This is a genomic window from Caldibacillus debilis DSM 16016 (genome assembly GCF_000383875.1).
In the GTDB taxonomy this organism is placed as follows: Bacteria; Bacillota; Bacilli; order Bacillales; family Caldibacillaceae; genus Caldibacillus; species Caldibacillus debilis.
Map to the genome: position 1 here is coordinate 1 of NZ_KB912879.1, position 57,671 is coordinate 57,671.

Consider the following 57,671-nt stretch of genomic DNA (forward strand, 5'->3'; position numbering starts at 1 on the left):
CCTCCCGTAGGAGTCTGGGCCGTGTCTCAGTCCCAGTGTGGCCGTCCACCCTCTCAGGCCGGCTACGCATCGTCGCCTTGGTGGGCCGTTACCCCGCCAACTAGCTAATGCGCCGCGGGCCCATCCGTAAGTGGCAGCCAAAGGCCGCCTTTCAACCGGAAGCCATGCGGCCCCCGGTGTTATCCGGTATTAGCCCCGGTTTCCCGGAGTTATCCCGGTCTTACGGGCAGGTTACCCACGTGTTACTCACCCGTCCGCCGCTGGGCTCTCGAAGGGCAAGCCCTCCTCAAGCCCCGCCCGACTTGCATGTATTAGGCACGCCGCCAGCGTTCGTCCTGAGCCAGGATCAAACTCTCCATCAAATAAATTTATGCTCATCCGAAACTCAAAGGCGCTTTGTCTTGTTCAGTTTTCAAGGTTCAATCGAAACGCGACTTTTACATTTTACCATCAGGAATTAATACGTGTCAACCGTTCTTTTCAACTTCCCTAATTCCTGACGGCGAATATTAATATATCAGCAAAACAACTAGTTGTCAACACCTAAAATCGGAGGCGCGGAAAAGAAGAAAAGCCCATTTTTCGCAGGGATTTTTCAATTTCTTCGGCCGCTTCCCCAAAAAAAATGAAAGTCCGGAGGCGCGCCGGTAAAAGAAAAATGCCCTATTCGACTGAAAAGCGGGAGAACTTTCCGCCGGATGCCCTTTACCCGTTTTTCCCGCCCTTCGGAAAGGGCGAAAGGCTTTTGAATCGGCGACGGACAGGCCATTTTTGCCAAGGAACCGAACATGCCCGCATTCATTTCCGTCAGGACCGCGGCCCGGGCAGACGCTGACTTGCCGAGGGCCAAGCCTGCGGAAAATTTTTTGAAGATAATTTTTTCCGGAAAACGGAGGCGATACGGCCGTCCGGCTCCGTCCCCGGATTTAAAAAACATCCTTCTTCAGCCTGTACAATGCCAATGGTACGCCGCCTTTTCCTTTCTTTTCGTCCACAATGAGCTCAATGTACTCCCGGTCCAATAAATACTCCAAAAGAATCAACAGATCGATGGAATAAATCTTTAATTCGGGATGTTCGAAAAGCTCCTGGACCGACCAGAACGCTTTCTGTTTCAATATGTCCGCGATATGGGCCGCTCCCAATTCCGTCTTCGAACGGATCATATATTCACTGGCCAAAAATAAAAGTTCCAGCCTTTTTTCAAGGGGTTCTTCGCTCCGGATAAACTCTTCATACAATTTGAAGATTTCGGGATCGATTTGCTTCATCTGATCCCAAACGGTCAGCTCGGGATGCATTCCTTTCTCGATGATCGACAATCTCGCCAAATGATGGAGGGCGCGAATGACATGATTGAATGCGTCAAGATGGTTCTTTTTTTGGTACAGCCGCTTTCCGTCCAAATACGAGCTGATCAATTTGCAAAACTCCAGACCGATGCGGATCTTCCGGTCGTTGAAGGGAAAATCTTGAAGCTCCTTAATTAAATGGTGGAAAAAATCGTTTCTTTCAAATAATATTTTTCCGCTGTAGATCCAATTGATGATTTTTTTGTTTTTGCCGAAGAACAGCCAGTCGCGGATCGTTTCCTTGTCTATCGTCATCAGCCCGATCTGGCGTCTGCCGTCGCTGAAATGGACGATATCCATTTCCTTTTCGCCCCGTTCCACGATCTCGAGCAGGACCGTTTGGATGACGTCATATGGGGTCAGGGCGAATTGCCCCTTCTCCACCAGCAGGATCCCCAATGTGGAAGGGTGGCTGGCCCGTTCCCAGTAAATGGAGCGTATCAAATCTTCCATCGTCATTCCCCCGATTTGCTAATACAGAACATATTCGACGTCGGGGGGAAAATTCCTTTTTTGTAACAAAATCGACAATAAATACGGAGGGATTAATCCCGGATGCGGCTTAATTCATTTTTTTCATTTTTTCCGTTGTGGTATAGTTGGGATAGAGAAGGGAGGAAATCTGCGTTGAAGAAGAAAAGCAGCAAAATCAACCGGGTCCGCTCGTTCGCTTTCCGTTTGGTGATCGCCGGTATCCTTTTAATGTATATCGGATTATTGTTGAAAGACTATCCGTTCCTCATGGTCCTTTTTATGCTGTTAGGCCTGTTGTCCGTCATGGGCAGCACCTTGGTTTATTTAAGGATCGGCCTCCTTTCCGTCCAAGCCGAACAAGTCATTTGCCCTTCTTGCGGGAAAAGGACGAAGATGCTGGGCAGGGTGGATCTGTGCATGTTTTGCGGGGAGGCGCTGACTTTGGATCCGGAACTGGAAGGAAAAGAATTCGACGAAAGCTACAATAAAAGAAGACCGAAAAAAGCGGGGAAAAACGCCTCCGAACGGGAGCTTGAAAAAAGCGAAACGTAGACGAGCCGGGAAACTTCCCGGTTTTTTTGGCGGCATGCGGCAAAAGCGGGAACCCGGCCCCATTTTCCTCAGAAAAAAGGGGAATAAAAAACAGAGCGATCTACATGAGATGCTCTGTCCCTTCAGTGGCCTTCCTTTTTGGCGCAGTCCTCGCAAAGTCCGTATATTTCCAATCGATGATGGCTGACTTTGAAATTCGTGACATGGGCGGCAAATTGTTCCACTTCATTCAGGCTCGGATAATGGAAATCGACGATTTTTCCGCATTTTTCGCATATGGCATGATAATGGTCGCTCGTCGCGAAGTCAAAACGGCTGGAAGAGTCCCCGTAGGTCAGTTCTTTCACCAAACCCGCTTCGCGGAAGACCCGCAGGTTGTTGTAGACCGTCGCGACACTCATATTCGGAAATTTTCCTTCCAGCGCTTTATATATTTCATCAGCGGTCGGGTGGGACATGGAATTGATCAAATATTCCAGTATCGCATGACGCTGCGGAGTTATGCGGATGCCGGACTCTTTGAGCGTCTCCAGCGCTTCTTTCAGTTGGTTGCCAGCCACCGCCATGCACCTCTTTTCTCATTGGAAAGCATTATTACATAATAATCTTTATAATTAGTGTACTAATTTTTCAACGCCTTTGTCAATAAAATTCCACCGGGAACGGCCGGGCGGACGGAAGCGGAGAAAAGGACGGCCCCTCCGGTTTCCCCTTCTTCCCCAAAAGACAAACCGGCCGGGCGCAGTCCGGAAGGCCCCGGGCGCCGGCAGTCCCGTCCGGTTCCTGCAGGCGGCAAGAAGTGCTCCATCATCATGGGGTTTCCCGTTTCGGCGCGACTTTGCCAGCCTTTTGCCGGGAATCACGGCCATGAAGCCCGCCCGAGCCCGCCAATGAAGGATGAAAAAACTCCGTTCCTTGTTGGTTTTCCCTTTTTTCAGCAAGATCATCAAAAACCTTGCCGAAAAAAATTTTCCAGGCTTCCGGATCATGACGATTCGCTGTGCAGCACGTCTTCCTTGACCCCAAAAGCCTGATTTACAAATCTTGCCGCGACAAAAAGATAATCGGACAGGCGGTTTAAATAGGCCAGGACTTGCGGATTGACATTCTCCAGGGCGACGGCGCAACGCTCGGCGCGCCTGACGATCGTGCGGGCGGCATGGAGGGCCGCTCCCGCCGGATGGCCGCCGGGCAAAATAAAATTGGTCAGCGGCGCCAGCTTTTTGTCCCATTCATCGATCCATTTTTCCAAGTTTTCCACATCTTCCTTTTGAATCGGCCAATGCACTTTCTTTCCCTCGGGCGTGGAAAGTTCCGAACCGACGTGGAACAGCTTCGTCTGGATTTGGCGGATTTCCGCCAAGAACTTTTCCTTTTCCGGAAAAGAAGCGTCGCGCAAAAAACTGGCGGACAACCCGATCAAGGAATTCGCTTCATCGCAAGTCCCATAAGCCTCCACTTTCGGATCGTTTTTCGCCACCCGCACCCCGTAAACGAGGGACGTGGTTCCCTTATCTCCGGACCGCGTGTAGATTTTCATGCCTCCCATTCCCCTTCCCATTGATTTGTATTGCCCGTTTCCAGCAGCGGAACGGTTCCCTCCGTGGCGGGAACCATCCTTTTCCCTTTCATTTTAATCCATTCCAAACATTAAAAAAAGCTGGTTCAAAAGCGTCCTCTTTTGAAACCAGCCAAATCAGATGAGTGAGGAGGTATGCCCTGTTATACAGTATTCAGGCGGATTCGGCCTGAGTAGTTGAAAAGCCTGTATTCCCCGTGATTTTCTGTTCCTTTCTTCCGAAAAAGCGGGGACCGGAATCGGGCGCCGCCTTCCTCCGAAAAGACGCCCCAAGGACGGTCCGGGATCCTCTCCGCATTTCAAGGCACAGCTTCCGATTCCGCTTTCCAAAGGTTTCTTCGTGCCGCGCGCAAAATACCGCCTTTTTCGTTCGCCCGGCCCGCATAAGCTTTGATTCAATGATCGTCCGCAGCAAACCATGGGCCGACGTCCATATCCCCCGGAAGTTGCGGCGGGTTCACTTGCCGGCATGTCCGCGAATCCATTCCAATGCCTGTTCCACATGGCCGTTTACCTGAACTTTCCGCCACTCCTTCGCCACATTTCCTTCCTTATCGATAATGAATGTGGAGCGTTCCGTTCCGAAGAACTCCCTGCCGAACATCTTCTTCGGCTTCCACACCCCGTAAGCTTTGGCGATTTCATGGTCCTCATCGGTCAGCAGCAAGAAAGGCAGCCGGTGTTTTTCGGCAAATTTTTGATGGGACCGGAGGGAATCGCCGCTCACCCCCAGGATGACCGCGTTCAGATCGGAAAAATCCTGGTAATGATCCCTGAAATCGCATGCTTCCGCCGTACATCCCGGGGTCATATCCTTCGGATAGAAATACAGGACGACATATTTTCCTCGGAAATCGGATAACTTCACCTTTTCCCCGTTCGTGGCGAGGGCTTCAAAATCAGGGGCTTTTTTTCCTGTTAAGGATTCCATATTCCTTCCTCCCATTCCGTTCTCAAATTAACCCGTCCCGGCCGGCCGAAGGCGGGAAAAACCGGTCCTTCACGGCCCGCCCCGCCGTGGAAAGCTTCGCCATGGGTGTACTTACCAATAGCTTAGCGAATCGCCGATTAAAAAACAAATGAGAAGTCCCGAAGGATTTGCGGATCACGGGCATTCCCGCACAGTCCCGCTCCTTCGGGCCCGCTCAAAAACTTTCCCGGAAAACCCGCCCTTTCTCGCTGTCAAAAGAAAAGGCTTGCTCTCGGGGCCTGTATCCTTTTTCGGGAGGTCTCTTTCCAAAAACCCGCTTTCCGATTTCATCCCAGGCTCCGCCGCTTCCTGATGTCGGCCACCGTCCGGAAGACAAAGGAGGCGGAGATCGCGTATCCGAGCAATCCTTCGATGACTGCGACCAGGCGCCCGATCCCCAAGGGCACCACATCCCCGTAACCGATGGAAAACATCGTAATGCCGCTAAAATACACGCACGTAAACAGCAAGTCCAACCCTTCCGGTTCGCCGGCCTTCGTCCCGGTTTCCGCCAGGACGGCATAACCGTTTTGCATCAGGAGAAAATAGATGAGTCCGAAGCCGATCACCGCCGTGACATACATGAACAGCAAATATACAAAACTCCGCCACGTCAAAAATTTATCGATCATGGCTTCCGGGAGAAAAAGGGTGCGCAAACTCATGCCGATGCAAAGGATCACCAAAAACAAAAACAGGAACGGGATCATCGCTCACCTCGACCGGAAATGGAAAAGTCCTTACATCCATCTATACGCTTGTCACCCCCCTTTCATTCGGAAAAATTCCGAAACAACAACACGGGAAGAAAAAACGTTCGGGAGGAATGTCCGGTCCGGGCGGCATATAATTTATGGTAAGCGGAAGATGGGCATCGGAAAGCCCGGGCCTGAAAAAAGTAAACAGCGGCCCCGGAGCACGCACTTTCCGGAATGAAAAAGATCACCGGCAAAAAAGGGGAAGATCCGGCGGGATCATCCGCCGCCGAAATGGCGGAAAGGGGCACGTGTCAGGCCCTCCGGCCGGGCCGGCGGCATCGAATGAAACCTGCAGCCGGAGGACGGCGGAAAGAGGGACGGAAAATCGTTGCCCCAGGCCCCGCACGGCCGCTGTCCATCCGTTTTCCGGGCCCGTCGGCAGGCACAAATTATTCACTTTTTTCCGCTGGACAAAGCCCTTGAATATGATAAAATACTGCAAACGTGGGTATCTTTTCTCTAAAGTGAAATGCAGGAAATCCAATCGATCACCATGGATGAAAGGGATATTTTATGAAACTTGGCGCTCGTATTTTAAAAACCGGAACGGCCATTGTGCTGGCATTATTCCTTGCCGAACTGTTAAAACTGCCGTCGCCCGTTTTCGCGGGGATCGCGGCCATATTCGCGGTTCAGCCTTCCATCTACCGGTCGTATTTGACGATCGTGGAACAGATCCAAGGAAATATCATCGGCGCATTATGCGCGATTTTGTTCTATCAGCTCTTCGGCAATCATTTCGTCATCATCGGTCTCGCCGCCATCATCGCCATCATTATCCATTTGCGGTTGAAGATCGAAAATACGATCTCCCTGTCCCTGGTTACCTTGGTGGCCATCATGGTCGCCCCGGAAGACGATTTTTACTCATTCGCCTTCATCCGGTTTATCACCATCCTTTTGGGGATCTTGTCGGCGTTCCTGATCAACCTTGCGCTCCTTCCGCCGAAATATGAAACAAAACTTTTCAAGTCGATTATGGAAATAACCGGAGAAGTGATTAAATGGATCCGGATAAGCATTTATCAGGCATCCGATCATGTGGAGCTGAAAAATGATATCGAACGGATCAAAGAACGGTTGATCCGGCTCGATCAAATTTTCTTATTTTATAAGGAGGAACGGAATTTTTTACGAAAGCACCGCTACGCCAAAATGCGGAAAGTGGTTCTCTACCGGCACATGATCGCAACGGTCCGGGCCTCCCTCAACGTGCTGAAAAAACTGCATCAATATGAAAATGATTTAAGCCTCTTGCCGGGCCATTTTACGGAAAAATTGAAGGGCTGCATCGAACAGCTGACGATCAGCCATGAACAAATCCTGATCCGTTATACGGGAAAGGCGAAAATGAAACATGAAGAAAAAATCGGCGAGCTCGATTCGATGAAACAAAACCTGCTGAGGCTCCATCTGCAATATTTGAAGGAAGAAGGGGACGAACAGGCGGCCTATCACATTTTGCAGATGATGGCGGCCGTGATGGAATACAATGAACATCTTCTTCATTTGGAAAAGCTGATCAACAGCCTGCAATCGTTCCATAAAGAGGAGGGGCATGTCCGATTGGCGGAGCCCGATCCCCAATAAGCTCCCGATTGTTCCGAAAAAAAAGGACGGGGGATCACCTGCGGGAGAAAAGGCCGGCGACGGCCGGGAAAATGGAGAAGGAAAGGTTCAAGGCGCCGTAAAAAGTGCGGAAGGGAAAAAACACCGTCCCGCAAACGGGCCCATATTCCGGGGGATTTTTTCAGCTCACCGGTGTCCTCCGGCGCATATTTGTACCCGCAAACGGACCCGTATTCCGGGGAATTCCCCTTCGCCGGCATTTACCGTCGGACGAAAGGGGATCCCCGGTTTTTTTGCGGAAAAACGACCGTGTGCTTCCTTCGGAAAATGTGTCCGTGCAGGAAGGGGGAACAGGAAGCTTCGCTTTGGCAGGGGAAGGGGGCGCTCTCATGGATATTTGGCATTCGTGCGGTAAGCGTTTCGGCAGCCGGGTGGGCGTGTTCGCCGCCGGATGCAACCGGTTTCATTTTTCCGTTGCCCAATGGTTCTCTGGCGCCCCAAAGCAAAACCGGGCGGATCCAAGAAATCCGCAAAATTCCCGGGCTCCCGCGGCTTGGAACTTGGAAGCGGGCAGCCGCAAGTCGCGCGGACGGAAATTGTACCTGCTTCCGTACCGGCCTCTTTTCAGCCCGGCAAAACCCGCAAAGGGCAGAACCCGGGAACCGGCGGAGGGGGCAGCCGGAGACAGGAAAACGAAAATCGGCGGCACCCGGGACAGGCGGTCAATATTTGCGGTATTTCAAATACCGTTCGTACCAGGTATCGACAAAATCGGGGGCAAAGGGGCCTTTTTTCTGGCGGATCCAATAGGTGAGCGTGGAGATGTTGTTTTTTAATATTTGATCGATAATTTTCGGGTAACCCATGCTCCGCTTATGCTCCTCGTATTCGTCTTCGTCGAGGAGGACGTAGGTCATGTCGGGATATACTTTAATATCCAAGTCGTAATCGATGTATTTCAACGCTTCATCGTCGATGACAAAGGGGGAACTGATATTGCAATAATAATAGATGCCGTCTTCCCTCAGCATCCCGATCACATTGAACCAATGCCGGGCATGGAAATAACAGATGGCCGGCTCCCTGGTGATCCAGGTTTTGCCGTTGGATTCGGTCACCGCCGTATGGTCGTTGCCGCCGATGATTTCCATTTTCGTTCCTTTCAGAACGATCGTTTCTTTCCAAATGCGATGGATTTGGCCGTTATGCTTGTAACTGTGGATTTCAATCGTCGTTCCGGCAGCTGGTATCGTCATCGGGATCCCTTCTTTCTCGTAAAAACATCTTCCGCGATCGTCTATATCTAAATATTATACCGCGATTTCATGAAAGATTAAACAGAAGAGGCGGAAGAACTCCCGGAAACCGGGGAAATTTTTATGCGGATCGTCCCTTGAATTTTTCCGTAAAAACGGGGTGGAACCGCCGCCGCGGCCGCCGCTTTTGTAAACATGCGGTCCGCCGGAACCATTTCGGAGGGGGCATGGTTTCAGCCGGCAAAAGGGGCCTGGCGTCCCGGCCGGCCGCCTGGGTCAAAACGAAAAACGAGGGTGGCCCGAAACGGGGGCACCCTCATGCTGGAAAACTATATGCCAAAATGGGAAATTACGAATTTTTTTGCTTTTTCGTTTCCGACTGTTGATTTTGCTTCTTTACTTGTTGGGCATCGGTTTCAGCGGCAAATTCCGTCCCGTATTGCCCTTTGGAAGATTGGGCGTTTTGCTGTCTTACTTTTTGAACGTCCGTGCCAGCTTGGGATTTCTTAGCCATGTTATCACCTCCACTTGGTCATTAACATTCCCTCGCGGAAGTGAAATTATCCAAAAAACCGATGGAATTTTTAAATCAGAAGCGACCTTCCCCCGTCGACGACGATGGTCTGCCCGCGGATCATCGACGCTTCATCGGACAGCAAAAACATGATGACGTTCACGATGTCGTCCGCTTCCACCATCCTTCCGGCCGGGGTCCTGTTCCTCGCGTCCTCAAGCAGCGCCTCCCGGTTCGGAAAATGTTTTAAGGCGTCCGTATCGACGGCGCCTCCGGAAACCGCATTGACGGCGATGTTTTTCGGTGCCAGCTCCACCGCCAAATACCTCGTCAACGATTCAACGGCGGCTTTGGAGGCGCCGATGAGCGTATAATTGTCCAAATAGCGAATCGAGCCGATCGAAGTGACGCTGACGATCTTTCCCCCTCCGTTTTTCTCCATCCGTTTTGCCGCTTCCAGCGAACAAAACAGCATCCCTTTGCTGTTGATGTTCATCGTCCAGTCCCAATGGTTCTCCTTCAGTTCCATGGCGGGCCGCAAAACCCCGGAGGCGGCGTTGTTGATGAGGACGTCCAGCCGGCCGAAAAATTCATCGACGGCCCGGAACATCTCCCTGATCTTCTCCGTCTCCCCGATGTTCGCCTTGACGGTCAACGCCCTTCTTCCCATTTGCTCGATCTCTTCCTTGACCGCCATGGCCGCCTTTTCATTCCTCGCGTAATTGATCACCAAATCGTAGCCCGCCTTTGCCAGGCGGAGGGCCGTTTTTCGGCCGATCCCCCGGCTTCCGCCCGTGACCAATGCCACCTTGTTCTCCACGTCTCCCATCCTTCCTTTCCCTTTTCGCTAAAATGACGTTTGCCCGCTGAACGTTGCAGCTTCGCCTGCCTCTTTAAAAAATCCGCCCGGCCCTCGCCTTCCCGGTCCGGCATCGGTGACGGGAAAATCGGTCCCGGTCAAACATGATGAAACCGTCCGCCGAAAGCCGCGCAGGTTCGGGGCGGGGAGCCCCCGGATAGCAGGCCGCCAAATTGATCCGCTCCGTCCGGGTGCCAAGTTTAAGGGGAAGACCCCTCCCGGTCCCCCGCCTCGTCGCGGTTCACGCTGACGGTCCGCCGGGGCGGACTTTCCCTTTCCGGCTGCCCCCTTTTTCCGTCCCGATATCCCCTTGATACATGGCAAAAATTTTCTGATGGGGAACGGGGAAGGGATATTTTTCCAAATCGGGCAGTGGGACGGCTTTGAAAGTGTCCGTTTCTATTATCTCCCCTTCCGCCCTGCCGTAATAGGCGGAAATCTGCCATTTCAGATGGGAAAAAACATGTTCCACTTTCCCGAGGGGACCGGTGATCTCGACCCGGATCCCGTGCTTCCTTTTCATCCTCTCGGCAAAATCGGCGGCGCGATCCGGAAAATGGAGTCCGTCCGCCTCCTCGGTCGGAAATTCCCAGAGGTTGGCGAGCAGACCTTCCTTCGGCCGTTTCCGGATTAAAACCCTTCCCCTTTCGTCGGTTAAAACCGCCGCCGCCAGATGAACGGTTTTCACCTTGCCGCTTTTCGTTTTCACCGGATATTCTTCCTGCAGCCCGGCGGCAAAGGCCCGGCAATGCTCCTGCACCGGGCATAACAGACAGGCGGGCCCTTTCGGCTTGCAGATGATCGCGCCAAGTTCCATCAGCCCCTGATTAAACCCGGAAGGATCGTCCCGGGAGATGATCTCCCGGATCAGGTCCTCCATCAAATTCCTCGTCTTCGCTTTCGCAATGTCCTCGCCGATCAAAAAAATCCTGGAAAGGACCCGCATCACGTTGCCGTCGACCGCCGGTTCGGGGATTCCGTAGGCGATGCTTAAAACGGCGCCCGCCGTATAAGGTCCGACGCCCTTCAATTTGCCGAATTGTTCCCGGCTTTTCGGCACCACGCCGCCATATTTTTCGCAAACTTCCCGGACCGCTTCCTGGAGATTTCGCACGCGGGAGTAATAACCCAGGCCTTCCCACATCTTCAAAAGTTCCTCTTCCCGGGCTTCCGCCAAGGCGCGCATGTCGGGATATTTTTCGATAAAGCGGCGGAAATAGGGGATAACCGTGTCCACCCTCGTCTGCTGCAGCATCACTTCCGACACCCAGATTTTGTAGGGATCCTTATCCTCCCGCCAGGGCAAGGGGCGCTGCTCCCGCTGGAACCAGCCGATCAAATCTTCGCAAAATTTTTCTTTCGGGAAATCCTTCAACAGGCTGCTGACTTTCTCCTTCACTGAATCATCCTCCATCGAGCCGGAAAAAACGTTTTTGCAAGAAGAAATTTACGATTTTTTCAACAGGGAAATCGGCACCGCTTCCTCCCTTTTATCCCCGCCCAAACGATAGCCCCAGGCGAAAACCCCGCGGAAATGGGTCACTTTAAAAAAAGTGTCCGGCTCCTCCTTCAAACGGTAGATTTCACCGGCCTTAAAATCGTTCACATCCATCAGATAGGCTTCCGCCATCGCCGCCTTTCTTTCCCAAACGGCGTATTCGTTGATCATGCCCATCTGCTCCGCCTTCCTTGCCTTTTCCTTCAAGCGGGCGATCTCCTGTTTCAATTCGTATTCGGTCATCTCGCTGTACCGTTTTTCCATGGCAACTGTCCCGCCTTCCCTCCGTTATTCTTCTTTTTTCCTTTGCAGGAACTTTTCAATCTTTTCCAAAGGAAATCCTTTGCGGTATAAATATTGCTTCACCTTGATTTCCCGTTCCTTTTCCGGAAGGGAACGGTATTTGAACCAGGCCTTCTCCCCGGCATGTTCCAACGCCTCATCCTCCTGCAATTGCAGCCCGGTGAAGTCGGTCTCCGCCACCGCCCGGTCGCAGACGGAACGTTCGAAACCTTTGCGGAGCAAGGTTTCCTTCAAGTGGATTTTCAGCTGAAAAACGGAAAGGTTTTTCTTTTTTGCGGCGAGTTTTTCGCAAAGTTCCTTCGCCTTTTTCAATTGTTCTTCCGCAGTATAGCGGACAAGGGCGGAACGGATGATTTCGTCTTTTACCCCTTTTTCCTTCAAGGCCTTTCGGATCCATTCCGGCCCCTTGTCTTTTCCCCTCATTTGTTCGGTGACGAAGGCCTCGGCGAATTGCCCGTCGTCGATGTACCCTTTTTCCTGCAAACGGCTGAGGGTTTCCCGGACGATGCCTTCGGAGAACCCGGCGGCGGACAGATCGTCCCGGATTTCCTTTTCCGTCCGCATCCGCCGGGCCAGCGCCTTCAGCGCCCGGCTGAGCGCCCGGTTGATCTCCTCAAAGTATAAAATTTCTTCCACATCCAGCCCGGAGATTTCTTTCCCTTTATGCAAACGGAATTTGACCAGGCTTTCTTCGCTGACGGAAAGCACTTTTTCCCCTTCGTCGTCTTTTAAATGAAGGTCAAAATGTTTCGGATTCTTTTTGGAAACGGAAATTTTCTCGATCCAAGCCATTGCGGCCACCTCTGAACATTACTGTACCATAACCTGTCCGAAAACATCACCGGAGACGCCTTCGCTTTCGCCGGCGGAATGATCCTGTTCCGGGAAACATTTTATCCATACAGCGTCTTCTTTTTTTCCAGTCTGATCGTTAACCGGCTTCCCAAAGCCGTAGCCCCGGCCGAACGGGGGCGGTCCCGGTCGTGCAGGAGGGAGTCTTCAACGGCCGGACGTCCGTTCCTTCAAATATCGAATCAGTTCGTTTTTCGTCAAGAAAATATCCTTTAATCCCAATCTTTTCCCGAGCTTTACCGCGTTCGGCAGTTCCAGGCCGGCTTGCGCGACGATCTCCTCCCTGGCGAAAACTTCCCGCGGGTGCCCGTCGGCGATGATCTTCCCCTCGTGCAGGACAACGGCCCGGTCAAAATTTTCCGCGACAAAATCCATGTCATGGAGAATGGCCAGCACCAGTTTCCCCCGCTCCCGCAAACGCCGGATCGTCCGTTTAATGATCTCCCTGCCTTCGTAATCCTGCCCCATCGTCGGCTCATCGAGGATGAGGATGTCCGGGTCCATCGACAGGATGGATGCGATGCTCACCAGCTTCCGCTGGGAAAGATTCAAATCATAAGGATTTTCATGTTTTAAATGGCTGATCCCTAACATTTCCAGGGCTTCTTTCGCCGATCTTTCCGCCTTTTCCCCGGAAAAGCCGATGATCTTCGGCCCGAACGTCACCTCTTCCAGGACGGACGGCTTAAAAATTTGGTCGTTCGGATTTTGGAACACGAGCCCGACCGTTTTTGCCAAATCCCGGACCGTCATGGAACCGGCGGGGATTCCGTTGATGAGGATCCTTCCCTTATCCGGTTTCAGCAGGCCCTTGATCAATTTGACGAGGGTCGTTTTCCCCGCCCCGTTTTGCCCGATGATGGCCGTCGGTCCTCCGGAAAATTCCGCGGAAAAATTTTCGAAAACCATATCCCTTCCGTTGTAAGAAAAGGCCAACTGTTGTACGGAAATCCGGTTCAATGCCTTCACCGCCCTTTTCATTCGGTAAACCGTTCATCGGTGCCCGCCGCGCCTTGCAAACGTCCTTTCAGCAGGGCAAGAAGTTCGTCCGGAGCGGCCGGATACAGGCCGGCTTCGTCCCTCAAGTCCAATTCCTTGGCGATCTGCGCGGCAAGGGGAAGTTCCACCCCGTAACTTTCCGCGTTCTCCATGGAAAATACCCGCTTCGGCGCGTCGAAAGCGGCGCATTTCCCGTCGTGCAGCAGCAACAGTTTATCCGCGTACTCCGCCAGCTTTTCCACTTTATGCTCCGCGACGAGGATCGTCATCCCTTCCTTCGCCAGATTCCGGATCACTTGAAAAACCTCTTCCGTCCCTTGCGGGTCGAGCTGGGAGGTCGGTTCATCCAAAATGAGAATGTCCGGCTTCATCACGAGCATGCCGGCGATCGCCACCCGCTGCATTTGCCCGCCCGACAGTTCAAAGGGGTTCTTTTCCCGGATCCCTTCAATGCCGAGCAATTTCATGCTCCATTCGATCCTTTCCGCCATCTCTTCCCTGGGCACCCCGGCATTTTCCAGCCCGAAGGCGATTTCCTCAAATACCGTCTCTTTGGCGGCCGATATTTGCGTGAAGGGATTGTCAAAAACGAGGCCGGCTTTGCGGGAAATTTCCGCCACGGTGCTTGTTTTCACCTCCAGCCCGTCCAGGAGGACCCTTCCTCCGTAGGCGCCGCGGAAAAAATGGGGAACGAGCCCCGTTAACGCATAGCACAAGGTGGATTTCCCCGAGCCGTTCTTCCCGATGATTCCGATCAATTCCCCCGCGTTTACTTCAAAAGACACATCGTCCAGCGCGAGCCTTTCCGCGCCGGGATATCTGTATTTCAGCCCTTCCACGACGATTTTCTTCATATCAGGACCCTCCAAACCGCGCTTCCTAACAGGAGGAGGAGAAAGAACCAGCGGGCCTGGCGGCTATAGCGGCCCTCTTCATACTCCTTCAGGAAGGTCCGCTTCCCCTTCGAACCGAATCCCCTGAGTTCCAAAGCCATCGTCCTTTCCTTCGTCGCGATGAGGGAACTCATAATAACGGGGACGAGCAAGGGGAAAAGGGCCTTCGCCCGCGTGAGGAGATTCCCCTCCGTCTCCACCCCCCTTGCCCGCTGGGCATCCTTGATCTTGTTGACCGTGGCAACCATCTGAGGGATAATCCGGAAAACCGAATGGATCACATAGCCGATCCTTGGGGACAACCCCGTTTGCACCAGGCCGTTCACCAGCAGATCGGGGTTCGTCGTCAAAATGACGACCCCGAAACCGCAAATCATATTGAGAAGCCGGATGATCAAAAGTGCGGCGAGCGACAGCCCTTCCCGGTAAAAATGAATTCCCCCGGCGGAAAACAAGGGCGTCCGGTTGTCCGGATGGAAAATGCCATGCACGATGACGATGGACAGCATTAAAAAAAAGCTTAAAAATAGGATCGGCAAGATCTTTCTGAAGACCTTCGCCAGAACAAGCAAGAGGATGTTGAGGCACAGAAAAAAAGCGGCCACGCCCATATATGGCAAAATATACGGGATGGCGGAAACGGTGATCCCATAAAAAAGTTTCGTTACCGGATCGCTCCTGTGCACCCACGTGTTCCGTTCCTCATAGAGACCCATTCCGTTCACTAAAAATCCCACCTCAAAAAGGCAAAAAGCGAAAAGAAGGCCTTTCCGCTTTTCGCCCGCGGTTATAATTCTTCAATCTCATCGTCGGCAAATAATTGCTTGATGTTTTTCGGCAATCCGATATAGATAAAGTAGCCGATGAGAACGGTGAGCAGCTTGTCCGGAACGTCGACGACAATGCTGTCTAAAAAGGAAGCGAGCCACAGGGGGGCGTTCAAATGAATGACATAGGCGAACAGCGCGTCTCCCCAAAAGTTCCCGGTCAAGCCTTCCCAGTAGATGATGTTTAACGGTGTCGAAACGATGGAAGAGACAACACCCACGATCAATCCGAGGCCGAGGACCCGGGGAAAACTCTTCAGCCAGCCCCTGTAAGAGAGAATCCCGACGACAAGACCGATGGCGAGGCTGGTAATGAAATAAACGGTGGACACCGGATCCAAAGTAAAACCGTAAATGATATTATTGATCATTCCGGAAATCGCCCCGATGACCGGCCCGGCGAGCATGCTGCCCAATACCGTCCCGATGGAATCGAGCCAGAGGGGCAATTTCAACAAAGAAGCCAATGTCTTGCCGACATAATTGATGCCGACGGCCACGGGAATCAACACCAGCCCCGCGGTGGAAATCTTCCATAAAGCTTTTTTGCCCATCTCCATCCTCCTTTCTTGTTTTGCGATCTTGCTTCGCAATTCGCTCCGCCGTGCTTCTTCCCGTTGTGCTTCGCCGTTCCGCCGGGCAATTGCCCAAAAAACCCTCGGCGAAAAACCCCCTTCGCGCCCCCTTCCGCGGCCGCATTGCATCCGCCGTCAAAAGCCCTGCGGCGGCTTACCGGGAGGCCGACCGGTTTTGGAAAAAGGGAAGCTCCTTTTTGGCTTCTTCCCATTCTTCCCTGAGGATGCCCATTCGGATCGAATCATAATACACGCCTTGGTAATAGCGGCACTTCCGCAGTCTTCCTTCCATTTTCATTCCCAATTTTTCCGCGGCACGGATCATCCTCGGATTCCCCGACCATGTCGTCAGCCCGACCCGGGCGATTTCCAAATGCTGAAACAGATAATCGATCCATAAAGCCAATGCCTCGGTCCCCAAACCGCGGCTCCAGAAACGGGAAGGGTAGATGACGATGCCGGCTTCCAGCCACCGGGTCGATTCGTCCTCCCAATAATAATTGACCGTCCCGATCGCTTCCCCCAGATGTTCGATGATCATCCTTCCGGGCGGCTCTTTTTTGCGCAAATGCTTTTCCATCGCGGAAGCGAACGCTTCCAAGGACATCGGTTCAAGGGGGTAATAAGGGGCATCGTACTTCTTCCACTCGGTGTGTTCTTTCCCGTAGATATACCGGTACAGGATCGGGATGTCCGATTCTTTCAACGGACGCAAAATGACGTTTTTTCCCTTGATGACCGTCAACGGCGAATCCTCCCAAAGCGAAAATATCGTCATGCTTTAAAAAAATTGTATCAAAATCAGGCCGACAGAAAAACAGGAATTTTACGAAGGAAAATTTTTCCCCGCTTTTTTTGAATATTTTAAACTTATGGATGACATTTCCTTTCATTCCCGTTATACTATTTACAGTTTCGTGTTCCGAAATAAATATGAGGGACGGGAAAACCATGTGGAGAAACCGGAATGTCTGGATCATCATCTCCGGCGAGTTTATCGCCGGGGTCGGGCTTTGGATCGGCATCATCGGAAATCTGGAATTCATGCAGGAACGGGTGCCTTCGGACTTCGTAAAATCCCTTATCCTTGCCTCCGGCATTTTGGCGGGCATCATGGCGAGTCCCCTGGCAGGGCGGATGATCGACACTTACAGAAAAAAAACGATCCTCCTCTGTTCGGGCTTTTTCCGGATCATCAGCGTCCTGTTCATGTTCATCGCCCTTGCCGCCGATTCCGTGGCTTGGATGGTGGTCTTTTTGATCGCGATGCAATTGTCCGCCGCCTTCTATTTTCCCGCCTTGCAGGCCGCCATCCCGCTTATCGTGAAAGAGAATGAGCTGTTGGCGGTGAACGGCGCCCATATGAATGCCGGAACCTTGGCCCGCATTGTCGGGACGGCGATCGGAGGGTCGCTCCTCCTCTTTTTGAGTTTGCCGATGCTGTATCTCTGTTCGATCTTCGCTTATATCCTGCTCTTTATTTTTACCTTTTTCCTGCGGATCGACGAAAACCCGGGGCGGGCCGGCCAAAAGGCCGATGCAAAAAAAGAGAGGGGATTTCAGGAGGTCATGCCGGCGATCAAAAGCAGGCCGGCCATTCTCATGACGCTGATCATCGTTCTCATGCCCCTGCTGATGATCGGGGGCTTCAATTTGATCGTCATCAATATCAGCGAAATCTACGGCGACCCTTCGGTCAAAGGGCTCGTTTATACGACGGAAGGGATCTCCTTCATGCTCGGGGCCTATTTTGTCAAAAAAATCAGCGCCAGGCGGTCTCCCTTCGCCATCCTTGGCTTTTTTTCGCTCTTGATGGGCCTGGGTGAAATCCTCCTGTTTTTTGTCCATTTTAAAATCCTGCTGTTTTTATCCTTTGTCTTGTTCGGATTTTCGATCGGCTGCATTTTCCCGACGGCGGCCACGATCTTTCAAACCAAGATGCCGAAGGAATATCACGGACGATTTTTTTCCTTCCGCAATATGCTGGAGAGGATCGGTTTTCAGGTCGTCCTGTTGGGAACGGGCTTCCTGCTCGACACCATCGGTTTGCCCTACATGGTCCTGATCTACGGTTCCCTTTCCCTCCTGATCACCGTGCTCTTTTCCGCCAAGCTCCGGAAAACGGGCGCCAAACGAGAAGCGGGGATGCTTCGATTTTAATCCCGGGGGAAGGGAGCCCGAATGAAACATGGCGGAAATCTTTCCGGGGGCTCCTTGTTGCAGCATCTGCAGACATTTTCATCAGGGGAAAAACGTCCGGAGATGGGCCATATTTCCTGCCTCCGGACAAAAAAAGCCGATGCTGCGCTTGGGCCCGCTGCCCTTCCTAAAATCAGGCCGCCGGGCCCTTTCCGCCCGTGCAAGGGGTTTTCCGTCTCCCTGCGGCTGCCCGGAATTTCTATGACCGGCGGGGAAAACTTTGATTTTAATGAAAGATCAAATTTTGCAAGCATAAAAAAACGGCCCAGCCGATGATCCCTAAAAGGATGGCCGGCCAGAAGGGGAAGGAAGCCATTAAGCCAATGCAGCAACCAATAACAGCACCGCGGTGGCCGGCAATCCCACCAAGACACCGAAAACGAACCGGCTGATCCTCTCCGTTTCCTCCCCTTGATCGTAAAGCCAAATGACACTGAGGATGCTTACCAAGGGCAATGCGGCGACGGCACCGCCAAAGGCGGGGCTTTTCCTGGCAATTTCCGTCACGGTTCCGATTATGATGGCGGAAATGATGATCTTTACGACTGAAACATCTTTTCGCCCCTTCACTGAGCAGCGCAAATGCCTTTTGGATCGTTTCCAAATCGGCAGCGGAGAAATGGTTCAGGAGCCGCTTCAATTTTTCTTCGTCGAGCATCGTATGGCGGTGAAGCGCTGTTTTTCCTTCCTGCGTTAAAACGACGATCACTTTCCTTTCGTCGGAACCGCTCCTTGATTTTCGGACGAAACCTTTTTTCATCAACCGTTTCACATGCTCCGAAGCGGTGTTGTGGGAAACCCGGAGGTGCTTGGCCACATCGCCGACCGTAGCTTCCCCTTTTTTGTCGATGTGCTGCAAAATGCGGACCATCTGGTGGCTGATCGGTTCGTCATAGGAATAATGCAAATAATAATAAATATCCGACCATTGTTCGTTTAAGGCGGTGATGATCTTTTCTTCTTCCAACCTCTTCCCTCCTTTTCATTTATATCTACAATCAGATATATTCGTATATCAAGATATAAATAGGAGTCTGAAACTTTCCCCGTCCGGTTCCCGTAAAGTGTATAATTAAGCAAAGACATAAAATCTTTTTATCAGAGAAATGGATAGGGGGAAAATCCAATGATCTTTGTCGGTTGCATGTTTATCGGCATCGCTTTGGGGATGATATTCGATCAAACGGGTGCGGGCACGTTGCTCGGCATGGGGGCAGGAATGTTGCTCGAAGGATTAAACCGCCGGAGAAAAAAATGGTAGGTATTCGCGACAGCTTTTGCAATTCGGATGGGGATGGCTGCGGTTGACGAGGAATAAAGCGGCAGAAAATCCCGAAAGGAAAAAGGAAGCCTCCGTCACGGAAGCTTCCTTCTTCTTTATCATTTATTGTTTTTTCCGGATTTTCTCGATCTCATCGGCGACAAATTGCACTTGCGTGCCGACGACCACTTGGATGCTGTGGGGCCCGACGACATTGATCCCCGGCACCCCGGTTTCTTTAATTTTTTCTTGATCGACGGCATTCATATCTTTGACTTCCACCCGCAGGCGGGTAATACAGTTATCGATGGAAACCACATTCTCATCCCCGCCCAATCCTTCATAAATCTTCTTGGCCATGACCGCGAAGCGTTCCTTCGCCGACAGATTGGCCGTTTCGCCGTCCCCCTCTTCATCTTCCCGTCCGGGGGTTTTCAAGTCGAATTTCGTGATGAAGAAACGGAACAGGAAGTAATAAATGACGGCAAATACAAGGCCCTGTACGATCAGCATCAGCGGCTGGTTGGCCAGCGGCAGCCTCGAACTGAGGAAGAAGTCGATGAAGCCGGCGCTGAAACCGAACCCGGCCGTCCAGTGGAACAACGCCGCGATCGTCAAAGAAAGTCCCGTCAAAAACGCATGCAACAGATAAAGCCCGGGAGCGAGGAACATGAAAGCGAATTCCACCGGTTCCGTCACGCCGGTGAAAAATGCGGCAAAACCGGCGGCCAGCATCAAGGAAGCCACCTGTTTTTTCCGTTCCGGTTTCGCCGTATGATACATGGCGAGACCCGCAGCCGGCAATCCGAACATCATGATCGGGAAGAAACCGGCTTGATACATCCCGGTAACGCCTTTTTCCCCTTTTCCGCTCCAGAAATTGCCGATATCGTTAATTCCGGCGACATCAAACCAGAAGACGGAGTTCAAGGCGTGATGCAAGCCGGTCGGGATCAAGAGGCGGTTAAAGAATCCGTAAATGCCGGCACCGACGGCGCCCAGCTTGCTGATGGCGGTACCGAAGGATACGAGGCCGCTGTAGACCACCGGCCAGATGAAAAACAGGGCCAGGGACACGACCAGCATGGCGACGGATGTCATGATCGGGACAAGCCTTTTGCCGCTGAAAAAGGCCAGGGCATCCGGGAGCTGCACATGGCTGAAACGGTTATACATATTGGCCGCCACGATCCCGGAAAGGATACCGACGAAAGCGTTTCCAATTTTTGAAAACGCCGGATTGACATTTTCCACATCGATTCCCTGCAGCATGGCCACCGTATTCGTGGAAAGCAGGGTGGTGACCACGAGATAGGCGACGAGGCCGCTCAAGGCCGCCGAACCGTCCCTTTGTTTCGCCATTCCCAACGCCACGCCGACGGCAAAGAGGATCGGGATATTGTCGATGATGGAACCGCCCGCTTTAATGAAGAACGCCGCAACCGGGTTCCCCGAACCCCAGCCGGTCGGGTCGATCCAATAGCCGATCCCCATCAGGATGGCGGCGGCGGGCAATACGGCGACGGGAAGCATCAGCGAGCGCCCGAGCCTTTGCAAATACTTCATCATTTTGAATGACCTCCTTCAATTTTTTCCTGCCTGCGCCAAAATCCGAAATGACGATAAAAATGAGTGCCAAAAACCTGGTCATAAAAGGCGAAAACGATAGATCCCCTCTTTTTTCCTCACCTCCTTTAAGGCTGGGCGGTCCTCAGCCTTTCAATATGCAGCGTGATATACCCCAATTCCTGATCGGGAAGATGGATTCCGTAGACTTCCGAAACCTTTCTTGCCACTTCCCGGGCGCATTGATAGGAAAGGGGGAATTTTTTCTTGATCATGGCCAGCATTTCCTCGTCCAAGGTATGGACCTCATAGCCCTTGATCCGGAACAGGACGAAGCGGAGATGGGTCACGAGCCGGTGATAGGAAATATCATCCCCTTCCAATGGGATGCGGAGGAAATCTTTGACCGTTTGCACCATATCTTGCAAAATGGCCGTCTGCCGGATCGTTTCGTGCAAGTCTCCCCCTTGGGGTTTCATGGTATGGATGTATAGGGCGAGAAAAGCCGCCTCATCTTCGGGCATTTCGATTCCGTACTTTTCTTTCATGTGCCGGACCGCCCAAAGCCCGATTTCAAATTCCCTTCTATATAAAATCTTGATTTCCTGGAAAAGCTTGTTTTTGATGTGGATCCCGTTCTTCACCCTTTCGATGGCGAAGGAGAGATGATCGGTCAACACCAGGTGAATGTGTTCGTTCAGTTTCACCCCGAGCTGCCTTTCGGCGTAGGAAATGATCTCTTCGGAGATGGTGAAATGCTCTTCGGGAATCCGGCTCAAAAGCTGCTGGAATTTCTCGTTTTCATGCATGACAAAAATCTTTTCAATCTGGTTGGGATTTACGATATCGTTCTTCTTCTTTTGAAAGCCGATCCCCGATCCGATGGCGACCTTTTCTTGATGGCCGTCCGTAACGATCACCGCGTTGTTGTTTAAAATCTTCTTAATCCTGATCGGAAAGCCCCTCCTTTCCGGGAAGAGAATGGAAGCCCGGATGAATCAAAGGAGCACCCTTTCTTGAAGGCATGGGAAAAATCTGTCCGGATGCCGGGTTGGACTTTGGACCCGAGCCGTTATTCACTAAAAAAGGCACAGCGGCCGGATAAGGGTTGCAACCCTTACGTGCCGCCATGCCTGATCGAGTCAGTAACATGGGCGAACGTATCATGTTCTTAATTAATGATACCATCTCTTGACGGAAAAGACAACAAGGACTTTCTTATATTTGTTTCCTTTCCGGCCGTGCTTCCGCTTGGTTTCCCCTTCAATCGGTGGGCACGCTTTGATCCCTCACCTAATCGGGAGCTTCATTTTGCCCGCAAATCATTTGCTCTATACCTTTCCGTTTCAAAAAGTCTTCGTATCAACCATCCTTTTTTCTCCGCAATGCCATTCCGCCCGCCGCAAGGATCAGCAGGATGCCGGCCGCCAACAGGCCGTAAAGGTTCGTGGCGGTCTTCGGCAGCTGCTCTCCGCCGCCGGGTGCTTCATCCCCATCCGTTTTCGGCGTTTTGCCTCCATCCGGCTGTCCGGACGGCGTTTTGCCGTTTCCGCCGCCTGCGGAAGATTCAACCAACCCGTCGAGCGCCGCTTGAAGCTTTGCGATCTCCCGGGATATTTCCGCATTCGTGGCGGCCGTCTCCAATGCCTTTTCGGCGGCGGCGATCGCTTTTTGCAAGGCATCAAAAGACGACCGGGTGTATTTTCCGTCCGCATTATTTATGGACTTGGCCTTCTCGATCAGCTGCTTCAGGGGCGTCAAATCCGCCAAGCCGTCAAGCGCCGCCTGCAATTTTTCCATTTCACGGGTTATTTCTTCCTTTGACGCCAGTTCCGGCAACGCCTTTTCGGCGGCGGCGATCGCCTTTTTCAATGCCTCCACGGAAGCTTTCGTATAGGTTCCATTCCGAACGGATTCGGATTTGGCCTTTTCGATCAGCCGCTTCAGAGGCGTCAAATCCGCCAAATCATCGATCGCTTTCTGCAATTTCGCGGTCTCTTCCTTCAATTTTTCCTCCGTGGTGATGAAGGGCAGCGCTTCTTCCGCCTTGCCGATGGCTGTCTGCAAAGCCTGGAAGGACGGAACGGTATATCTTCCGTCATCGTTTGCGATCGACTTTGCCTTGGCGATCAGTTGTTGAAGCCCCCGCACATCCACGTAACTGAGGAAGTGTCCGTATTCGAACAGGTTGGGAATGGTGACGGGCAGTTTCCCGATCGGATTCACTTCCCCGGCGAGCACGCGGGCAAGGGCGTCCAGCGAAACGTTCAAGTTCCCGTATGTCGCCAAGTAGGCGTCCACTTCCGGGAAGGCCAGTAAATCATACGGGTTGCGGACGGCCGCAACCGCTACCGGTTTCCCTTTGCCGTCGACGGATCCGCCGCTTTCTTTTAAAGCCGCCACCAATCGTTTCTGGGCTTCGTTCGTATCGGCGTTGTAGGTCGTCACGATAATGGCTCCCGCCGGCGCGGACAGTTCCAGGGCTTTGTCGATCTGCTCCGCCGTCGGGCTTGCAGCGGTGGCATAAGCCTCCGCATCATATCCCTTTTCCCGCAGCAAAGCGGCCAGATATTCGGGATTGCCGGAAGAAGGGCCGGTTACGAACACTTTCGTGGAAGGTTTTAACGGCAAAAGCCGGTTTTCATTTTTGACAAGGGTGATGCTTTGCTCCGCGGCCTTTTTTGCCGTATTCAGTTTTTTTTCCGAACCTGTCTCATGAATCGCCCCTTTTTCGACATAAGGGTTTTCAAACAAGCCTTTATCCTTTTTCACTTTCAATATCCGGTATACGGACTCGTTCAATCTTTCTTCCGCTATCCGCCCTTCTTTCACCGCCTTTAAAACCGCCTGATAGGCCAATTCCACATCCGGGGGGTTCAACAAAATATCGTTCCCCGCAAGGAAGGCTTGGACGGGGACTTCTTCGGGAGGAAGGACATTCGCCCCCGACATTCCCAAACTGTCGGTAATGATCAAACCTTCAAAGCCCATTTCTTCCCGGAGCAGTCCGGTCAAAATGGGATGGGACAATGTCGCGGGCAAGCCGGAACCGTCCAGGGCAGGAACGACGATATGGGCGGTCATGATGGCGTCCGTTCCCGCTTCAATGGCCGCCTGGAAAGGTTTTAAATCGACCTTTTTCAAGGTTTCCGGATCGTGATGGATGATCGGCAGGCCGTAATGGGAATCCACATCCGTATCGCCGTGTCCGGGAAAATGTTTGGCGGTGGTCAAAATTCCTTGATCTTGATATCCGCGGACCTGGGAAACGCCCAGTTTGGCGACAAGGTCCGGATCTTCCCCGAAGGAACGGACGCCGATGACCGGATTCAAATAATTGACGTTCACATCCAATACCGGAGCGAAATTCATATTGATACCGAGGCTCATCAGTTCCTTTCCGAGAACGGCCGCCGACTGATAGGCCAAATCGGACGATCTTGCCGCACCTAAAGCCATATTTCCCGGAAATACGGTGCCGGGTTCTTTCAGCCGCTGAACGATGCCGCCCTCCTGGTCGGTGGCGATAAATAAAGGAATCCCGTGTTTTTGGCCCATAGCGATTTTTTGCAAATCATTGGACAGGGCGTTCACCTGTTCCAAATCCGCAGGAGTCCCGATATTGTCCGTCCAGTTGAAATAGATGATCCCGCCCACATGATACTTCTCGATGATTTCCTTAAAATTCTTTCCACCCCGTTTCATTTCCAGATTTGTTTGTTCGTAGTTTGGATCCTCCGCCGATTTCCCGTAGACATGAACGATGAACAATTGTCCTACCTTTTCTTCCAGCGTCATTTGGTCCATCAAAGCCAAAATGTCCTGATCCTTGCCGCCGCTCGATTTCGCATCGTAACCTGCCAACGGGATCAGGAGAGCAAGGACCAAAAGGAAGAGAATCAAGGCCGCCGTTTTTTTGAGCAAAAGAACCGCCCCTTTTTCATTGAATTTTGGCAATCAACTGCCGATCGTTCCGCTTCCGCTCCTTTCTTTTTATGATGGGAGACCGAATGGCCGGTGATTCAAGGATGTTTTCCGCCTGATTTGTAAGCTCTTTCAATTTTATGGTGAAGGATGAGTGATGATGCGTCCAGGGCCGAAAGCCTCACTTGTTATTACAAAATCTTTTCAATATTTTGACAAAAAATTCCCCAAAAAAGCATGGCGTCCTGTCCCGCCATGCCCCGCCAAGCCGGCCGCCTGGGATCCGGCTTTTTTTCGGCGAATTCCCCCGTTCCGAAACATGAAAAGGGATTCTCCGGAAAAGCTTTACTTGCAAAGGTTCAAAATTTCTTCCGGTTCGGAAAAAATATGGTCCGCATCCAATCCTTCCGCCGATTTCGCCCCCCACAGGGCCAGGCCGAACTTCACTCCCGCCCCTTTGGCGCATTCCAGATCGTAACGGGTATCCCCGATGTAGATCGCTTCTTCCCGCCCGGCCCCCAATTTCTTCAGGCAGGCCAAAAGCGGTTCCGGGTCGGGCTTGTGCCTTTTCGTGTCGTCCGCCGTCACGACCGACCGGAAATATTTCCCCAATCCGAAGGGTTCGAACCCGTCGGCGAACTCCTGGCGGGTCTTCGACGTCACGATCCCGAGCGGCATATTTTTTTCATGCAACGACCGGAGCACCTTTTCCATTCCCGGAAAAACGGACACGGAGCCGGCATATTCCCCGATTCCGGCCACCCATCTTTCATACACCCGGTCCATGTTTGCCACATTCAACAGGCGCAATCCTTCGATTCCCGGAATCCCCAATATTTTCCGCAATTCCTCGACCGTATGCTCCCGGCCTTCCTCCCGCAAGGCCTTTTGCAAAGATTTCAAGATCGCTTCCTCGGTGTCGATAATGGTCCCGTCCACATCAAAAATGAAACAACGATACATCGCTTATCTCCTTTTCCCGTTTGATCATTCGCGGCTTTCCCATTCGAATCGATGCCGTCCCCGCTTAAACCCTTTCGCCCGCAGGCGCCGCCGGTCTTTCCCGAACGGGCCGGCATCTTTCTTCCGCCGCCTTCCGGCACAAAATCCCCCATTCATTCCGCCGTTTCTTTCCGGCTCCGGTCCCATTCCGCGCATTCTGGGCGCGGGACGGCCTCCCTATCGCAAGGACGCGGAAAGGGCGCCTTTTTCCGTTTCCGAAAAAAGACGATCCGCGCCCTTCCCGGATGTTCCTTTTTTTGCTTCACCCGCCCTTTTTCGGGATCGCTTCATCGCCGAGCGGCAAAGGGGAAATGATCTTCCGGTCTCGCAGGCGGCCGGACAACCGCGCGGGGAAGGCCGGCAAAACCAATTCTATTTTAATCGGAAAATCACGGATCATGAAACGAAAATTTTTCAACAAATCCCGCATCGGGAAAAGGGAGCCATCCCATCGGGGCCGCCCTGCACGGAACCCTCCCTTACCGGGCGGGATGAATCCCTTGGGCGCCCGCGACTTGCCGGCCGCCAGAAAAATCGGTATGAAAAGGGCAAGGATTGGGGCACCATCCCGAGTTTCCCGGTTCGTCGGCTGCCAGGAAAATCGGTGAAGAAAATCGCAACGATTGCGATGTCCATCCGGCGGACCGGGCCGCCGGGCAGATCCCGGCCGGCGCCTCCCCGGACCCGCGGCGCGCACCGATTAGGGAAAGCCGTTCTTCGCCGCAGCTCTTCAGGCAAAGACCTTGCCGGCGATCCGCCTGTTCCCGGACAGCGGCCCGGCCGCGGGAAAACCTCCGGGGATTCAAAAGGCCTTCCCGGCGCCGGCTGCAGCCGCATCTTCCGCAGCCCCCATGATTTAAAAACATTTCCGCCCTTCCGCCCGGACGGATTTTGCCGGCAAGCAACAGAAAAAGGAGCCTTGCGGCTCCTTATGAAAAATTTTAACAAACGGAAAAACGAAAGGAATGAATGGCTGGTATGGGCGATAAAATGAAACTTTTCATTTCACCAGCTTGTAATTTTTGTGGTTGACCACCGTTTTTAACGGTTCGCCCGTTTTCGGATTTTTTCCGAATTCCACAATCACCGAATTCTCCCTGACGATCAGGACTTTTCCTTTTTTCCCTTTGTGGATCCCCCGTTTGATTTGGATCGTGTCTCCCACGTTGGCCTTCACGATTTTCGTTTTTTTCCGTTGGCTTTCGCTGCCTTCAGTCATTTCCTCTTCATTGATTGCGTCCTTATTCATTCCGTCTTTTTCCGTCATAGCCGATTGCTCCTTTTTTTGTGTTTCCGTCATGAAGTTTCATGCAAGAAGCGTCCGATTATTATTCTATCCATATTCCCCGTTCCAATCCAATACTTTACCTGAAAAAGACGGAAGAATAAAGGCGGTTTTTCACCGGATAAACCCTCCGGAATAACGCAGCCGGTAAACGGTTTTCCCGGAAAGGGCGATCGTCTCTTCGCCCGCAAACCATTCCAATCCGCCGCTAAAGTCGTTCCTGTAAATCCATTCCCCTTCGGCAAACCGGACCGGTCCCCGGTAAGGCTGTTCATGCCCGGCATTCCGCAGCGCCTTTCTCAAGAAGGCGTACACTGCCTTTGCCAAACGATGCTCCAGCCCTTTTTCCACCCCTCCGGCATAACACATGGACCAGACGGGCTTATCCTTGATATATACCACTTCCTGGCCCGCGAAAAACCCCATTCCGAAATAGATGTCCCGGTAAAAATAATCCCCTTCCCGGTATTCCAATTGGCGCGAACCTGCCAAAAGGGGGGGCGTGGAAGCATCGTCCCCTTGGGCCGCATAGGTCGCTTTCTTCGCCCGAATCAAAAAATCGACGAAACGCTTTTCTCCGGCCATTGAATCCGCTCTTCCTTTCCTGATCGAATGGGGCCCGGATGCCGCAGGAAAACCGGTTCGGCAATTCCAAACCCGTTCCCTGAATAGGATAGGAAATTCCGCCCGGCTTTGTCCATCCCGCCGCGGGCCGTCGCCCGGCAAGCCGGATAAATCAGCGCCCGCTTCCGCTTGCCGCGGCCGGTTTTCCAAAAAACCGAGCCGCACCGGCGATCTTTGCGGCGGGCAAAATTTCCCTCAAGCAGGAATTCGGCCGCCCTTTCTCGAATTCATTGGAAAACGGCCACGGTTATTTTTTCAGGAAAGGGGACGGCTATGGAAATCACGCAAATACTTTCCTTTTTGGGGGCGGCCATTTTGCTTACGCTCGCGCCCGGGCCGGATATCCTGTTCGTCATCGCCCAGAGCCTGTCCCGGGGAAAGGCGGCAGGAATCGTGACGGCCGCGGGCCTTTGCACCGGGCTTGTCGTCCATATCAGCGCCGCGGTTCTCGGGATATCCGCCGCCATCTATCGGTCGGCCCTCCTCTTTTCCGCCGTCAAGTACATGGGGGCGGCCTATCTGCTTTATTTGGCTTGGCGGTCCTTCAAGGAAAAAGGGGAAGGTTTGATCTTGCAAAGATCCGAATACAAGGCGTTGAAGTCCTTGTATAAAAAGGGAATTTTCATGAATCTGTTGAACCCGAAAGTGTCCTTGTTTTTCCTGGCCCTTCTTCCCCAGTTTGTCAATGCGTCCGCCGGGAATGTCCCGCTGCAGATGTTCCTTTTAGGGGCCGTTTTCCTTGTCCAGGCATTGGCGATCTTCGTCCTCGTCAGCATCTTTGCCGAAAAAATCGGCCGCCTTCTTCAGCATTCCCCGATCGGAAAGCGGATGAACATCCTTAAAGGGGCGATTTTTGCCCTGATCGGGGTGCAGATCGCCTTCAGCAAAAACCATTGATTTCGCTTTGCCCCGCCGGCCTTTCGCAATCGGGATATTTCCTCCCCCAGTTTTTGGGAAAAGGCGGCGGGACGGCCCGGACAAGGAAAGAGATTGTCCCCTGTCCGCCGGGCAGGAACGTTGGAAAAAACGCATCAGCTCACCCGAGTTGTCATAGGGTGTAAAATCCTGCTCGCGGTCCGTGGAACACGGCCTTCCGGAAATGGAGCCGCTTTGCGACCGCTTCTTTTACAAAAATTCCTGGACTTCATTCATCAGCTTTTCAACCCGCCGCTTCGGTCAAAACATGCGCGTTATCAAAATCTGCAAAAGGATGGGAAAGGCATGCTTTTAAAAAACGCCACGTTCTTAAACAGCGAGATGAAATGGGAAAGGGGGGATCTTTGGATTCAAAACGGAAAGATCCGCCTTTTGCCCGCGGGCAACGATGCGGAGGACGCAGTGAATTGCGAGGATTATTTGATCATTCCCGGCCTGGTCAATGCCCATTTCCACGGCTACTCCCCGCTGGCGAGGGGATTGGTGAAGGACACGGAGCTTCAAGATTGGTTCGACGACACGGTGCCGGGAAAAATCCGGAAAATATTGATCGACTATATTGACAACGTCCTTTCCGAGGAAGATTTTCTCGCCCTCTGCCAAAAAAGCTATGTGGATATGGTGAAAGGCGGGGTCACCTTCGTCAGCGAATCGGATCCGGGGCCGTCGCCTTTCTTGCACGGCAAAGCCATCAATGAAATCGGCATCCGCGGAATCATCGACGTATACGAAAAAATCGGCGAATATGCGGGGCGGCGGGACGGGAGGGTCATTTATGGCAGCCACCTTTTGGAAGAGGAAGATATCAGCGAGGAAGAGCTGGAAAAATGCCGGGAGCGGAAAGCCGAATACGATCCGGTGATGATGGCCCACTGCCTGGAGAACAAATGGCGGCATGATCTCGTGCACGCCAAATACGACCGGTCAAGCGTAAAGTTGTACGACGAAAGAGGTTTGCTGGATGACAAAACCGTCCTTTTCCACGCCGTTTACCTATCCGATGCGGACTTGGATCTGTTGGCCGAAAACGGCTGTTCCGTCGTCCACTGCCCCCTTTCGAATTTGGGATCGGGGGCGGGACTGGCGAAGGTGAAAGAAATGCTGGACAAGGGCATCAATGTCTGCTTGGGCACGGATTACGCCCATACGGACCTATGGGAAGTGATGCGATTCACCTATTATTTATTAAAAATCCGCGCCGAAGTCAGCCGTTTTACCGCGGAGGACGTCTTTCAAATGGCGGCGGCCAACGGGGCAAAGGCCTACCAGATGGACAAGGAAATCGGACAAATCGGGGAAGGCCGTTGCGCCGACCTGGTTTTCATCAAAAAAGATCTCTCCTTCTTTCCCCTCCTGGAAAAAGGGGACTTCTCCACCATTCTTCACAATTTGTTGCTGTACGGGAAAGAAGACTGCATCCGGCACGTCATGGTCGACGGAAAATGGGTCATGAAAGACCGGAAGATGGTGACGGTGGATGAAGAAGCGTTAAACGAGAAATTCGCCGAAGTCACAGAGGGCTTTTTCCGTTATTTAAACAAAGAGTGGGGGCGGTGATCCGTGACGGCAGGGGACATCCTTTATTAAAATTTCCTGAACATGGCGCACGCGAGCCGATTCCCCCTTCCCATTTCAGGTACAATGGATGGTAGATGACAAAAGAATGGGGGCGAAAGGGATGACGGAAAAACTCTTTTATACCGATCCGAAGGTATTCGAATGGGATGCCGAGGTGACGGGTGCGGCATTCCATGACGGGCTTTGGCATGTGACCTTGGACAAAACCGCCTTTTACCCGGAAGGCGGCGGCCAGCCCTGCGATTTGGGGACCATCGCCGGCAAGGAAGTCATTCACGTGATGAAAAAGGGGGAGGAAGTCGTCCACATCGTAAAAGAAAAGCCGGAAGGGACACGGGTTCATTGCCAAATCGACAAGATCCGGCGGCTGGTGCATACCCAGCACCATTCCGGGCAGCATTTGTTGGCCGCCGTTTGCCTGAAAATGTACGGGGCAAAAACGTTATCCATCCATCTCAGCATGAATTCGGCGGCCATCGAACTGGATGTCCCCGCCTTATCCGATGAACAGCTGGAAAATATTGAAAAAGAAGTCAACCGGCTTATCCTTGAAGGCAGAAGGATCCGCATCTTTTACATAAACCGGGCGGAAGCCGGCCGCTACGATCTCGACGAAATCCCGGAGGGAATCGAACGGCTCCGGATCGTGGAAATCGAAGGGGTGGAATACAATGCCTGCGGCGGGACCCATGTCGGATCCACGAGCGAAATCGGGCCGCTGAAAATATTGAAAACCGAACGGGTGCGAGGCCATGTCCGGCTCCATTTTATTTGCGGCATCCGGCTGTTCGAAGATTACAAGGAAAAACTGTCCTTGCTCGCGGATATTTTGGAAAAACTCTCCACCGCCCAGGACACCGTCCTGCAAAAAATTGAAAAAATAAAAAAGGAGCTGAAGGAAAAGGAGCAAAAATATAACGCCCTTTTCGATGAATACGCGGAACTTTTAACCGACCGGTTCATCGCTGAGCAAAAGGGCCCAACGGCGGGAAAAATCTTTCCCGATAAAACGGTGAAGGAATTGTCGATCATCAGCCATAAACTCTTACAGAAGGGGATGAAAGCGGCCGTATTGGGGACAATCCTGGAAAACAAAATCATCCTTTCCCAAAACGGGGATCTGGCCATCGATTGCGGAAAGATCATCAAACAACATGCCCCCGCCTTCTCCGGAAAAGGCGGAGGAACCCCCGTAAAGGCCCAGGCCCAATTTCCGGATTCGGAAAAATTGAACGAATTTTTCCGCTTCGTGACCGGGCATTTGGGAAACTGATTTTCCGTTTCGTGGTCGGTCATTTGGTAAGCTGACGATCGGTTCGAAACCTGCGGCTAAACCGTCTTGAAAGCGGAGGACGCCCGGAAGGTTTTCGTCCCGCCGGTCTCCTCCTTCTTTCCAATCAGGGAAACATGCTGCACAACCCCGCCATGAGGTGGTCCGCCTGCCTTCCCCTTGTTTCCAAACGGCGGATCTTTTCTTGATGCCGGCAGGCGGATCGGCCTTTTCAACGGAGAAGGTCCCCCTTCGCCGGGAAATCCTTCGCCTTCAAATATCGCTCCCGGATGATGTTTTGATGGTGCAAAGCGTGGCCGGCAATGATATAAGCCAGCGCCCGCACGGTTATCGGAAAACCGTTGGCCGTTCCCGATTTCAGCCAGTCATCCGGCCGCAGGGATTTGAACAGATGGATGGTTCCCCGGCGCACCGCGGAAAAATGGCCGAGCAACCCGCGGACGGAAAGCCGGTCAAAATCCGCGTTTTTCACATATTCTTCCTCATTGAACCCCGGCAGGGGCGTTTGTTCTCCCCGGGCAATGCACATGGCGCGGTAACTCAATACCCGTTCCGTGTCCGTCACGTGGCCGATCACTTCCTTCACGCTCCACTTTCCCGGGGCATAACGGAAAAGCAACTGTTCCTCCGTAAGGTTTTGCACCAGCTCCTCCAGTTCCTTTTCTTGGCTTTCGAAGATGTCAAGGATCCTGCCTTCGGGAACCAATTCCACATATTCGCGGTAATAGGAAGGATATTCCGCCGGTTCCGGCCTCTTCAGCATCCCGATCCCTCGCTTTCTTGAAATTTTTGTGTCCGGGCCGGGGAAAGACACCGCCGGGTCTTTTCCCAAAACCGTTTTATCGTTTATAATTGTATCGTTTTTATTATCCATTTTAACAGAAGGAGAATGCAAGATGTGGTTCCTTTTTGCCTTATTGACCACCTTGTCCTGGGGCGCGGCCGACTTGTTTTACAAAAAAGGATCCGACAGCAATGACCCGTACAGCCACTTGAAAATCGTCATCATGGTCGGCCTGGTGATGGGAATCCATGCCACGGCATATATGCTCATCAAAGGGCTCAGCTTCGATCCTTTCGATCTAGTCAAATATTTGCCGGTTTCAGCCCTGTACATCCTGTCGATGACCATCGGGTACATCGGTTTGCGCTATATTGAACTTTCCATCGCGTCCCCCGTGCAAAACTCTTCGGGGGCGCTGACGGCCATTTTGCTGTTCATCTTCTTCCCCCAAGATTTGAGCGCCCTGGACATCGCCGGCGTCATCGTCGTGACGACGGGCGTCATCGGGCTGGCCATCCTGGAAAAGAAGCAACAAACGGAAGCGCTCAAGATGGCGAATGTCCAAATCGAAAAGAAATATCAAATCGGCGTTTTGGCGATCACCTTCCCGATTTTATACGCCATCTTCGACGGCCTGGGAACCTTTGCCGACGGAATCTATTTGGATGAAATGAAATTGATCAGCGAAGATGCCGCCCTCATCGCCTATGAATATACGTTCCTTATTTGCGCCGCCGCCGCTTATCTCTACCTTCGCCATAAGAAAGAGGATTTTCACCTGTTCAAAGAACGGGATAAAGGGCTGGCCGCCGTTTTAGAAACGACGGGACAATTTTTTTACGTGTTCGCCATGTCCGGAAAGGCGATTATCGCGGCGCCCATGATCGCTTCCTACAGCATCGTTTCCGTCATCCTGTCCCGGCTGTTCCTGAAGGAAATCTTGAGCAGGAACCATTATCTCGTCATTGCCTGGGTGCTGTTCGGGATCCTGATCCTCGGCATTTCCGACGCCTTGTAAAAACCGGCCGCGGATCCGGGAACGGTTCGATTCCGAAAAAAACGTTCCGCCGATCGGGCGGGACGTTTTCGTTTTTGTTGGAGTTTTCCGGCGGCACTTCCCTTATTCCACGGAAACGGATGCAGGCCAAGGCAATGAGCCCGCAACCCGGACGGTTTGTGGCCGGATGCGGCGGGATTTTCTTTTGGCCGAAGGAAAAAAAGAGGCCGCCCCCGGCGGTCCCGGGGATCTTTTCCGTATAGGCGGACGGAAGGCAAGCCGCCGGCGGGGCCCGACATCGATTGCAAGCGAACAAAACCTGAAGCCCGGCGGCCGCCTTTCCGCAAAAGGGGCCGTTTAGGACAATACCGGACCCGGCCGCCGGACGCCACCAAACGGGCCCGTGCCAAGCGATCCGCCGCTTTCCCCGCAAGCTTTTCCAAGCCTTTTCAAACTCCCCCTTTCGCCTCACGGCGGATACCTTTGCCTTCAGCAAAACTCCACCCCGGTATTTCCATCCCCCGAGATCCGGATAAGGCCAATCGCCCAAGCATAATGCCCAAATTTTAATACATTTCTATCCTACGAAATCCGGATAAAGCTTTGCGTCTTTCGGATGCAGGTGCCGATCGAGGAAGCAGAATCCGCCGCAAGGTTGTGTCTTTCGGATGCCGTCCCCCGGCACCGCACCCGCGCCGGGCCGACGAAAAAGCCCCCCGGGCTTCAAGCCCGGGGAGCTTCCATGGCATCGCTGCGCATATGGGCGTATTTCCGTTTATGCTCCCGATGGAAAAACAGGATCGTTCCTCCGGCAAATGCCGCCGTGAACAGTCCCAAAATCCCGGCGTTCTGCCACATGAAGGAGAAGTCCCCGCTCGAGATGGCCGCCTTGAATCCGAAGACCGAATAGGTCATCGGCAGCCACGGGTTCAGCCGCTGCAAGGCCTCCGGAATCAATTCCAGGGGGAATGTCCCCGCGCTCGATGTCAGCTGGCAGATCAACAGAAGCACGGCAAGAAAACGGCCCACGTTCGCCAGCGGCGTGACGAGAAATTGGACAAGGGATACGAAGGTAATGCTGGTTATAACCGTGAATAAGATGAAATTCGGGACGCTTTGCACCTGCAAATCGAGTCCCCAAAGCATGACCGCATCCAACAGCAGGGATTGCAGCACCGCAATGGCGGCCAGGACGGAAAATTTTTCAATGAACCAGCTGAATCCGGATTTCGGTTCCCCCGCCGGCTCGCGCAAGGAAAACACGATCGACAAAATCAAGGCGCCCACGTACAGGCCGAGGGACAAGAAGTAAGGGGCAAAACCGGTCCCGTAGTTCGGAACGTGATGAAGGACGTCATCATCTTTCTTCACCGGATCGGCAAACATTTCATAGGTGTCTTTCCCCGTTTTTGCCTCCTTTGCCTTTTCGGCCCCCGCTTTCAGTTTGCCGGCCAATTCCCCGGAACCGTCCGCCAATTTTTCCATGCCTCCGGTCAGCTGCCCGGAGCCGTCGGCGAGTTGGTCCATGGCGCCGGATAATTCGTCGGTGCCCGATGCGAGGCGGTCAATTCCGCCGGAAAGTTCGCCGGCACCGGCGGCCAGTTTTCCTGTGCCGTCCGCGAATTGCCGGGATCCGCCATAAAGCTGCCCCACACCGTCGGACAGCTGATCGCTTCCCGCAAGAAGCCGGTCAACGCCGGCTTTCCCTTCCTGCAATTTTTCGCCGAAGGCGGCCAGCCCGTTTACGATCTTCGCCTGTCCGGACGCAAGGGATTCCGCACCGGCGGCCAATTTTTCCTGGCCGTCAACCAACTTGTTCATCCCTTCGCTTAACGCCATTTGATTTTTATGAATAGCGGCCGCTCCCTGGGAAAGCTGTCCGGCTCCGGCCCGGATTTCCCCGGCGCTTGCCGTCAACTGGGCCATGGCTTCCTTGATGCCCGGCTGTTCCGCATTCCCGTTGTAAAAAAGCTCCAATTGCCCTTTGATGGCCTCAAGCGTCGCCTTTTCTTTCGGATCGTCCGTTTGACTGATCAATGCCTCCAACTGACCGAGGATTTGCCCAAAGCCTTGGTCAACCTGCCCGGAAACCTGCCCGGCGCCCGCCGCCCACTGTCCGAGGGAATCGGAGAGGCTTTCGGCCCCTTTCTGCAATTCCTCCGTTCCCTTCACAAGCTGGGGCATGCCTTCCTGCATTTGTTTCATGCCCGCCAACGATTGACGGAGATTTTCGGCCAATTGGCCGGCCCCGTTTTCCGCCTGCTTCGCCCCGGCGAGAAGTTGGGCATTCCCTTCCTGCATCTTTGCAAATCCGTCATCCAGCTTCCGGATGCCCGCATTTAACACATTCGCCCCGCCGGATGCCGATTGCAGGCCGTTCTCGAAGGCCAGCGATTTTTCCGCCAAAAGTTTTAAATTGTCCTTCAAGGCGCGGGCCCCTTCCTTGGCCGACCGGGCCCCTTCCTTCAACTGCCCGCTCCCTTCCTTGGCGGCGTTCAGCCCTTCTCCGAGAGCGGCGGCCCCTTCTTTGGCCTCCGCGATCCCATCCTTCAGCTCTTTCGCTCCCGCGCTGGCCTGTTCCAGTCCTTCCGCCGTTTCGGAAATTTTTTCAAAGACGGTTTCCGCATAAGTCTCCGTTACCGCGGAGGAGATTTCTTCTTTGAGCTGCTCCACGGCCCGGTCCCCGATCTGGGCGGACAAAAAGTTGTAGGATTCGTTCGGCTTGTAGATGATCTTCATATGCTTCGGCTTTTCATCCAAAACCGATGCGGCATTTTCCGAGAAATCTTCCGGAATGAACACGGCCATGTAATACTTTTGCTTTTTCAGCCCTTTTTCCGCGTCCTCTTCGGAAACGAAATGCCAATCGAAGGCCTTTTTTTCCTTTAAATTTTTAACCAATTCGTCGCCGATCTTCAGCCGCTCGCCTTCAAAAACCGCTCCTTTGTCGTTGTTGACGACGGCGACCGGCAATTCATCCAGATGGGCGTATGGGTCCCAAAAGGCCCACAAAAACATGCCGCAGTAAATGACCGGAATGAACAGGACCGCGATCAAGGAAATGAGCACGATCCGATTGTGCAAGATCATCTGTATTTCTTTTTTAAGCAGCTCGCGACCTCTCATCGTCAGCCTCCCGAAAAAACAATTGACCGATTTGTTCATTTAGTCATATTCGGAAAAAAAGAGAAGGACTATCTTATTTCGACAATCCTTTCAAAAAATAGAGTTCAAACAGTTCCGCGATCTTTTCTTTGGACAGGGGCGGATGATCCTGTTCCCAATCGACAATTAAAGCGATATAGACTTTCAGCATCAGGAATGCGGTGATTTCCGCGTCGCACTCCCGTATTTCCTGCTTTTTTACGGCCGCTTCAATCTTTTCGCGGATGAAACCGATCATCGCCCAGTCCAGTTTTTTCAATACTTGCTGGACTTCCAACGTGCCGATGTTGCGGACCTCCTGAAGGAGCTTGGCGGTCAGCTGATGCCGCTGGCGGAATTCTAATATCTGGTAAAGGGCGCGGTGGACGTTGGTTGCAAAGGGAAGCCCCGGATCCATCACCCGTTCGGCAGCTTCTTTTATTTCCCCGATCAGCGAGGAGATGATGGCATCCAGCAAATCTTCCTTGTTCTTGAAAAACAGGTAGATGGTGCCCTTGCCGACATTGGCGAGCCTGGCGATTTGGTCCATCGTCGTCGCCTTGTAGCCGAACAAGGAAAAGGATCGGGCAGCGGCATCAATAATTTGTTGTCTTCGATCCACTGTCATTGAGCTCATCCTTTGTATGACTAAATGAACATTTTGGTCATTACGTATTAGATTATAGCACAATTCTTCCCGATGTGAAGGAATTTGCAAATATTTTTGCGAGAAATGCGGATGGCATGTCCCCTTCTGAAAAGCGGAAAAGGATCCCGCCCCGAAATCCCTCGATCCCTTCCCCGCCCGTTTCAAAGGGGATGAAAGCCGGTCCGGTTGAAATTTTTCCTCCGGGGCAATAAGGCTGCACATGGCTTTTGGTAAGGATCTGTTAAATGTTATCGTTGATTTCTTCTGCAAATGAATGCAATCGTATCCGCCATATGTCTTCGGGAATACGAGCCGGCCGGGGCCCGGGCCCGCGTTAAAGCGCGGCGGGTTGATACCGCTTCCTTTCTGCGGACTGCACTGGAGATGAACAGCGCCTTCGGAAAAAAATGTCCTGTTGACAAAAACGGGTTAACTGTTTATATTGTATATGTACAGTTATAACAGATGCGGGTTGTGAAATCATGAATATCATCTTATCCAATTCCGCCAATGAGCCGATCTACTTGCAGATCGTCAAGCAAATCAAGGAACAGATCATCAAGGGAGAATTGCCCGAAGGGGAGCCGCTGCCTTCCATCCGCAATTTGGCCAAGGAATTAAAAATCAGCGTCATCACCGCAAAAAGGGCCTATGACGAACTGGAGAAGGAAGGGTTCATCATCACCATCGGGGGCAAGGGATCCTTTGTGGCGCCGATCAATAAGGAAATGCTCCGGGAAAACCGGATCAAAAGGATCGAGGAAAAACTTTCCGAAGCGATCGCGGATGCGAAAATCATCGGCCTCTCCCTGGAGGAACTCTATGAAATGATGAAATTGCTCGACGAGGAGTGAAACAGATGGAGAAAATCGTGGAAATCACCGGCCTTTCCAAGCATTATAAGGGTTTCTCCCTGAAAAACATCAGCTTTTCCTTGGAAAGGGGCTATATCATGGGCTTCATCGGCCCGAACGGCGCGGGCAAAAGCACGACGATCAAGCTCATGATGAATCTCGTGAAAAGGGATGGCGGGCAAATCAAGCTGTTCGGCCTGGACCATGAAAAAGACGAAATCGCCGTGAAGGAAAGAATCGGATTTGTCTACGACGAGAATTGTTTTTATGACGAGTTGACCGCCGAAGAAATGAAAAATTTCATCCGCCCGTTTTACCGCAGATGGGACGAGGCCGCCTTCAAAAGGTACGTCCGGGAATTCGGCCTTCCTTTAAATAAACAGATCAAGCGGCTGTCCAAGGGAATGAAAATGAAATTTGCCCTGGCCGTCGCCCTTTCCCATCACGCCGAGCTCCTGATCATGGATGAACCGACTTCCGGACTGGATCCTTTGGTCCGCAACGAATTTTTGGATATCCTCAGAACCTTGATGGAAGACGGGGACAAATCGGTCTTTTTCTCCACCCATATCACCTCGGATTTGGACAAGATCGCCGATTACATCACCCTGATCCACGAGGGGGAGATCCTCCTGAGCACGACGAAAGAGGAGCTCCTTGAAGAATACTGTATCGTAAAGGGCGGGAAAAATCTGGACATCTCCGCCTGCCGCGAGCTTTTCATCGGGCTCGAGGAAAACCGATACGGGATTGCCGGTTTGGCCAGGAACAAAGGCGATGTCATCAAAAGATTGGGCGGTTCGGCCGTCATCGAAAAACCGACATTGGAAGATATCCTGTTATTTTTCACCTCAAGGAGTGATAGCCATGTATCATCTCATTAAAAAGGATTTGCTCGTTCAAAAAAGGGCCCTTCTCCTTGCCTTATGTCTGCTGGTATGGTTTTCCCTTTCCTTTTCAGGCATGGGGATTGCCGGACTGTCCCTCAGTGTGCTGGCGGTCACCTATTTCCTGACTTTCGGGGCCAGCGCTTCGGATGAAAAAAATCACAGCGACAGGCTGCTGATCAGCCTCCCGGTCCGAAAAAGCCTGATCGTGGCGGCCAAATATGTGTCCGTATATGTCATTGTCGCCCTGACCCTTTTCCTCATTTATTTCATCCATCTCGTGATCAAATTTCTCCAGCTGCCTGTAGCTGTTTTTCCTTTTACCCTTGAGGGAGCGGCGGGTTCCGTCGCCGCCTCGACCTTGTATTGTGCCTTGTCTTTTCCCCTCATTTTTAAATACGGGTACATGAAATCGAGAATGGTCAATTTTATTCTTTTCTTCCTCACGATCGGCGGTTCCTCTTTCTTCCTGGATTGGTTTCAGGAAAATGCCGGCCTGATTCAAAAAATCAAGGAATTTTTCGCGGAAAGATCCGACTGGGAAACGGCGGCCTTATTCGTGACGCCGGCATTGGTCATTTACATCTTTTCCTATTGTCTTTCCCTATCCTTCTACAGGAACCGGGAATTTTAATATTCCCGCTCCGCTGGCTTTTTTCCGCATCGACCGCTGCGGGATTTTTTTTGGGGAGTTCCGCCTCCGGCGGCCGCGAAAGACCGTTGGGCAAACGGGGAAAAGGCGCCAGTCCCGGACCCGCGCGCAAGCCGCCTGCCGCCCCCGGAGGACGTCTCCCTCCATCCGATACCCCTTTGCCGGTTTCCCCCTCATATAGGCCCATAAGCCCGATTCAAAGGCCTGCCGGCGGCTGGCTCCTTCAAAGGGCATATGACCCCGGTCCAAAGGCTTGCCGCCGGTTTCCCCCTTCCAGAAGGGACCATTTCCTTCAATCCAAAAGCCGCCTCATGCCATCTTCGTCCGAAAGAAATCAAGTCTTTCCGTCCAAAATTCTTATGCCCTCCCCGTTCAAAGGGGTTCTCCCTCCGGCCGAATGTCTGCCGCCGGCTCCTTCCGCCCGCATGAGGGCCAAAGGGGAATGCCCGCCGGTCCGAACGCCTTCCACGGTTCCCTCCGCCGTCTTGCGGCGGACAAAAAGAATTCTTCGGCTTTTCCCCTACATCATCAGCCAAAAAATAGAAGAATTTTCGCCGCGAAAAAAAGTTCCTTTCGCCTTCCCCTACATCCGCAGCTCCACCCGATGGTCGGCCCCGTCATCCTTTAATTCCACAAACGGCGCACCGGATTCATCCGTCGGGAAGGGAATCTTTTCGCCGTCCACCGTCAATTCTTTTTCTTTTCCCGGCCGGTTGATGACGGTGATCAGATAGCGGGTGCCGCCAAAACGGTAGGCGGCCGAGAATCCCGGCCAGTCAGCCGGTATGCACGGATCGATATACAGGCGGTTCGCCCTCCGGCGAATCCCGAGGATCCACTCCACGCCGGCCTGGTAATACCAGCCCGCCGATCCCGTATACCAGGTCCATCCCGCGCGGCCCCGGTTCGGTTCCGCGGAATATACGTCAGCGGCGATCGCGTACGGTTCCCCCGCGTAGATCCGCACTTCCTTTTCCGTCCGGGTGTGGTTGATCGGATTGAGCATCTCAAAGATTTCCACGGCTTTTTCCCCGTTGCCGAGCTTGCACCAGGCGATAATCCCCCAAATCACCCCGTGGGTATACTGGCTGCCGTTCTCCCGGATTCCCGGCGGATAGCTTTGGATATAGCCGGGCCGAGGTTCCGTCCGTTCAAAAGCCGGCGTCAATAGCTTGACGATGCCCGCTTCCTTGTCCACCAACTCCCGGGCAAAGGAATCCATCGCCTGAAGGGCGCGCTCCTTCGGCGCCGCTTCCGAGATGGCCGACCAGGCCTGGGCGATGGCGTCGATCCGGCATTCCTCGCTTTGAACCGAACCGAGCCATTTTCCGGAATCGGTAAAAGCGCGCCGGTACCACTGGCCGTCCCACCCGTGCCCGTTGAGGGACTCGGCCATCCGCCGGCGGATCTCCCGGTATTCCTCCGCCTTTTTCATGTCCTTGCGCATTTCGCAAAGGACGGAAAACCGGTTCAATATCTCGCACAAAAACCATCCGAGCCAGACGCTTTCGCCCCGTCCCTTGATGCCGACGAGATTCAATCCGTCGTTCCAGTCGCCCCCGCCGATCAAAGGAAGGCCGTGCTCGCCGATCCTGCTCAAGGCGAGATCGATTGCCCGCAGGCAATGCTCGTATATGCTGCCCGCTTCCCCGGATGGGACCGTCTCTTCATAGCGCTCCTGTTCCTCCGCGGAAAGCGGTTCGCTTTTCAAAAAAGGCACGATTTCGTCCAATACCGAGGTTTCCCCGGTATGTTCGATGTAACGGGACACCGCATAAGGCAGCCAAAGCAAGTCGTCGGAAAACCGGGTCCGGATGCCCCTTTTCGTTTCCTCGTGCCACCAATGCTGCACATCCCCCTCCAAATATTGATGGGCGGCGTGGCGCAAAATCTGTTCCCTGGTTTTTTCCGGCATCGCATGAAGGAGGGCGAGGGAATCCTGCAATTGATCGCGGAAGCCGAACGCCCCGCCGGCCTGGTAAAAAGCCGTCCTCGCCCACATCCGGCAGGAAAGGGTCTGGTAAAGCAGCCAGCCGTTCAGCAAGACATCCGTCTCCGGCGAAGGGGTGGAAACTTGCAATTGGCCCAAATGATGCGCCCAAAAGGAGACGGCCTCGGCGAAGGCCCGGCTGCAGACCGATGCGCTGCCGTATTGCTTGGCCAGGCGCAAAGCCTTTTCCTTCGAATCTTCGCAGCCCAACAAAATATAGACTTCCCGCTCTTCGCCCGGATCCAGCCGAATCTTGGCCTGAACGGCGCCGCAAGGCTCGCTGAAAGCTCCCGTCCGGCAAGATAGGCCGGTGCGCGCCATCGCCGCCGGCTGTTCCGCGCTGCCATAGCGGCCGATAAATTCGTACCGGTCTCCCGTCCAGGAAATTTCCCCCGGAACGCCGGAAAAGGAGGAGGCATCCCGAAATTGATCCGCTGTCCCCCGCTCCCGGCCCGCCGGAATGGAACCGCCGTGGAACCCCGGAATTCCCCGGCTCTCCTCCTGTTCCGGCGGATGTCCTGAACTTGCCGGTGAATCCCGAAAATCCCTTTCCCGCGGAAAAACGCCCAAAAAGGCGGCCGCGTCCCTGAAAACTTCCTGAAACCGGTTTTGGGCGATCAGAATTTTTTCTTCGGGTACCCATTCGGTGACGATAAAGGGGGCGGCGGCCTGCCGGTTCACCCCGAGCACCCATTCCGCATAATAGGTTACGGAAAGATGTCTTGTTTCCGCCGTCCCGTTTTTCAACGTCAGCCGGATGATCTTGACCGGATCGTCCTTCGGTACGAACTGGAGCATTTCGTGCCGGATGCCCTTTCGCTCATGTTCGAATTTGGAAAAGCCGAACCCGTGGGTGATCTTGTACGGCCCGCCGGAACGGCCGGCGGAAGGCGCGGCCGTCCATACTTCGCCGCTTTCCTCATCCCTCAAGTAAGCCGCTTCTCCCGGCGGATCCAGGACGGGATCGTTGGCCCAGGGCGTCAGCTTAAACTCCCGGCTGTTCCTCCACCAGGTATAGCCCGTTCCCATCTCGGAAACGGTGCAGCCGAAACGGGGATTGGCCAATACGTTGATCCAAGGCGCCGGCAGATCATTTCCGTTTTTCAAGATGATTCGGTACTCCTTGCCGTCCGGGGAAAAACCTCCCCATCCGTTGAAAAACAGCCAGTCCTTGGCTTCCTCCAAAAGCGTCCTTCCAAAATCGCTCCCGGGATCTTCCTTCCTTTCCTTCGCGGAAGGCGTCAGCCGTCCGGGCAGTCCGTCTTCCCGTTCCCTTGGCGGCCGCATTTGCGCGGCGAGGCTGGCTCCCCCGGCATACAATTCCAAGCGGGCCGCCGCCCGCAGCAAGGTGATTTCCTCCTCCGCCAACTGGCCTGCGGCGATGACATGGATGCCCGACATGCCGGCCCCGAACCGGTCGACCCCGTGCCGGGCCGCCTGCAGCAGCGCATCATGCAAGTGCCGGTAGTATCCTTCCTCCTCCGACTCGTTCATAAGAATCAGATCGAAAAGGAGACCGAGCCTGCGCAGGTATTCATGTCCTTTTAGCATTTTGACGACAAAGGGGAATTGGCTCCGGTCGTCGATCCGCAAGAGGACGATCGGCCGGTCCCCGGATATGCCGAAACGCCATAGGCCCGATTGCCCGATTTCGTTGCGGAGGATGCTTTCTTTCCGTCCTTTCTTGAGCGGGGGCGTAAATAGGATGCGGCCCGCCAGCCGCTGAAAATCATGGGCCTCCCGGCCGGCCAGCCGAAGGTTATCCGCTTCGATCCGCCCCCGGTTCCAGGCCAGCTGAAACGCCCGTTTCACCGCCTGGGCGGCGGCAAACCCGCCGACAATCCCGATCGCTTCTTCCCTTGATCCGGCGACGGAAGTGACGGCAAACAGCCGGACGTTCTTCCCCGGTTCCAGCCGGATCCGCCGCCGCATGGCAAAGACGGGATCAGCCACCGAACCGGTCCTGCCGCGGAGGGGAGCCCGGATCCCTGCGGGATCGGCCAGGCGGTGTCCCCTTCCGATGAAGCTGGCCCGGTCCGTGTCAAATTCGACGGATCCGATCGGTCCCCCGTCCGCAATCAAGGAATGGGCCGCCCACAATTCTTCCCCTTCCGCTTCAAGGCTTCTCCGGACGGCCACCAGGCACTCCGACTCCGCATCGTAATCCGTCCGGATCAGGAGTTTGCTGAAGGCGGGATGGGCGGCGTCCGCCTCAGGACGGGACAGGGCCAGCTCCACGTAAGTCGTCACTTCCAAAATCTTCTCCTCCGCTCCGTCGTTCGTCAAGGTGATCCTCCGGAGCTCCGCGTTACATTCGGGGGAAACGCAAATTTCCATCTTGGTCGAAATCTCCCCGTCTTTCCGGTAAAAAACCGCCCTGCCCAGCTCGAATTTCACCTTTTGTTCCTCCGCTTTCGCTTTGCACGGCAAATGGGAAAGGGACCAGAGCCGATCCCCGGCGGCGTCCCGGATATAAACGTAATTCCCCCAGGGCTCCGCGACGGGGTCTTCCCGCCAGCGGGAGACAAGGAAACCTTTGTACTGGCAAAACCCGCTTCCGGAATTGGCGACGACCGCGGTGAACGACCCGTTGGAAAGGACGTTGACTTCCGGCACCCCGGCATCCGGCGAAGCGAATTCCCGCGCAGAGACAAAAGCCTTTTCCGTCTTCGGATAAGGCCCGTATTCGCGGCGCAATTCCGGATGTTTAATGGTCTTGGGCCTCGCCGGGATTTTTTCCTGCAAAAGCAATTCGGCCGAGCGGACGCTCTTGTCGCGGTGGAATCTGTCCGCCATCGTTGTCGGCAGCAAGAGATTCGCCAGGGTCAGCAGGCTCATCCCCTGATGGTGGGCCATAAAACTTTGCACCACTTCATATTTTTTTCCCCGGGGGAGCCGCTCCCGGGTAAAATCGACGGCTTCGTAAAATCCGTATTTGCCGCGCCCCCCCAGTTTTTCGATTTTTTTCAAGGCCCGTAAGGAGTCGTCCTTGGCAAAGGGCATGGCCAGGATGGCGGCGTAAGGGGCGACGACCAGGTCCCGTTCAAGCCCCCTTTGGAAGCCCAGTCCCGGAACGCCGAAGGCCCGATACTGGTAATTCATTTGAAAATCGAAGGCATAATATCCGGACTCGGAAATACCGAAAGGAATGTCCCGGTCCCGGGCATACCGGATCTGCCGTTCGACCACGGCGGCATAGGTTTTTTCCCACATCGTTTTCCGGTAGGTTTTCGTGAACAGGCTGGGCATCAAATATTCAAACATCGTTCCGGACCAGGACAAAAGGACCGGGTGTCTTCCCACCCGCGTCATCGTCCGGCCGAGGGCGTTCCAATGGGAAACCGAAATCTGGCCGAGGGCGATGGCGACAAAACTTGCGATCCGGGCTTCGGAAGCCAGCAAATCGTAAAGAGCCCGGTCCCGTTCCTTCCGTAAGGCATTGTATCCGATGGAAAACAAATTGGTCTCATAATCGAAAAGCGGCCGGAAGTTCGTATCCTGAACGAGTTTTTCCAAACGTTCAAGCAGCTTTTGCCCCCTGTGGTACCAATCGCCGCCGTCCTTTGCCGCTTTTATCTGCCGGGGAACCGGGGCGATCTCTTCGGAAAAGGCGGTTTTCAGCGCCCCTTCCCTCGGGGCGGGCCCGGCCGGCTCCTCCGTCCGGCCAAAAGCTTCCAGCCGCTCGGCCAATCCTTCTTTCACGGCGATCAGGCAGCCGACGTAATTCCCCGAATCCACGGTGGAAACATATTTCGGCGGCAAGGGCCGCAAAGTCCTTGTGTCATACCAGTTGTATAAGTGGCCTTCCCATTTCTCCATCCGCTCCAACGTATCCAGCGTCCGCTCCAGGCGCCTGATCAGTCCCGGGGTATCGATGAAGCCGAAATCCCGCGCCGCCAGCGCGCAGGCAAGGTACAGCCCGATGTTGGTCGGGGACGTGCGGGAGGCCGTCCCGTTCGGCGGATCCATTTGGACATTGTCGGGGGGCAGCCAGTTCTCTTCTTCGGTTACATAATCCTCATAAAAGGCCCAGATCTGGCGGGCCAGGTTCACCAACTCTTTCCTTTCCGGTTCCGTGAAGGCGATCCGTTTATGGGCGGGCGGCTGATTCATCCATCGGATCACCAGGGGGGCGGCGGCCCAAACCGCGCTCAGCAGCACCCCGATGGCCTGCACCGCCCCGTTCCCGCTGAAGAGGGCGGCAGCCAAAAACAAAAGGCACAGAACGTATCCCCCCGCCATCCCTTCGATCAGCGGCGCCCCATCCCGTTCGCTCGTCCGGTCCACTTCCTCCGACAGCGCCCATTCCAGCAGCCGCTTTTTGGAAATGAACAGCCGGTACAAGGTCCTTCCGATGGCGTCGAGCAAAAGGACGGCTTGAAAAGGCCATGTGGCGAGCCCGAACAGGACTTGTCCGGCGGAACTTCCGATATTGCGGGCATACCGGAATCCTTTTTGCACGGTAATCAGCTGCCGAAGCACCGGCAGGAACCAGGCGGCGAGCAAAAGGACCATCCATCTCAAGGGTGTCCCCGGAAGAACGGTCATCCCGAGGAGGAGGGTGAAAAACAAAACGGGCGGAAGCAAACTTCGCCTCACGTTATCGATGATCTGCCAGCGGGTCAAAACGGACAGATCCACCGGCCAGAGTTCGCCTCTCCGGTTGCGCAATTTCGGCAACAGCCAGAGCAAAAGCTGCCAGTCCCCCCTGACCCAGCGGTGCATCCGTTTTTGATAGGCGAAGAAGGTCGACGGATATTTGTCGATCAACTCGATGTCCGCAAGCAGTCCGGCCCGGAGGAATCCCCCTTCCAGCAAATCGTGGCTCAATACCCGGTTTTCCGGTATCCGGTCACAAAGCACCCGGTAAAACACGTCGACATCGAAAATGCCCTTCCCGGTAAAAATCCCCTGGCCGAACATATCCTGATAAGGATCGGAAACGGCGAAAGAATAAGGATCGATCCCGGAATCCGCCGACCAAAGCCCGGAAAAGCGGGTCCGCATCGCGGCTTCATGGCTCATGCTCAGCCTCGGTTGAAGCATGCCGTAGCCTTCGATGACCCTTGTTCCCGTCCGATTCAATACCGGACGGTTGTAGGGCAGATGCAGGGTGCCGATCATCCGGCGGGCGGTCTCCAAAGGAAGCTGGGTGTCGGAATCAAGGGTAATGATGTAACGCACATCCTTTAATTCGTCCATCTCGGCGTAAACGAAGGCGAAGCTCGTATCCCTTTTTCCCTTCAAAAGCTCCACAAATTCCACCAATTTTCCTCGTTTTCTCTCCCAGCCCATCCACGTCCTTTCCGCCGGATTCCATTTCCGCTTCCGCTGGAACAGATGGAAGTTTTTGCTGCCGTAGGTTTTCCGCAGCCGATCGATCTCTTCCCTGGCCGCGGCAAAGATTTTTTCATCCTGTTCCAAAGACTCGCTTTCGGCGTCTTTAAAATCGCCCAGCAAGGCAAAATGGAGATTCGCATCCCGGTTCGCCAAATAATGCAATTCCAGCCGTTCCGCATAATCCTTCACTTCTTCCGCCGTGGACCAGATGATGGGGATGACCACTGCCGTCTTCGCATCGGCGGGAATCCCTTTGGAAAAATCCAACCTTAGCAAGGGCACCGGTTTGATCGTGCGTTCAATGATCCAATGGGTGAAGGCGACGCCCCATTCCAGCGCCGGGAACAACAGGAAACCGAGGACTGCGAACCATTGGCGGGGCAAAAACGGCTCCCGCCAGCAGATCCACAAGGAAAATACGAACAAAAAGGAAAAAAAGCATCCCGCCAGCAGATGGAAATAGACGCCTTTGGCACGGCGCATGAGCCCCGTTTCCGGGAGGGGGCGGGGGTTTCCGCAGGATTTTAACGCTTGCCGCAGCCGGCTGATGCCGCGGGGATCCAGCAGGTAATAGGCGACGAAGGCCCTCCGGTCCAATTCCCGCACGGTCTCTCCGGGCAGCGCCTCCCCGGACTCCGCCGCTTTTCCGTTCTCCCTTCCTTTTGAAACGTCTCTGCCCCCGTTTTTCGTTCCTTCACTTCCTTCCGGAACGTACCCGTCCCCTTTTTCCGCCCCTTCCCCAGGCATTCCGGCATGCAGGATCGTGAACTGGGCGTCGGCAAGCGCCACCGCATTGGCCGCCACCAGGTTCTCCGGCAAGTTCAATCGCCGGGCCAGCTTTTCCACCCGCTTCCGGACGACGTCGCGGCTCGCAAAATCCAATCGGGCGTAAAGGCCGGTTTTTTCCTTTCGGAGGGTTTGCTCGACGATGCTGATCTGCTCAAAGATGTCCTTCCAGTTCCAGCGGGAAATCTTCCGCATGCTGTCGATCAGGTTGTTTGCAGACACCTGCAGGGAAGCTTGAAGCTGGAATTCGTAGGAAAGGATTTGATCCAGGCTCTCCGGCCCGTTCTCCAGTTTGCAAATCAGCCATTCGCCGACGGTGGCCGTGTACTCCGCCCGTTCGCGCAGATGGTTGACCAAATGGGCGATCATGGGACCGGAAAGGGGCATGGCAATACCCGCTTTATCCAAAATTTCTTTCAACCTGCCGGGCGTGATCTCGGAATCTTTCACCCCGGAAAGCAAATCTTCGACCAGCATGCAAATTTCCCGCCTTTCCTTGACCGAATCCATGATTTCGGAAAGGCGGCGGATGACGGCCGTCCGCAAGACGGGCGGTATCGCCCAGACTTCGGCCACGGACAATACGGATACTTCCTGATAGGACCGGAGATAGTAAAGAAAGCTTTCCTTATCCAAATGGCCGTCGTTCATTTCGAGATAAGCTTTGCATATGGCAAAAACTCTCGTCTCCCCCGTCTTCTTTAAACGGGGCAGAGAGTGAACCAATCTTTTCGTCAGTTCTTCCTTGATGACAAGCACTTGCTCTTCCAGGAATTCGGCATGGTCCAGCAAGACTTCCTCCGCCGGCTGTTTGCAAAAGGGAGATTGCTCCCTTAAATCCCTGACAAATTCGCGCAATTTTTCAAAGTCCGTTTCATTGTTCTTGAGAAAGCGGGCAGAAGGGTTTTTGCTCATGAAAGGATCGTGGCTCAGCGCCGCTTTATGCGCTTCTTCCCGCAGCTTCTCCTTGTGAAAGATCATGGATGACAGTCTCCCCCAATGTCATTTTCAGCAAAAAGCCTGGTAATGCTTAACGTTTGCTTTCCCGCGTAAAAATATTCAAAAACGGGGGGAGCGCCGTTCGGAAGAAGCCCGGGAAAAGGGCACAAAAAAAGGGTTCCGGGATCTTGCGGCCGCTGCCCGGAACGTCTGAAAAAAATCCGGCATGGGAAATATGACGGATTTTATGCCGGAACGGGATGGACGGAAGACTCCCGCCGCCGGATGTTGAAGGGCTTTCCCCGGCACGGAAAAACCGGGACTCCGCCCGGCATTGGACCGGGCATAATCCCGGCTGCAGCTTCCGGACGTTCGGCAATCCGGCTTTTTACCGCCGGTCCGCAATTGCTGCACGGCCTCCCGTTTTTCCCGACACCCGTTTTTTCCGGCGGGAATGAAAAACCCCCTTATCCGGTTTCCGACTCTTCCCTTAATGTTAAAAATCGCCGGATGAAAAACAACGGATAGATCATCAAATACAGATTGAACACCCACCAGACGGGATCGAAATCGCGCCTGAAGGCCCAAAAGGCGATGGCCTGCAGCCCGGAGCAGAAGGTCGACACGAGTGAGACGAGGGCGAAGGCCGCCCATTCCCTTTTTCCCTTTTGCCGGAGATAGAGGCTCCACAATCCGGTGAAGGAGATCAGCAGATCGAGCGGGAGGAAGGACCAATTCCATGCGATGATGAGCGGATGATCGTAATCCTTAAACGCCCAATTTTTCGGAATCCAATGGAAGCCGGTCAGGATCCAGTAGAGGATAAATCCGATATCGGTGATGAGAAAAAAAGGCTTTAACGCTTTCATACCGCCCCTCCCCAATCAGTCATTCCACTTCATCCCGCCATTCCGCAACCTGCCGCCGATCCGCTTCCGGGACTTGCTGAAATCCTGTCATGCATCTTCCATCCCTTCTGGATCAAGGTTTTCATTTCCATGCTTCCGAGATCCCGCCTTTTATTTTCAAGCCTCCGATCTTTCCGGACGGCTTCCTTCCGACCCGGTAATCCTGCCATCCCCATTCGTTCCCATCTGTTCCGGCTTTCATTGTCCGGTTGATTTGGGCAACGCCGTCGCCCGCTCCCCGTCCGTTTGCGGCGGGACCCGCCGCCGCAGACCTCGCCTGTCCGTTTGATGCGGACGGAGCCCCCGGCCGCCGACACCCCGTCAATTTCCGTTAATGACTGTTTCCGCCGGATTCTCCTCAGACGGATGGCCGGGGGAATTTTCCCTATGTTCCGTAAAATTCAGGACGGTCACGCCGACGATGATGAACACAAGAGCGACGATCTTCAAAAGGGTCATTCTTTCCCCGAAATAAAAGACGCCGATTAACGTAATGATGAAGATGCCCATCCCCGACCAAACGGCATACGCCACCGAAACATCGATGGACTTGAGGGCCAAGGTCAAAAAAACGAGGCTTCCGCAGTAGAAAACAAGAATAAGGAAGCTCGGCAGCGGCCGGGTAAAACCGTCCGACAATTTCATGCTCGCCGTACCGGCGACTTCCAGCAATATCGCCACGCATAAATAAACCCACGCCATGCCTATTCCCCCTTTTCGCTCCGGGAGACGATCCCGTTCAGCAAAATATCCACCGCGGCTTGCAATTGCTGGCCGACGGTCATCGTTTCCCGGGGAGCGGACCCGGGATCAAAGATCCGGCTCACGGCCCCCAAATACAGATCGATAAACACCTCCACATCGACCGGACGAAGGGCACCCTGTTTTATTCCTTCATCCATCAGCCGTCGGACGGTGGACCACTCGTTTTTCAAAAAATCGTCCAAGATTTCCCATTGCCGGTAATGGTGTTTTTTCAGATCCGAAAAAAGGGGCGGATGCATAAGGGCAAATTCCGCAGGAACGTAGCAGAGGATCCGGCGGATTTTTTCCGGAACGCTCCAATCGTTTCTTCCCGCGATCTCTTTCTCCTTTGCCGAAATGCGCTCCGTCACATCTTTGATGATCGCCTCGATGATTTCGTCTTTGGATGCAAAACAGCGGTAGATCGTCCGTTTGCTCGTCCCGAGATTTTTCGCCAAATCGGCAACCGTAAAAGAAAAACCTTTTTGCCGGATAAGGGAAACCGTTTCTTTCAGGATCCGTTCCCGCATCGCAGCACCTCCCATTGGTACCAATAAAACTTTTTTGGTTTCATTGGTATTTTATCTTTTTCTCCAAACTAAAGCAACCGGGAAATGACCGTCCCGGCCGCAGGGAGCCTTCCTCCCGAAAAAAAGCCGCCGCAAGGACCAGCCATTCAAATAAACTGCCGGAAGAGCCGCGAGGAAAGAATTGAAAGATCCGGCTGGCCGTCCCGGCAGAGGGCAAACCTTCCCTCCGGCGAAAACGCGGGCCCCGCCGGTTGAAAACAGCCCGACAAGGACCAGCCGTGCAAAGAAAGTGCAGGGATCTTCGCCCCGGAAAGAAAATGAGAGACTCGTTTGAATCGTTGGTTGGGTTTTTTGATCTTCTTTGTTCCCCGGCGGGACATGGAAAAAACCCCCGCCCTGATCGTTCGCGATGAGCCGGTGGCGAAGAAATGGACGGCAGGATCGGGAGATTCGAATAAGCGATTTTCTTTTTCCGATGCTGGACTAGAGGGTTGCGGAAGAAAAAAGAATGCCCGCCGAAAAAAGCGGGCATTTTTAACAAAAGGAACAAGACGGACAGGGTATGCGAAAAAAATTTACAGGAAAAGATTGCTGGAACCCCGGAGCGCATTTGGCCGGACGGCGAAAGCCAGCGATGGCCGGGGACGGCCTCCGGGAACGGACTTGCCAGGCTTCGGCGCCGCCTTCAGCACCGGAACCTGCGGGACAGCCGAAAGATTGATCAAGCCCTCACGGCCGGGCACCGGGCCTCTTTCCAGCCTCCCTTTCAAATTCCTGCTTCAAGATGGAATAGAGGGCCATATCCCGAAATTTCCCTTTGATGAAATATTTTTGCCGGGAGATGCCTTCCAGCCGCATCCCCAATTTTTGCAGGGCCCTTTGCGACTGGACATTCTCCGCCATGCATTCGGCTTCGATCCGGTTGAGCCCCATCCGTTCGAAGCCGAATTCCATCACCTTCCGGGCCGCCTCCGGAGCGATGCCCTTCCCCCAATAGGCCTTCGATAATATAAAGCCGATCTCCGCCCGGAAATGGCCGGGATACCAGGCGACATAATCGATGGTCCCGATCATCTTCCCGTTTTCTTTCCATTCGATGGCCCAAGGAGCCGGTTTCCCCGCCTCGTACAGCTTTAACACATAGTCTACAAATCTCCGGCTGTCTTCCAAGGAACGGTGGACTTCCCACGGCACGAACTTGGCCACATCCGGCTCCGAAGCATAGGCGAACACATCTTCCGCGTCATCGGGCGTCATTTTGCGGAGGATCAATCTTTCCGTTTCCAATGTCGGCAAATCTTTAAAGATGTCTTCATGCTTCAATCGCAGAACACCCCCTCTAACATATTCCAGGGGTTTGCGGAAAAATCCTTTTCCTTTGAACAAGATCTTTGCGGAATCGAAATGTTCTGCCAATAGAAAGAAGTGTTTTTGCGGCCAGGATGTTTCCGGGGAGTTTTTAAGCAACTCCGTCATATTTTTTTACAAACCATGGTTGTCAACAGAATCATGAACAAGATCAGCGCGCATGAATAGCTGGCCAAGATCCAGCCGATCGATATGTTGAGCAGGGGCAAAATCGCCAAGCTCATTGCCCCCGCCGCCGCCATTGACGCTCCCGCCCAGGCCGACACTTCTTTCCCAAAATGCCTGCGGATGGTATTTCTGGTCCATCCGATCGCATGATACATTTGAAATTCGGCTTTTCTTTCATTCAAAATGGCATTCATCGCTTCACTTACACTAAGGATCGTCAACAGCAGGGTTATTATGAGCGCGGATGCATGGAAAAAGGCCGCTGCATCCATTGTAAAGGCCCCTAAGCTTGTCCTTCTTGCTTCCAAAATTGAAGAGAATATGACGGCCGCCTGGATCACGATGAGAATGACGGAAAACGTCAGTACAAGCATAATGGGGATGATCAGCTTACGATAATAGAAAATGCTTGCCCATTTTTTATACGCGGTTCCTCCGGGAACAGGTTTACTGTTTCGGTTCAACAAAATCCATGCGGATCCCAGCGAAATCAGCCAAAGAAAGAATGGGGCAAGATAAATCGATCGATTCGTGTTGAATGGAGAAATGAAAAGGATAAGGATACCGATCATGAATGCAATCGTTAGGCATATTTGTTGTTCAAGCCTGTTCCGAAGCGAAATCTTATTTTTTTGCCAGCCTAACGTTAATAAAATCTTATTTTCTTCCGAAAGAGCGTTTCTTTCATAAAGAAGGCGCGATGAAAGATAGAGAAGCCCAAAAAGTGCAAGTAATACGGTCATGGTTAGGGTTACGGCATTCCAACGCGATGTTAAGGATTGGGCAACCCCCAATGTGGTCCAAGGGGACGTTACCCTGCCGATCCCTTCTACATCCATTTCCAGTTTCTTAAAAGAAGAACCTGCGACGATGTCCACCTCATAGCCTTTCTTCAGTAAATCTGTTGCCACTTTTTCAATTTTCTTCTGTGCTTCCTGATCGTATGACTGAATGCCGGCTACGCGAATCCGAATCGCATCAATCGGTTTCTCCCCTTTAATGATTCGGGCCGCCTCCAATGTTGTTACACCTGCGGCAGGCGCAGCAATGAAACTGCCCGGGGAGATCGTCGGTGTCAACGTGGTGCCATCCATCGTTTTAACCTCTTCGGTGGAATAAATCCCAAGCGGACTCGATGTTAATTCATCCTTTTTCGAAAGAGGGGTAAAGGTACCCATTTGCCAGAGCATAAAAGGGGCGTCAAAATCTTCCAGAAAGCTCTTCCCTTGTTGTTTCACTTCTTTATATAAAGGCGGTTGTTCATCTTTTACTTTTGCTACTCTGATCAGGTCATCACCAATGTCATATTGTATTTTTGAAGCAGTATAATAGATTGCCGTATCATTCGCCAACGGCCCTCCTTCTCCCTTAACCACCTGAAAATCATTGGTCAATTCGACATAGGTCCCGTCAAATGGGCCTTGAAAGGAACTCAAATCAATGTCGTATTGCTTCCGGGATAAAGCCGGTTCTTCATTGAGTGCTTCCAACAAATCCTGTTCCAATTCCGGATCGACGGCAAAGATCGGTTCATCGGGTTTGACCCCGAACCGCTTTTTATATTCGGATAAGGAGATATCCAGTTCTTCAACCGTTAAGGACAGATAGAGGGGAATGTTCAGATCGCTTCTCTTCAAAACGGGAATGACGGGAACATTTCCTCTTCCTTCCAATAAACCTTGAATGATCATATATTCTTGGCTGCCTGTTTCAATTTTTCGATTCAAACCGGAAAAATCGATTCCCGTCAGCTTTCCTTCGCTTTCGGCATCAATGGCCACCAATAAATAATAATTTTGCGGCATCCGGATTCCCATAAAGCCTACCGTACTGTTCCTGGGCGCATAATACTCCACATATTCCATCGGTTTTCCCTCAAAATAAGTGACGACATTCGGCTCGCCGATCGGGTATTTATTTAATCCGTCCGATGTAAAGAAGCGCCAAGTAAATCTTGCCGGATGTTCCAAAAGGGGCAGCCCGACGGAGGTCCGATTTCCCGCAAAGTATCCCAACGAAGCGACAGGAGCCGCGATTTCAATATCCTTGTGTTTTTTTATTTCTTCCCATTCCGCAATGGAAATTCCGCCGGATCCGTCACCAATATAATTTTCCTCCACGACCCCCAGTTTCTTTTCAATGGGTGTCCTTGCTCCGGCCGGACGGACCAAAATATCGTATGAACCTCTCCCGTATTGAGAAATCGTTTCTTCGACGGTTAATTTGGATTCCTTGGCAAAATACAAACCGAGGGGAACAATGGTGAAGATGCCGGCCATCGCCAGTATGGCCGCCACGGAATGCATTTTTCGATTGAATATCCGTTTCCAAGCCATTTTGATCATTTTTTATCATCCTACTTCCATTAATGTACCCTCTCTGAGCTGATAGGTGACATCCCCGAGATTTGCCACTTCTTGATCATGGGTAACGACAATAATGGTTTGTCCGCGCTGTTTGACCTTCCGCAATAAATCCGTCATTTGATTGCGACTTTCGATATTCAAATTTCCGGTCGGTTCATCGCATAAAAGAAGATCCGGGCCGGCGATCAATGATCTTGCGATGGCCACCCGTTGTTTTTCTCCGCCGGACAAACCGGCAGGGAGCCGATGGAATAAATGCTCGTCGATGCCCACCTCCGATAAAAGCCGTTCCGCCCTGGCTTTCAGCTTCTTGTTGTCTTCATCATAGATCAAAGGGAGCATGACATTATCGATCACCGAATAATGGGGAAGCAGTTTAAAGTCTTGAAAAATAAATCCGATATGTTTCCTTCGAAAATCGCACAATTGCTTTTCATTCAAGTTCAACAGCTCGACATCGTTGATCGTTACCGTTCCCGTTTCCGGCCGGATGATCCCGGCCAAACAATTTAAAAGGGTCGTTTTCCCGGCACCGGAAGGGCCCATGATGGTGACCCAGCTGCCCTTCGGAATATGAAGATGGATATCTTTTAATATCGTTTTTGCATACTTCCCATCATGAAAAGATTTGCTCAGATTTTTTGCCTGCAACATGATTCTTTCCCTGCCTTCATCGGTGAATCTGTTTCGGTACATCATTTTAGGTATATAATAATATATTTCAAATTGTTAGTCATTTTTTAACTATGTAAATATTTGTTTCAAAAAAACATATTAAGATTCGCTGCGCAGATCACGGCCTGTGCCGCCAATCTTAATGTTTCTTCTATCTTTGCATGGTTGCCAAAGGATTCTGCTTTCTCTTATCTCCTCATGTCCGCCCTTTTCCTTTGAGCGGGGGCGGCTTGCCGCCCGCTGTTTCAAACGGCGACAGCACTTCCACGGTCATTTTTGCGGGCCCCGTCAAACGTTGCGGATCATTAAGTTTGGGAGCAATCGCGTTGATTAAACGGCATTACTTTTGTCCTAGGACAGGATGGCGGCCCATTCAAAAAAAATGGGCGAATATGCCCATTCCATTTTTTCCTCTTTTTGGTATGATAATGGGAACATTTAAAAATATTCAGCAAAACCTCCTTTGAGCCCCGTAATTTATCAATTCCTTACACCTTTGCGATCAACTCTACACCCCCCGTATTTCTCACAGCATGTCTATTCCTGCAGGATCGATGAACTGCTTCCACTCACAAGGTGCGACTTTTTTGCAACAAAACTTTTATTCAATGAAGAAGTGTTATGCCCCAACGAAAGCATGGATTTTATTAAAAAATGCCTATAAATATTTCCCCCGCATATCAGGGGGATGCCGATCCTATATCACGCGATATTGTCGGCATTACCGGACGCGGATAAGACGATTTTCATCCGGGTGCTTCCCGACTGAATCATTTTTATTTCATTTTACGAATAAAATGGTAAAAGCGGGGCTCGAGCTGAACTTGGCATATCCAAAAAAAGGAGGCGTCTTCTTGAAAAAAGGTTCATTCATTTTTTTCTTATCCCTGATCCTGTTTGCGTCGTTCACAACCCCTTCTTTCGCCAGCGGCGGGGAAGCGGCGGATATCCCTTCCGCAGAACAGCAGATCAAGGATTTTGAAAAGCTTGAAGAAGGTTTAAAAAGCGGAAAAATTAAAATCCATTCCGATAAAAAAGCGGGAGATTCGCTTTCCGTATCGGCTGCGAATCAAGCCGTTCCCCAAGGAACAACGGGGACCTACCCGACCAGAAAGGGGACGATTTTGGTGACCGACGGGCTTCGGGTAGACAGCCTTGTCGGGCATGCGGGCATCGTATTGGGCTCGGGGAAAACGATCGAATCCTTTCCAGAGGGGGGAGTCCAATACAAGTATGACAATTGGACCGACAGATATAAAAAAGTGTGGGGGATTACGACTTACGGCACCACCGCTTCTGAGGATGCCGCCGCAGCGGACTGGGCCGTCGAACAAAAAGGAGATCCCTATAATTGGAATTTCTTTGATATCGAAAACACGGCAAAATTTTACTGTTCCCAATTGGTTTATAAGGCTGTAAAAACCAAAACCGGGGTAAATCTGAATTGGCTCGGCGGAATCGTTACGCCGGCAGATTTGGTCAACGATGAAGATTCATACGTCATCTATACATTCACAAAATAATACCCATGGATAGAAAGAAATTTTAACAATATGTTAAGTTCAGCTCATTTTTTTTATTTTGATACCAAATCATGAAGAAATCCCTCTCGATCCGTTTCTCCAACACGATCGATCCCTTGATTTCCATTTTTCTTTCATTCCCGTTCATGAAAGGACGGTTTCCAAAAATCCCTGGAGGATCTGCAAAAATGAAGAACTTAAACGTTGCGATAAAGCCGCTTTTCCTCGCCGTTATGTTCGCCGGATTCGTCCTGGCCGGAGGCTGCGATCAAAAATCGACCCGCGCTCCCGTGGAAAAATACAAGTATGCGGTGATCTTATCGATGCAGCAGGGGGGAAGCCTGCTGCAATTATATGATGCCGACGGAAACTTTTTAGACAGCAAAAGACTGAAGGCAAGCGGCGTGGACGAGAACGGCTCCGCCTATTTGAACGGCCCGCAATATGAAAATGGCAAATGGTACATTGGCGTAGCCTCCGATGCAAAAAGCCAGGATTTCGTGCTGGAGCTGGATCCGGAAACGCTAAACGTCAAGGACGTGCCGGCAAATGTGGGAAACCGGTACCAATATACGGGCTACGCCGTGGATGGGGACCACTTGTATGCATTCTACTCAACCCCCGACCGGGGAGCACATATCATCAAATCCAGCCTTTCCAGCGGTAAAATGGCCAAACAAACCGAAATCAGGCACAACATTTTATATCATATCATCCCGAATCACGGATCCCTCATCTTCCTCTCCGATTCGGACGATCCGCAAGATCCGGGAATGTACCTTCGGATCGTTGACGGAGATTCTTTGAAAATAGAAAAGGAGTTTAAAAATCCGGATTACTTGTTTCCAAGGGATGTACTGCTCATCCATGA

General features: G+C 52.8%; 45 protein-coding genes, 1 rRNA gene and 1 pseudogene (1 of these 47 running past the window's edge). 13 read left to right on the top strand and 34 right to left on the bottom strand.

Going from position 1 to position 57,671, the window contains the following annotated elements:
• Together A3EQ_RS0100005 and A3EQ_RS0100015 are read right to left on the bottom strand one after the other, a co-directional pair.
• Window positions 1–362, bottom strand: a 16S ribosomal RNA gene (locus tag A3EQ_RS0100005); the annotation flags it as partial.
• Between the two features lie 564 nt (window positions 363–926).
• Window positions 927–1,805 carry a nucleotidyltransferase-like protein gene (locus A3EQ_RS0100015; RefSeq protein WP_020153135.1) on the bottom strand — a complete coding sequence of 293 codons (879 nt, stop codon included), beginning with the start codon at window positions 1,803–1,805 and terminating at the stop codon, window positions 927–929.
• Between the two features lie 174 nt (window positions 1,806–1,979).
• Between A3EQ_RS0100015 and A3EQ_RS0100020 the strand changes: the two genes are divergently transcribed.
• Window positions 1,980–2,378 (top strand): DUF2614 family zinc ribbon-containing protein, encoded by a 399-nt coding sequence (locus A3EQ_RS0100020; RefSeq protein ID WP_020153136.1) that lies wholly within the window; start codon window positions 1,980–1,982, stop codon window positions 2,376–2,378.
• 122 nt (window positions 2,379–2,500) lie between these two features.
• Here the strand turns inward: A3EQ_RS0100020 and perR are convergent, their stop codons facing one another.
• From perR to A3EQ_RS0100065, 4 genes are all read right to left on the bottom strand, one after another.
• Window positions 2,501–2,938, bottom strand: a complete 438-nt coding sequence (perR, locus tag A3EQ_RS0100025) for a peroxide-responsive transcriptional repressor PerR (RefSeq protein ID WP_026499599.1) — start codon at window positions 2,936–2,938, stop codon at window positions 2,501–2,503.
• Window positions 2,939–3,363: 425 nt separating this feature from the next.
• Window positions 3,364–3,918, bottom strand: coding sequence for a cob(I)yrinic acid a,c-diamide adenosyltransferase (locus A3EQ_RS0100035; RefSeq protein WP_020153139.1), 555 nt, complete (start codon window positions 3,916–3,918; stop codon window positions 3,364–3,366).
• 496 nt (window positions 3,919–4,414) lie between these two features.
• Complete coding sequence (gene bcp / locus A3EQ_RS0100050; RefSeq protein WP_020153142.1) at window positions 4,415–4,888, bottom strand: thioredoxin-dependent thiol peroxidase; 474 nt, start codon at window positions 4,886–4,888, stop codon at window positions 4,415–4,417.
• A 326-nt stretch (window positions 4,889–5,214) separates the two neighbouring features.
• The gene (locus A3EQ_RS0100065) at window positions 5,215–5,637 is read right to left on the bottom strand and encodes an ion channel (RefSeq protein ID WP_020153144.1); all 423 of its coding nucleotides are present in this window, start codon (window positions 5,635–5,637) and stop codon (window positions 5,215–5,217) included.
• A 561-nt stretch (window positions 5,638–6,198) separates the two neighbouring features.
• Here A3EQ_RS0100065 and A3EQ_RS0100080 point away from each other — a divergent pair.
• Window positions 6,199–7,275 carry an FUSC family protein gene (locus A3EQ_RS0100080; protein ID WP_020153147.1) on the top strand — a complete coding sequence of 359 codons (1,077 nt, stop codon included), beginning with the start codon at window positions 6,199–6,201 and terminating at the stop codon, window positions 7,273–7,275.
• Between the two features lie 701 nt (window positions 7,276–7,976).
• Here the strand turns inward: A3EQ_RS0100080 and ntdP are convergent.
• From ntdP to A3EQ_RS0100155, 11 genes are all read right to left on the bottom strand, one after another.
• Window positions 7,977–8,510, bottom strand: a complete 534-nt coding sequence (ntdP, locus tag A3EQ_RS0100095; RefSeq protein WP_020153150.1) for a nucleoside tri-diphosphate phosphatase — start codon at window positions 8,508–8,510, stop codon at window positions 7,977–7,979.
• Window positions 8,511–8,859: 349 nt separating this feature from the next.
• Window positions 8,860–9,024, bottom strand: coding sequence for a gamma-type small acid-soluble spore protein (locus A3EQ_RS0100105; RefSeq protein WP_020153152.1), 165 nt, complete (start codon window positions 9,022–9,024; stop codon window positions 8,860–8,862).
• Between the two features lie 70 nt (window positions 9,025–9,094).
• A complete protein-coding gene (fabL, locus tag A3EQ_RS0100110; RefSeq protein WP_154652780.1) occupies window positions 9,095–9,844 on the bottom strand; it encodes an enoyl-[acyl-carrier-protein] reductase FabL in 750 nt (249 codons plus the stop codon).
• A 280-nt stretch (window positions 9,845–10,124) separates the two neighbouring features.
• Window positions 10,125–11,297, bottom strand: coding sequence for an A/G-specific adenine glycosylase (gene mutY / locus A3EQ_RS0100120; protein ID WP_081626147.1), 1,173 nt, complete (start codon window positions 11,295–11,297; stop codon window positions 10,125–10,127).
• Between the two features lie 33 nt (window positions 11,298–11,330).
• Entirely contained in the window at window positions 11,331–11,645 is a 315-nt protein-coding gene (locus tag A3EQ_RS0100125; RefSeq protein ID WP_020153156.1) for a YfhH family protein, read from the bottom strand.
• 24 nt (window positions 11,646–11,669) lie between these two features.
• A complete protein-coding gene (locus A3EQ_RS0100130) occupies window positions 11,670–12,476 on the bottom strand; it encodes a RecX family transcriptional regulator (protein ID WP_020153157.1) in 807 nt (268 codons plus the stop codon).
• A 207-nt stretch (window positions 12,477–12,683) separates the two neighbouring features.
• Window positions 12,684–13,517, bottom strand: coding sequence for an energy-coupling factor ABC transporter ATP-binding protein (locus A3EQ_RS0100135; RefSeq protein WP_020153158.1), 834 nt, complete (start codon window positions 13,515–13,517; stop codon window positions 12,684–12,686).
• Window positions 13,514–14,389 (bottom strand): energy-coupling factor ABC transporter ATP-binding protein, encoded by an 876-nt coding sequence (locus A3EQ_RS0100140; RefSeq protein WP_020153159.1) that lies wholly within the window; start codon window positions 14,387–14,389, stop codon window positions 13,514–13,516. Before A3EQ_RS0100140 ends, A3EQ_RS0100135 begins: the two co-directional genes overlap by 4 nt.
• On the bottom strand, window positions 14,386–15,144 hold the full coding sequence (locus A3EQ_RS0100145) for an energy-coupling factor transporter transmembrane component T family protein (RefSeq protein ID WP_026499602.1): 759 nt from the start codon (window positions 15,142–15,144) through the stop codon (window positions 14,386–14,388). The genes A3EQ_RS0100140 and A3EQ_RS0100145 overlap by 4 nt, the downstream gene beginning before the upstream one ends.
• 71 nt (window positions 15,145–15,215) lie before the next feature.
• A complete protein-coding gene (locus tag A3EQ_RS0100150) occupies window positions 15,216–15,809 on the bottom strand; it encodes an ECF transporter S component (protein ID WP_026499603.1) in 594 nt (197 codons plus the stop codon).
• 175 nt (window positions 15,810–15,984) lie between these two features.
• A complete protein-coding gene (locus tag A3EQ_RS0100155) occupies window positions 15,985–16,575 on the bottom strand; it encodes a GNAT family N-acetyltransferase (protein ID WP_020153162.1) in 591 nt (196 codons plus the stop codon).
• 206 nt (window positions 16,576–16,781) lie between these two features.
• Here A3EQ_RS0100155 and A3EQ_RS0100160 point away from each other — a divergent pair, with 206 nt between their 5' ends.
• A complete protein-coding gene (locus tag A3EQ_RS0100160) occupies window positions 16,782–17,990 on the top strand; it encodes an MFS transporter (protein ID WP_020153163.1) in 1,209 nt (402 codons plus the stop codon).
• A 589-nt stretch (window positions 17,991–18,579) separates the two neighbouring features.
• Here A3EQ_RS0100160 and A3EQ_RS22850 read toward each other — a convergent pair.
• Window positions 18,580–18,996 (bottom strand): annotated as a pseudogene (locus A3EQ_RS22850) (MarR family winged helix-turn-helix transcriptional regulator); the annotation flags it as partial.
• Window positions 18,997–19,155: 159 nt separating this feature from the next.
• On the opposite strand from A3EQ_RS22850, the gene A3EQ_RS23070 reads away from it, so the two are divergent.
• The gene (locus tag A3EQ_RS23070; RefSeq protein ID WP_020153166.1) at window positions 19,156–19,290 is read left to right on the top strand and encodes a hypothetical protein; all 135 of its coding nucleotides are present in this window, start codon (window positions 19,156–19,158) and stop codon (window positions 19,288–19,290) included.
• 123 nt (window positions 19,291–19,413) lie between these two features.
• Here A3EQ_RS23070 and nagE read toward each other — a convergent pair whose 3' ends face one another.
• The 6 genes from nagE to A3EQ_RS0100230 form a co-directional block, all read right to left on the bottom strand.
• Window positions 19,414–20,859: an N-acetylglucosamine-specific PTS transporter subunit IIBC gene (gene nagE, locus A3EQ_RS0100180; RefSeq protein WP_020153167.1), complete on the bottom strand. Its 1,446-nt coding sequence runs from the start codon at window positions 20,857–20,859 to the stop codon at window positions 19,414–19,416.
• Window positions 20,860–20,984: 125 nt separating this feature from the next.
• Window positions 20,985–21,809, bottom strand: a complete 825-nt coding sequence (locus A3EQ_RS0100185; protein WP_026499605.1) for a PRD domain-containing protein — start codon at window positions 21,807–21,809, stop codon at window positions 20,985–20,987.
• A gap of 409 nt (window positions 21,810–22,218) precedes the next feature.
• Window positions 22,219–24,780: a glycoside hydrolase family 3 N-terminal domain-containing protein gene (locus tag A3EQ_RS20385; protein WP_154652782.1), complete on the bottom strand. Its 2,562-nt coding sequence runs from the start codon at window positions 24,778–24,780 to the stop codon at window positions 22,219–22,221.
• A 345-nt stretch (window positions 24,781–25,125) separates the two neighbouring features.
• The gene (locus A3EQ_RS0100200; protein ID WP_020153171.1) at window positions 25,126–25,743 is read right to left on the bottom strand and encodes an HAD family hydrolase; all 618 of its coding nucleotides are present in this window, start codon (window positions 25,741–25,743) and stop codon (window positions 25,126–25,128) included.
• Window positions 25,744–26,782: 1,039 nt separating this feature from the next.
• Entirely contained in the window at window positions 26,783–27,049 is a 267-nt protein-coding gene (locus tag A3EQ_RS0100225; protein WP_020153176.1) for a DUF2187 family protein, read from the bottom strand.
• 132 nt (window positions 27,050–27,181) lie between these two features.
• Window positions 27,182–27,652, bottom strand: coding sequence for a DUF5680 domain-containing protein (locus A3EQ_RS0100230; RefSeq protein WP_026499607.1), 471 nt, complete (start codon window positions 27,650–27,652; stop codon window positions 27,182–27,184).
• A 312-nt stretch (window positions 27,653–27,964) separates the two neighbouring features.
• On the opposite strand from A3EQ_RS0100230, the gene A3EQ_RS0100235 reads away from it, so the two are divergent.
• The 3 genes from A3EQ_RS0100235 to A3EQ_RS0100250 all read left to right on the top strand — a co-directional run bounded on the left by A3EQ_RS0100235 (window position 27,965) and on the right by A3EQ_RS0100250 (window position 31,478).
• Window positions 27,965–28,588 carry a LysE family translocator gene (locus A3EQ_RS0100235; RefSeq protein WP_020153178.1) on the top strand — a complete coding sequence of 208 codons (624 nt, stop codon included), beginning with the start codon at window positions 27,965–27,967 and terminating at the stop codon, window positions 28,586–28,588.
• Between the two features lie 324 nt (window positions 28,589–28,912).
• On the top strand, window positions 28,913–30,184 hold the full coding sequence (locus tag A3EQ_RS0100245; protein ID WP_020153180.1) for an amidohydrolase family protein: 1,272 nt from the start codon (window positions 28,913–28,915) through the stop codon (window positions 30,182–30,184).
• Window positions 30,185–30,305: 121 nt separating this feature from the next.
• On the top strand, window positions 30,306–31,478 hold the full coding sequence (locus A3EQ_RS0100250; protein WP_026499608.1) for an alanyl-tRNA editing protein: 1,173 nt from the start codon (window positions 30,306–30,308) through the stop codon (window positions 31,476–31,478).
• 229 nt (window positions 31,479–31,707) lie between these two features.
• Here A3EQ_RS0100250 and A3EQ_RS0100260 read toward each other — a convergent pair whose 3' ends face one another.
• The gene (locus A3EQ_RS0100260; RefSeq protein ID WP_026499609.1) at window positions 31,708–32,259 is read right to left on the bottom strand and encodes a DinB family protein; all 552 of its coding nucleotides are present in this window, start codon (window positions 32,257–32,259) and stop codon (window positions 31,708–31,710) included.
• 133 nt (window positions 32,260–32,392) lie between these two features.
• Between A3EQ_RS0100260 and A3EQ_RS0100265 the strand changes: the two genes are divergently transcribed.
• On the top strand, window positions 32,393–33,298 hold the full coding sequence (locus A3EQ_RS0100265; protein WP_020153184.1) for an EamA family transporter: 906 nt from the start codon (window positions 32,393–32,395) through the stop codon (window positions 33,296–33,298).
• A 702-nt stretch (window positions 33,299–34,000) separates the two neighbouring features.
• On the opposite strand, the gene A3EQ_RS0100280 is transcribed toward A3EQ_RS0100265, so the two are convergent.
• Window positions 34,001–36,403, bottom strand: a complete 2,403-nt coding sequence (locus tag A3EQ_RS0100280) for a YhgE/Pip domain-containing protein (RefSeq protein ID WP_020153187.1) — start codon at window positions 36,401–36,403, stop codon at window positions 34,001–34,003.
• Between the two features lie 73 nt (window positions 36,404–36,476).
• On the bottom strand, window positions 36,477–37,049 hold the full coding sequence (locus tag A3EQ_RS0100285; RefSeq protein WP_020153188.1) for a TetR/AcrR family transcriptional regulator: 573 nt from the start codon (window positions 37,047–37,049) through the stop codon (window positions 36,477–36,479).
• Window positions 37,050–37,552: 503 nt separating this feature from the next.
• Between A3EQ_RS0100285 and A3EQ_RS0100295 the strand changes: the two genes are divergently transcribed.
• From A3EQ_RS0100295 to A3EQ_RS0100305, 3 genes are read left to right on the top strand one after another with little or no spacing between them, the layout of a single operon-like run.
• Window positions 37,553–37,924: a GntR family transcriptional regulator gene (locus tag A3EQ_RS0100295; protein ID WP_020153190.1), complete on the top strand. Its 372-nt coding sequence runs from the start codon at window positions 37,553–37,555 to the stop codon at window positions 37,922–37,924.
• A gap of 5 nt (window positions 37,925–37,929) precedes the next feature.
• Window positions 37,930–38,808 carry an ABC transporter ATP-binding protein gene (locus A3EQ_RS0100300; protein ID WP_026499610.1) on the top strand — a complete coding sequence of 293 codons (879 nt, stop codon included), beginning with the start codon at window positions 37,930–37,932 and terminating at the stop codon, window positions 38,806–38,808.
• A complete protein-coding gene (locus tag A3EQ_RS0100305) occupies window positions 38,792–39,445 on the top strand; it encodes an ABC-2 transporter permease (protein ID WP_020153192.1) in 654 nt (217 codons plus the stop codon). Before A3EQ_RS0100300 ends, A3EQ_RS0100305 begins: the two co-directional genes overlap by 17 nt.
• 601 nt (window positions 39,446–40,046) lie before the next feature.
• Here A3EQ_RS0100305 and A3EQ_RS0100320 read toward each other — a convergent pair.
• The 7 genes from A3EQ_RS0100320 to A3EQ_RS0100370 all read right to left on the bottom strand — a co-directional run bounded on the left by A3EQ_RS0100320 (window position 40,047) and on the right by A3EQ_RS0100370 (window position 55,256).
• Complete coding sequence (locus A3EQ_RS0100320; RefSeq protein WP_020153195.1) at window positions 40,047–48,560, bottom strand: GH36-type glycosyl hydrolase domain-containing protein; 8,514 nt, start codon at window positions 48,558–48,560, stop codon at window positions 40,047–40,049.
• A gap of 425 nt (window positions 48,561–48,985) precedes the next feature.
• Window positions 48,986–49,387 carry a YvaD family protein gene (locus tag A3EQ_RS0100330; RefSeq protein ID WP_020153197.1) on the bottom strand — a complete coding sequence of 134 codons (402 nt, stop codon included), beginning with the start codon at window positions 49,385–49,387 and terminating at the stop codon, window positions 48,986–48,988.
• Window positions 49,388–49,747: 360 nt separating this feature from the next.
• Entirely contained in the window at window positions 49,748–50,128 is a 381-nt protein-coding gene (locus A3EQ_RS0100340) for a DMT family transporter (protein ID WP_020153199.1), read from the bottom strand.
• A gap of 2 nt (window positions 50,129–50,130) precedes the next feature.
• A complete protein-coding gene (locus A3EQ_RS0100345) occupies window positions 50,131–50,700 on the bottom strand; it encodes a TetR/AcrR family transcriptional regulator (RefSeq protein ID WP_020153200.1) in 570 nt (189 codons plus the stop codon).
• A 729-nt stretch (window positions 50,701–51,429) separates the two neighbouring features.
• Window positions 51,430–52,023 (bottom strand): GNAT family N-acetyltransferase, encoded by a 594-nt coding sequence (locus A3EQ_RS0100360; RefSeq protein WP_026499611.1) that lies wholly within the window; start codon window positions 52,021–52,023, stop codon window positions 51,430–51,432.
• Window positions 52,024–52,172: 149 nt separating this feature from the next.
• Window positions 52,173–54,356 (bottom strand): FtsX-like permease family protein, encoded by a 2,184-nt coding sequence (locus tag A3EQ_RS0100365; protein WP_154652784.1) that lies wholly within the window; start codon window positions 54,354–54,356, stop codon window positions 52,173–52,175.
• Window positions 54,357–54,587: 231 nt separating this feature from the next.
• Window positions 54,588–55,256, bottom strand: a complete 669-nt coding sequence (locus A3EQ_RS0100370) for an ABC transporter ATP-binding protein (RefSeq protein WP_040368987.1) — start codon at window positions 55,254–55,256, stop codon at window positions 54,588–54,590.
• 875 nt (window positions 55,257–56,131) lie between these two features.
• Between A3EQ_RS0100370 and A3EQ_RS21590 the strand changes: the two genes are divergently transcribed.
• Together A3EQ_RS21590 and A3EQ_RS0100390 are read left to right on the top strand one after the other, a co-directional pair.
• Window positions 56,132–56,800 (top strand): YiiX/YebB-like N1pC/P60 family cysteine hydrolase, encoded by a 669-nt coding sequence (locus A3EQ_RS21590; protein ID WP_020153206.1) that lies wholly within the window; start codon window positions 56,132–56,134, stop codon window positions 56,798–56,800.
• A 188-nt stretch (window positions 56,801–56,988) separates the two neighbouring features.
• Window positions 56,989–57,671 carry the 5' portion of a YncE family protein gene (locus A3EQ_RS0100390; RefSeq protein WP_020153208.1) on the top strand. 400 nt of this gene lie beyond the right edge of the window, so the window shows 683 of its 1,083 coding nt (coding positions 1–683); the start codon lies at window positions 56,989–56,991; its stop codon lies beyond the right edge, outside the window.

Coding starts and splice junctions, on each gene's coding strand:
- A3EQ_RS0100105 (WP_020153152.1), bottom strand. CDS start 9,024: ATGGCTAAGAAATCCCAAGCTGGCACGGACGTTCAAAAAGTAAGACAG.
- A3EQ_RS0100345 (WP_020153200.1), bottom strand. CDS start 50,700: ATGCGGGAACGGATCCTGAAAGAAACGGTTTCCCTTATCCGGCAAAAA.
- mutY (WP_081626147.1), bottom strand. CDS start 11,297: ATGGAGGATGATTCAGTGAAGGAGAAAGTCAGCAGCCTGTTGAAGGAT.
- A3EQ_RS0100305 (WP_020153192.1), top strand. CDS start 38,792: ATGTATCATCTCATTAAAAAGGATTTGCTCGTTCAAAAAAGGGCCCTT.
- A3EQ_RS0100320 (WP_020153195.1), bottom strand. CDS start 48,560: ATGATCTTTCACAAGGAGAAGCTGCGGGAAGAAGCGCATAAAGCGGCG.
- A3EQ_RS0100225 (WP_020153176.1), bottom strand. CDS start 27,049: ATGACGGAAAAAGACGGAATGAATAAGGACGCAATCAATGAAGAGGAA.
- A3EQ_RS0100140 (WP_020153159.1), bottom strand. CDS start 14,389: ATGAAGAAAATCGTCGTGGAAGGGCTGAAATACAGATATCCCGGCGCG.
- ntdP (WP_020153150.1), bottom strand. CDS start 8,510: ATGACGATACCAGCTGCCGGAACGACGATTGAAATCCACAGTTACAAG.
- A3EQ_RS0100230 (WP_026499607.1), bottom strand. CDS start 27,652: ATGGCCGGAGAAAAGCGTTTCGTCGATTTTTTGATTCGGGCGAAGAAA.
- bcp (WP_020153142.1), bottom strand. CDS start 4,888: ATGGAATCCTTAACAGGAAAAAAAGCCCCTGATTTTGAAGCCCTCGCC.
- A3EQ_RS23070 (WP_020153166.1), top strand. CDS start 19,156: ATGATCTTTGTCGGTTGCATGTTTATCGGCATCGCTTTGGGGATGATA.
- A3EQ_RS0100160 (WP_020153163.1), top strand. CDS start 16,782: ATGTGGAGAAACCGGAATGTCTGGATCATCATCTCCGGCGAGTTTATC.
- A3EQ_RS0100065 (WP_020153144.1), bottom strand. CDS start 5,637: ATGATCCCGTTCCTGTTTTTGTTTTTGGTGATCCTTTGCATCGGCATG.
- A3EQ_RS0100280 (WP_020153187.1), bottom strand. CDS start 36,403: ATGAGAGGTCGCGAGCTGCTTAAAAAAGAAATACAGATGATCTTGCAC.
- A3EQ_RS0100370 (WP_040368987.1), bottom strand. CDS start 55,256: ATGTTGCAGGCAAAAAATCTGAGCAAATCTTTTCATGATGGGAAGTAT.
- A3EQ_RS0100260 (WP_026499609.1), bottom strand. CDS start 32,259: ATGCTGAAGAGGCCGGAACCGGCGGAATATCCTTCCTATTACCGCGAA.
- A3EQ_RS0100080 (WP_020153147.1), top strand. CDS start 6,199: ATGAAACTTGGCGCTCGTATTTTAAAAACCGGAACGGCCATTGTGCTG.
- A3EQ_RS0100130 (WP_020153157.1), bottom strand. CDS start 12,476: ATGGCTTGGATCGAGAAAATTTCCGTTTCCAAAAAGAATCCGAAACAT.
- A3EQ_RS0100035 (WP_020153139.1), bottom strand. CDS start 3,918: ATGAAAATCTACACGCGGTCCGGAGATAAGGGAACCACGTCCCTCGTT.
- A3EQ_RS0100145 (WP_026499602.1), bottom strand. CDS start 15,144: ATGGGTCTCTATGAGGAACGGAACACGTGGGTGCACAGGAGCGATCCG.
- A3EQ_RS0100235 (WP_020153178.1), top strand. CDS start 27,965: ATGGAAATCACGCAAATACTTTCCTTTTTGGGGGCGGCCATTTTGCTT.
- A3EQ_RS0100015 (WP_020153135.1), bottom strand. CDS start 1,805: ATGGAAGATTTGATACGCTCCATTTACTGGGAACGGGCCAGCCACCCT.
- A3EQ_RS0100250 (WP_026499608.1), top strand. CDS start 30,306: ATGACGGAAAAACTCTTTTATACCGATCCGAAGGTATTCGAATGGGAT.
- A3EQ_RS0100265 (WP_020153184.1), top strand. CDS start 32,393: ATGTGGTTCCTTTTTGCCTTATTGACCACCTTGTCCTGGGGCGCGGCC.
- A3EQ_RS0100150 (WP_026499603.1), bottom strand. CDS start 15,809: ATGGGCAAAAAAGCTTTATGGAAGATTTCCACCGCGGGGCTGGTGTTG.
- A3EQ_RS0100125 (WP_020153156.1), bottom strand. CDS start 11,645: ATGGAAAAACGGTACAGCGAGATGACCGAATACGAATTGAAACAGGAG.
- A3EQ_RS0100285 (WP_020153188.1), bottom strand. CDS start 37,049: ATGACAGTGGATCGAAGACAACAAATTATTGATGCCGCTGCCCGATCC.
- A3EQ_RS0100245 (WP_020153180.1), top strand. CDS start 28,913: ATGCTTTTAAAAAACGCCACGTTCTTAAACAGCGAGATGAAATGGGAA.
- A3EQ_RS0100340 (WP_020153199.1), bottom strand. CDS start 50,128: ATGGCGTGGGTTTATTTATGCGTGGCGATATTGCTGGAAGTCGCCGGT.
- A3EQ_RS0100135 (WP_020153158.1), bottom strand. CDS start 13,517: ATGAAAAGGGCGGTGAAGGCATTGAACCGGATTTCCGTACAACAGTTG.
- A3EQ_RS0100295 (WP_020153190.1), top strand. CDS start 37,553: ATGAATATCATCTTATCCAATTCCGCCAATGAGCCGATCTACTTGCAG.
- A3EQ_RS0100200 (WP_020153171.1), bottom strand. CDS start 25,743: ATGTATCGTTGTTTCATTTTTGATGTGGACGGGACCATTATCGACACC.
- A3EQ_RS0100330 (WP_020153197.1), bottom strand. CDS start 49,387: ATGAAAGCGTTAAAGCCTTTTTTTCTCATCACCGATATCGGATTTATC.
- nagE (WP_020153167.1), bottom strand. CDS start 20,859: ATGATGAAGTATTTGCAAAGGCTCGGGCGCTCGCTGATGCTTCCCGTC.
- A3EQ_RS0100300 (WP_026499610.1), top strand. CDS start 37,930: ATGGAGAAAATCGTGGAAATCACCGGCCTTTCCAAGCATTATAAGGGT.